This is a genomic window from Idiomarina sp. MD25a, assembly GCF_001870515.1.
Classification (GTDB): domain Bacteria; phylum Pseudomonadota; class Gammaproteobacteria; order Enterobacterales; family Alteromonadaceae; genus Idiomarina.
The window spans coordinates 1,210,024-1,267,184 of sequence record NZ_MDGT01000003.1 but is presented as its reverse complement, the minus strand read 5'-3'; the positions used below and the strand labels follow the sequence as shown (position 1 = coordinate 1,267,184).

The window sequence follows — 57,161 nt, the reverse complement described above, 5'->3', positions numbered from 1 at the left end:
ACTGGTTGCTTTACTTCTTGAAATCAAAAATAGTTAGACAAGCAGTTGAAAGTCGAGCAAAGCCTGCAATTAATCAGGCGAGCATCTCTACGGGGTCAATTAAAGAACTTGCAATACCTTTAATATCCCTAGAAGAACAAACCAAAATAGCTAGCTATATCAATTATGAAACCATGAGAATTGATCGACTCGACATGCAAACCAATAAGTCTATTCAACTCATGAAAGAACGCCGCTCCGCCCTAATATCAGCCGCCGTTACCGGCAAAATTGATGTGCGCGACTGGCAACCGCCTAAGGGTTCAGATAGAGTGGAATCACAATTAGAAAAAGTCAGTGCACACGGAGAGGCATAATGGCTGATACCAAGGAACGGCAGTTTCAGAGCGATATTCTGAACAGTTTAGCCAATGATGGCTGGTTAATCGGTAAGGCTGCGAATTATGATCGCACCAATGCGGTGTATACCGAAGACCTCATCGCGTTTGTAAAAGAAGCATACCCCGAGAGATGGACGCGTTTTTGTAAATCTAACCCTGGTAACCCGGAGAAGCTGTTGGTTCATGCGGCAGTTAAAGGCATGGAGCGCAAAGGTGCATTGCATGTATTACGTCAGGGTTTTAAGGCGATTGGTGGCACCATCAAGGTTTGTGCTTTTAGACCTGATCATGGCATGAACCCCGATACTGAACGTCGTTACCAAATGAATCGTTTACGGGTAGTCGAGGAAGTCTCCTATTCACCCCATGCGCGCGAAGGCGATAAGGGGTATAACCCACGTATTGATTTGGTATTTTTTGTAAACGGCATCCCGACTGCGACCATGGAACTCAAAAGCGAATTTAAGCAGACCGTGGCGCACGCCAAACGCCAATATATGCTGGATCGTCCTGTGCTCGATCCCGTAACACGTAAACCCGAACCCCTACTGGCCTTTAAACGAGGTGCACTTGTCCATTTTGCAGTCAGTCAGGATGAAGTCGCCATGACAACGCGCCTAGCGGGCGAAGATACCTTCTTTTTGCCATTTAATCAGGGCACGCTCGAAGGTGGCGCGGGTAATCCACGTGCGTCATCAGAAAATAGTTATGCGACCAGTTATTTATGGGAACGCGTGTTTAATAAAGCGGCATGGCTTAAAATTATTGGCCGCTTTATGCACCTAGAAGTTGAGCAAAAGCAGGCGTTTGATGGGCGCATTACCACCAAAGAAACAATGATCTTTCCGCGTTTTCATCAATGGGACGTGGTCAATAAACTGATCGATTCAACACGTACCGAAGGCCCTGGTAAAAAGTATTTGGTTCAGCACAGCGCAGGCTCAGGAAAGTCAAACTCCATCGCCTGGACGGCGCATCAGCTCTCATCTTTATACGATAACCAAGGTAACAAGCTGTTTAACTCAGTGGTTGTCATCACTGACCGCACTGTACTCGACGCTCAGTTGCAAAACACCATTCGCCAATTTGAGCAATCGGATGGTGTCGTACGTGCCATTACGCGCGATATCGGCAATAAAAGTAAGTCGGATCAGCTTGCTGAGGCACTGCAAGCTAATGTCCGGATTATCGTCGTAACGATTCAAACCTTTCCTGCACTTTATAGCGCATTGGATAAGTATCCAAAACTCAAAGCAGGTACCTATGCGATTATTGCCGATGAAGCACACTCATCACAAACCGGCTCTTCAGCCAATAAGTTAAAAGCCTTATTAGGCACAGAGCGACCTGAGGGTGAGGACATTAGTGCGGAAGAATTACTCGATGCAGCGGTACAAGCTCGCATGCCTAACGAACGTATCAGTTATTTTGCGTTTACTGCGACACCCAAAGGTAAAACCTTAGAGCTCTTTGGTGTGCCCGATGACCCACGCGCGCCGATAAGTGACGACAATAAACCGCGTCCCTTTCATGTCTACTCCATGCGTCAGGCGATCGAAGAAGGCTTTATCCTTGATGTATTAAAAAACTACACCACCTACGCCACCGCATGGAAAATTGCGCACCCCGAAGGCGAAGATAAAGAAGTCGACAGCAAAAAGGCGCGAATAAAACTGGCCAAATGGGTGCGTTTGCACCCTTATAACATCAATCAACGCGTTGAAATTATCGTTGAACACTTTCGCGCCAATGTACGTCATCTATTAAACGGCCAAGCCAAAGCCATGGTCGTGACAAGTAGTCGTCAGGAGGCTGTAAGGTATCAGTTGGCAATGAGCGACTATATTAAAGACAAAGGCTACGGCGATGTACATGCACTGGTTGCCTTTTCTGGTGAGGTGCCAGCTGATGAGTACATTCTTGATGATGTAACTGAGTTTAGTTCATCGCTCAACCCGGGCTTAAATGGCCGCGACCACGCCAAAGCCTTCGCTACCGAAGACTTTAATGTGATGATTGTTGCCAATAAGTATCAAACAGGGTTCGATCAACCGAAACTTTGTGCAATGTATGTTGATAAAAAACTACAAGGCGTTGAGTGCGTGCAGACGCTGTCGCGTTTGAATCGCACATTTGCGGGCAAGGACCAAACCTTTATCCTCGACTTTTTTAATAATGAGGAAGATATTCTCGAGTCGTTTAAGCCTTACTACACCACCGCCGAACTCGAGTCGGTGACCGACCCGCATATCTTGTTTGATATTATGAGCAAGCTCGATGATGAGCACATCTACGAATGGAGCGAAGTTGAGCAGTTTGCCAATGCTTTCTTCAACCCCAAAGCACCGGCATCACGTTTAAGCTACTTTACCGCCCCAGCCAAGCAGCGCTTTGCCGCGCGCTATCGACATGCGCGAGATACCTTAAAAGAAGCCAAAACGATGCTCACCCGTGCCAAAGCTCAAGGCGATAAAGTCACTCTTAATAGTGCCGAGGACTCGGTAAAAGCAGCTGGCGAGATGCTTGATCAACTCGAGCTATTCAGAAAAAATCTCAACAGCTTCGTGCGCATGTATGAGTTCTTATCACAGATTACACCATACAATGATCACGATCTCGAAGCCTTATGCGTCTACGCCAAAGAGTTAATCCGTTTAATAAAAACAGAGCGACTCGAAGACGATGACGACATTGATCTTTCGGGCGTGCAACTCACCCACTTCCGCACCACCAAACAAGCCGAGAAGCAATTACGACTTGAGGAAGAAGACGGCGGCTACCTTAAACCCATTACCGCAGTCGGTAGCGGAAAACCCCACGATCCAGAAAAGAAAAAGTTGCAAGAAATCATCGATGCACTTAACGATCTTTTCGGCAGTGAGGTTCAAGACGAGGATAAACTACAATACACAGAAAACATCGCTAACCGCATGGAGCGCGACGACGATCTCATGGCGCAAGTAAAGAAACACTCGGAACAAGAAGTCATGCACGGACTTTTGCCACAGCGTTTACTTGACCGCGTTGTTGAATCCATGTCGGACCACGAGAAACTATCCGTAGAAATACTCGAAAATCCAGCCGTACAGGATGGTTTTGCGCGATTGATATTAAAGATGTTAGTCGAGCGCAGTGCGAATGTTTAGTCGTTAAGGGGCTTAGTGCCCCTGTTGCTGCTTATTAAACACCCTGCCCGAGTGAATTAAACTGGTTAGTTTGATGAACGGCTTAATGATCAACTGAGCGCTGCCTACGATAAACAACCACGTCCCACTATCCACTAACGACTCGTTTAAAAAGAAGAAGCTACCGATTAAAAACCAGACTGCAATGAGCAAGTCGTTTAGCGCGCCTAATGCTTCATACCGGCGTTGAATAACGATATGCCGCTTTCCTAAGTCGAGATCTAACTCCGTGTTTTGGGTCATAGTATTCCTGTATGTCGTTGGAATTACATTTAAGCGTTTCATTAATATCCCACGGGCGTTGCTGTTGTCGCAAGTGATTGGGGGGGATGAATTATTGATAAGTATGGTTTGGTCCGCTTTGTGCCAGGAGCGGACGTTGAATCGCCGGTAGTTGGTTACATTACATCAAGATAGCAGCGAGTTAGCTTTGTAAATCATTTCACATCGATTACGAGATCTTGTGGTAATGCATACAATAAGGAACGCTTTATTAAGCCTTTGAAACTAATTCTATTAGCAATATCCTTTTTGATTATTTCAGCTTCACTAGCATCTAGACGAGGATCTAACATCAGCTGATCAATGACTTTATGCGCATCAAATTTATACCTAAATAATCCGTCGTTACATTTGTTAATGTCATGTTCAAAGTAAATCAGCCTGACCTCTTTTTCGTGTTTGAATGCAGGCCTTTTGGCACACAAAGAAGATGCCAAAGAATATGTTCTGGTTCCAGCCTGCTCACTAAAGATGTCAGACGCAAAGGCTTTTAATTTATGGCTTGGTAGGTATTTTACCTTTCCAATAAAACACTTTTCATGCCTAAGACCAATATCTTCTTGAGAATCTTCAGCTTGCGAATCATATAGACTGTTAAATAACTTTCTTACCGTTGTTCTAATCCGCACAGAGCGTTTGTCAGACGAATAGATTCTCCACATAGCATCAGAAGCTTTATTAAGTGTCCAACATTGCCCATAAAGTCCGCTTTGATGGCTAAAGCGATACGTTCTACCATTTTTGAAACGCACTTTTTATTTTAAAATAAAGTTTTCAAAAGGATCTTCCCACATGCTTGGTTTGACTAAGACATTTTCTGTTTTCTCAAATAGCTCATACAGCCTTGATAACGGCACAATTCTATAAATATATTTATTTAAATCGGATTCTTTGAAATTTAAGAAGTTAGGGGTCATATATACCTTTCGTATATCTAAATATTAAGACTTACGTGGCGTCATACGCCTGATTTTGCATGCAGTGTTCTTCATAGCTTTAATCACTTCGAACAAATATTCCTGTGTGACATCAAGGTGAATCCTAGCAAATTTTTGGTAGGTCAAATTTGAGTTCTTAGCAACGATTTTAAGCTGCTTTTGATGTGCTTTTTCATCAATGTGACCGGCATTATGAGCAATAATATTCCTAATATCTCGTGCTTCTATTACTTTATTCCAGTCTGCGGTGTCTGTAGGCACGTCTATATCAGCCACTTTTTTTAAGTATTTTTTGGCTCGTTCTATTCCTGTACCGCAGTAGTCCTTCAGGCTACAAGGTAAAGCTCTTTCAACATAGGAGCAATTGCAGAGTTGGTTGAGATAGTCCTCAAAAATCGATACTAGCATCAAGAGGAACGATTGCTTTTGGTATTGTGGAAACCCTTCTTGAAAATCTGCGCTGAGGTCATTGCGGTACTGATATCTATCCCAATAAGTCGATTCATCGATTTCCAGATCCACTGTATTGTATCTGGCTAACTCTTCCTCCCAATGACGTTGAGACAGTTCACAAAACACTCGAAACTTATCTAAGTCATACAAAAAATATGCGGACACTTGATCTGGCTTTTGCACCTTGGCCCCTAATGCTTAGCAGCTTATTAACCCGAATTGAACAGCATATATCGTAAGGTAAGTTAATTACAAATGTCTGTTGTTCGCTTCAAGCGGACAGAACGCAGTGTTCCAGCAGCGGATATTGAACACTTCCTCTGTAGGCTCTATCTAATCTAGTATGGAGTGCGCTAAGAGTCGACTCATTCTAAGTCACGTGGCGCAGCCATACAGGTTGAAGGTGATATACTCTGCAGTGTCAATGATAGTGATATTTTGTAGTTAAAAGCTATGCCAAGTATGATTGGCTTAACTATTTTTTAAATGATGTCTTCATAGCGCCAAGCGGTTATCCCCAATTGAGTTAAGGTTATTGGTCAAAAGAAAGGGCTCTTGAGTTATTTTGAAAAAAGGTGCAGCACTTTGAGCTTTCTAATGCTATATCTACTTCATTTTTATACAATCGACCTATGTCGCGATTCACATATTGAGTATCGTTCTCAGAGAAGCCCAGTGTTGTTGCTAAGCACATAACCTTCCCCTGGTTGATAAACCGCTCCTCCCCGAAGTTGGATAGTAATTGCATATTCATCCTATGATAGGCAAAGCCTAAGAAAATGATCCGTTCTGCGTGCGCCATATTGGAGACAATTCCTTGTCGAACAGTTGACTCTAACCCTTCAGATTCTGAAAAAGTTTTAATTGAGTCCGATGAGTTAATTATATCTATATAGTCCGCGGGCGCGCCGAACGGTCGCCTAGTGTTGTTGCTATTATGATCACTTTGCCATGGAAGGCGGCCTACGGTTCCATATGGGTGAATGATCTTGAGGTAATCGTTGAGCAACGCAGCACACTCTTGCTCATTCAAACGGAAGTACTGCATCATCGAGTGATACAGGAAATGCTCTACGCACCGGTCATAATTAAATATTATTAGAGTAATGTTGCGCAAACGTTCCTTTAGGTCGTCTTTTGAACAACCCTCGAATACTCTGCGAAAGAACTGGACATACCAAGTACTCTGCAGGTTAGGCATATTATCAGCAAAACCTGCCTCGTTTGGCTCGAAATATAATGAACTACTCCTCTCCGCTTTCAAAATGGACTCAATGATTCCTATTTTTCCACACTGTGCGAGCTCTGTATTGAGTGCATCAGAGTCTAGTAAATTGTCGATTGAGATAGCTAAAGGAAGATTTTTAACAATATGTTGACACGCTGAGTAAATTTTCTTTAACTTTTCTTCGTCGTTGGAATAAGTTTGCTTAAAACAGTCCCAAAGACTCAAGTTACCCTCCCTTTCTGAAGGCATAAAGGCATAATTAATATATAGCGTACGTGCAATCTCGTCTTTTAACGTATCCCCCGTTGGAAGTCCCACCTCATGACTTGCCCCAGCGCCAATTATGTAAACTGTGTTCAAAATTTTTCTTTCCCTCAATTACTTATTTCTTTGCAAAAGGAAGAGCGCTTAATGGTAATGCCTCTGTTTCCACGGTGTTTACCATATGAAACTACCCGAATATATCATTAAATACTAATGGCTATCTAAGTTGGTCTGTAGTGGCTAAGAACAACTAGGCAGAGGTTTATAGTTAATCAGGTACTTTTTCTCTTCTTAATTCAGGTCTGCGCTTACTAAGCGTAGGATGATTTTATTTTAAAAAACCGGGAGGTCCGCTATGTGCGATTAACGGATCCGCTTTTTCATGGGCACTTACCTACTTTCTGCTAATTCTCAGTAAGCTTATAAAGCTAATGAGAGCAGCCCAAAGTAGCCAGAACATTACAATAGACACCCAAACCGCAGGTGATGCCTGACTCACACCCCATTCGTTAAAAGTAATCTGACTCTCAGTAAAGAGCGATCCCATACCAAAAGACTGAAGTGGGATACTCGCCCATAGTAACGCTGTGAAAATGATAGGGAAGATATCTAATTTAAGGTAAACCATGAGCGCTACCAGCAAAGGCGGCAGATTTAAAACGATACCTATTTTTATAGTTCTTAGAAGAAAATATTTCACGCGTCTCTATCCTTTCAACATTCGAGTCGTTCACAGCACTCGCTTCAAAAAATAACGGCTTGCTGAAATTAAGGCTCCCTTACTTCCGCCCCAGTATACGTAAAATACGCAGGAATAAATTAATAATATCCATATAAAGCGCCGCTGCGCTATCAATCGCGTTATCGACGGTTTTAGGTATCTGGCACGCCCTGCCCCAGTCATAGCCTATGTAGCCGCAGAATATCAGTGCCACGATCCAGTCAAGTACTTCGTGGTGCACGCCAAATATAAACACTTCGATAAGCTCTACGACAATCACAAGCAAGAGCGCTACGGTGAGTGCACCGGAAATCTTTTTGAAGAAGGCAGGAAACAACGCGCCTAAGCACATCATGCCTATAGTGACCATACCGGTTACTCGGATGGCTTCAGCCACGACGTCGGGATCGTATTTACTGACAACGAGGTTAACGATTAAGCCAAAGGGAACAACCACAAAGTTATAGCCAATAAAGCTCACCAGTGGTTTTCTTGATTTGTTAAACAAGTAAACGCCATAAAAGCACGACGCAAAATAACCCAGAAAAAATAGCCACGGGTTAATACTAGAAATCGATTCCGTTTCGATATGGGTCACTATCCACCAATTTATGATGAAGCCCCAGCATAGCGTTAAACCGATAATTAAATGGTATCTAGCGTCACTGATAATCGGACAGGTCGTGCTTTTTCGATCAAATACATCACTTTCCATGTAACTTCCTACTGTTATTAACTCAATTCACTTCACCACTCCGCTAACTGCTGGATATCTTTAATTCTATCCCGCTGTAGCGCCAACGCTTCAAATACATCATCAAAGCTTTGGTTGTGGTGGCTTAAATTGGGGAGTGCCAGGTTGGCTTGGGTAAAAAATTCACTTTTATTTATCTGCCAGCCCTGCTGCCACCACGTCAGAATCAATTCTCGTGCGGTGCTCAGTCTTTCGCGACTGGGTAGTCTATCTAGTTTCTCTAAGTTGACCTGGGCTTGGCTGGGCAACAGGTTCCAAAGGTCATTATTGGGCCATCGGGCAAAGGGAAACGCATGATCAACAGCATAGCGGTTAGGCTTAATCGGTTTACCGGACCAACAACAATGCACCTTACCCTCTGCCAGCAATGTGTTGATGCGTTGACGCACCCGTGTTGTGGTTCGTGTGTCGTCTTTCCAGTCGAGCGCTACTAAATAATCGCTTCGGTTAAATGCCTTTTGCTTATTCGGCGCATAACTTGCCATAAGCGCCGCCCATTCATTCACCAGCGCAGGTTCAATCCAAACGCTGAAACGCGTTAATGAATCCCAAATGTGCTTGGGCACATAAAAGGTACCCAACGCGCTTAAAAACGGTAAATCTAAGGTGAGGTTTCGCTTTGGCTTTTGCGTGCGATTCAGCTCAACTGCAAACACAGCATCACCCGAGCCCGGGATGGTGGTGTATTTGGCGGGCATGTTTTTAATCGTTGAAGCAATATCTTTTAAGGCGCGGTACAAGGGCTGTACAATAGCCTCATCGCTATACTGAGCGCCAATCGTAAAATCCCCTGCACTGCGATCGCTGAGCAATTGCCAGCCGTGGGGTTTAACAAAGCCGAGCCCTTTACCGCTATGAGTGCTTTGATGCATACCGTAATGATCGACTAAGGGCTTATACAGTTTTAGCCAATACAATGCCACCAATCCCACGGGGAGCGCGATGTGGTCGTCTGTTTGATCTAGCACAGCGCCGGGATGACCTTCGGCAATGCGGAGCAGGCTTCGAAGCAACGCGACTTTATACGTTGATGTTTTATTGTCATTCACAACAATATTGCGGAGTAGCGGAAACGCCCCCGTGCCGTCATCGGGCAGCGTCAGCATGACCGTCTGCCAACTCACATCATCGCGGCCTAACTCATCAGATTGTTGTTCAGGAGTCAGTAATTCGAAGGTTAGGCCGTAACGACTCGCCAGTTGCGCCAGCTCGTCCGCCGAAACAGGATACATCGTGCGCTCGTCGTGACAGGCACCGTGACGTAACGAAATCACCAACTTACCGTTGGGCTTTAATAAGCTACTTAATTTGCGCAGGCTGCGCTCGCGGGTCGATGATGGGATATGCATCCACACCGCACTGAGTAAGATCAGGTCAAATTTGGTGTGCAGCGCAAAAACTTTAGTTAAATCGGGCAGGCTGTCGGCTAACCATCGTACGGCACTATTGACGGTATATTGCTGCGCAACTTCGCGGAGCTCGTGCGCAGGCTCTACCGCAACGACATTTAAACCGCGTGCAGCCAAGTAGCGCGCATCACGCCCTGAGCCCGCCCCCACGTCAAGCACCATGCCCTGCTCTGGCAGCGCATGTAGCCAGTCTTTATGGACCGACTCAAACGATACGCGATTATAGTTATCAGCGAGTGACTCGGCATGTTTGGAATAGTATGCGATGTTTTCGGACATGGTTTCTGCATTTATTATTATTGTTTATTGCGAAGCCATGTCTGTTAACGCCAAGCGATTAGAACGAGCGCTTGGCGGTCAACAAATACGGCGTAAACAATAATAATGCGACAATGCTGACAAATAAACCCGAATGTGAACTTGTCGTTAAAACAGTCAGCACGCCGTAATACGCCACATCAAATATCAAATAGCTGGCAAAAAGCGATTTAAACCAGGGGCTATTGCGCCAAGCACCGATAATCAATGCCAACTGTAGTGGTACAAACAGGATGAGCTTCCAACTCCAGGTCGCGATAAATACGCTCGACAGACTATTTGCCTGTTCACGCAGAGGCCCTAACAACGCCTCTTGGTAGTTCCGCGCGTATTGTAGGTCGAACATTATCCAGTAGAAAAAGGCAACGGTGTACGCGATATTTAACAATAAATACAGCGAGACCGACTTTTTAGGGGTATTTGCTTTTACAGACTTAGATTGTGGCTCGACTGCTGCGCGTGTTGCGACAACAACCACCGCCACTAGATATAAAACCTCAGTCGCTATGTACAGGCCCCCAGCAAATACACCGGCGTTCTTTTCACGGGCAAACGAATAATAGGTACTTGAGATATCGTCCGTTAGGCCAACGGCGTGCAAAAGACTGCTAAACATGAGTTCAGCGTTATACAAAAAATCAGAAACCCAATGCATTAGGTACACAACCCAGTCGGCTGCGTAGAGCGTCGCACCAACGCCAACGGCCACAGCCATACCTAACAAAGCAAACATACCGAGCGGCGGAATAAGGCGACCTGAGAGGGTCATGTGCATAGCAATCATATTTTGAATGTCTTTTAAGTTATTGTTTTGGCGAACTATACAGGTGTTTTATACGACTTGGCAAATCCCCGCCCTAACCGCTGTGCTATCGACGAAAAGACTTTCGCCATTGATTAGGACTTACACCACACCGTGTCTTAAACTTCTCTCTAAACGCCATGACAGAACTAAATCCAGTTTGTTCTACTATCTGTTCGATTGATAAATCTGTTGTTTCTAGAATATCTTGCGCAAGATTTAAACGCTCGGCAGCTAGCCATTCTCCAAATGACATGCCCGTTGCCTTATAGAACTTTCTAGTAAACGTACGTCGAGTCATCATGACCCGCTCCGCCAGCTCATCGAGTGTATATCTATGTGTGATGTCTGATCTAATACGCTCCATTAATTGATTAAGCCGCGCATCGGAGGTAGAGGTAGGAATAGGATGCTCAATAAACTGCGCTTGTCCGCCGTCGCGATAAGGTGGCACGACCATCCGCCGTGCCACTTTATTGGCTAGCGAGCTACCGTAATATTTTCGAAAGAGGTACAGGCAACAATCAATTCCCGCCGCAGTACCCGCTGACGTAATAATATTGCCGTCTTCAACATATAACGCATTGGTATCCAACTGAGCCGCCGGAAAGCGTTGATTAAAGTCGTGCTCTAACTCCCAGTGCGTCGCAACATGCTTACCCTTGAGCAAGCCGGCATACGCTAATACATAGCCACCCAAACACAAACCTACAACCCAAGCCCCCCGGTCGGCTGCGCTTTGAATCGCAGCGAGCGCCGGCGCGGGAGGTTGTTCTGTCAGACTACGCCAATAGGGTAAGATAACAATGTCCGCAGACTGCAAGGCGCTCAAATCCGCACTCGGATGAACCTGCATACCTGCACTGGACGTAATCAAGCCCTCTTCACCCGCCACTAACTCGAGATTAAATAGCGTTTCGCCGAGCGTGTCTTTACCAAACACAATACTCGGAACCGAGACATGAAACGGGCTAAAGTCATTAAATACCACCACTGCAACGGTGGGTATTGGCGTATTAATTTCCGACACTTTTCGTACCTGACTATTAGTGAGTAATAGTGACCGCTTCACCGTCTTCCGGCACATGCACCCAGTCACTTAATTGATTGGCAGTAACATAATCGCGCATTTGTTGAGTTGTAACCAGAGCGTGATTAACAGCCCCCATGTGGGTCGTCACAATATCTGCTTTAGGTAATAGCTGATGCGTTTTCAATACATCTTCTAAGCCCATGATAATGGGTCCAAAGCCTAGCACATGTGCCCAGCCCGTATTAAGAATCACCACATCGGGCTGTGCTTGCCGCATCGTATTTTCAACCGGTTTTACCCAAATCGTATCGCCCACTAAGTAAAGTGTCTTTTCATCGGGGTGTGAGAAAATGACACCTGTCACTTCACCGAGTATTTCTGCCATTTGCTCATGCTCAAACGCAGCCTCAGGCCCATGTTGGCAAAAGGTACGCTGAAACGAAATCCCACCAAAATCAGTGTCTTCAGAAAAAATCTCCAGATTATTGAAACCTTGGGAAGCTAATATCGCTTTATCTTGCTCATGTTGAACAAAAATAAGTTGCTCCTTAGGAATGGCATTAACGGCCGTCTCATCCCAATGATCCGGGTGGGTATGCGTTAATAAAACCGCATCAATATCAATGATTTCCTCAATCGATAGTGGCAGATCGACGCGTGGGTTATCAAGATGTGCATTAACGGTACCTTCAAAACCGGGATACGTACCCTTAGGGGCTAACATCGGATCGATTAAAATGCGTTTACCTGCATATTCAATTATCTGCGTTGCATTACGAATTTGAGTGATTTTCATCAGTGACTCCTATTAATGTCATTAACTTCAGAACAGCACTCAGTTTAATGCGACGAAATAATCCCAAAAGTGGCTATATGGACATATACACATAAAAATGGGCCATTTTATTCTTACTTAACTCGTTATCTGATGTTTGCACGTTTTAAAAATACTTTAGCCACGCCTTCTGACTGCGGCTTTTATATTGATTAAACCAGCGTGTTGGCCAATATAGCGCAATTGCGAGCGCTGCCGTGATCAACCATACCCAAGTGATTGAAGGCACGCTTAAATAGGTACCCGGCGCGACTGTAATAAATGAACTCGCGATGAGAATCGATGCGCTGTTTAATCGTTGGTTGAGACATAACTTAAAACTCGTACTTCAAATTAACAGAGAGTTGACGCGGTGCTCCGGGTCGGTAGTCAGAATGTTTGTTTTGCTGGCATCAAAGAATGCGCCATTCAACGTGAAACCACTCGCTCGCCATTTAAAGCCTAGTTCAATGGAGTCACTCTCTTCTGGGTCAAAGCCCCTACTCTGATAATCAGTACCACTGATGGGCAAAAAGCCCTCTGAATAGCTGCTGTAAAGTGAGAGTTCATCAAACAGTAAATAGCTTAAGGCAATTCGCGGACTCACTCTGCTATCGCTACTTTGTGTGAACGCCACTGAGACAAGTTCATTGGTTTTTTGGCTGTAATCATCATATCGCAGGCCCAATAACAGCCGCCAATCGGTGGCGATATCAATTTGATCTTGCAGGTAGACACCAAAACCTTTTTGGTTTTCATCGTTGGCATACATGGTGGGGGGTTCGGGCGCTACTTGGCCATAAACCGGGTCATGAATATTGAGCGTGCAAGACCCATCGGTAATACGCTGACGCGCCAACAATGTAAATAAGTCATAGGTGTACGCATCAACCCCCATCAACACATGATGAGTTAATCCCCCTATCGCAAAGTTACCACTCAGTTCAAAGCGTGCTGACAAATCCTCAGAGTCGTAATCGCGACGGCGTCGTTAACTGCGGAGGTATAATAACCCTCAAGTCGATACCGGTCGTCGGTACCCACGGTCGTTTGCAGGTACCCCTCAGTCGCATATTGTGGCTTTTTAGTGACAACATTAATGATGCCTCCGGGATCCGAACGACCATAAAGCGCTGAGCCAGGACCTTTTAACACCTCAACCAGCTCAATATTTGACGAGTCGCGATACCCGCCAAAACCGCGCCCCGCAGCAAAGCCATTAACAAGGTAGCCGGTTGGAACGTTTTCATTGCCCGGAAAGCCCCGCAAAGAATAACTATCCCACAGGTTGCCCCCGTCGTTTTGCAGCGCAATGGAGGGATCAAAAGTCAAAATGTTCCGAAACCGGGATAACTGCACGTCTTCAATTAACGTGCGATCTAGAACCGTGATCGCCTGCGGTATTTCAGCCATTGGCGTGTCGCCTCGATACGCTTGGCGATACTTGATTTCGATAACTTCTAAATCGTTTTCATCCGCCTGGCTCCATACAAGGGGTGAGTACAGAGATGAAACTGCTAGGGCCAGCATACTGAAACGAACTGCATTAGACATCATACACCTATCATTGATTATTTTTGTAATGTTATATTATTGCATTTGTTCTTTGGGTGTCTATGCAAACTGAGTAAGTTTGATCTTTTTCATGGTTTATCTCGTGTAAAAATAATAGACACTTGTAAAAAGATTGAGGTAAACCATGAGCCATACATTAAAAGTAAACGATGTTACCGAAGTCACTCACAACGTGAGACGGATTCGATTAGAAAAGCCGGACGATTATAATTTCACCCCAGGACAAGCCACCGAGGTCGCGATTGATAAAGAAGGTTGGCGCGATGAGAAACGCCCGTTTACTTTCACATCGCTCAATAGCGATCCGTGGCTTGAGTTTGTAATTAAGGTTTATCCCGATCATGACGGTGTGACCGAACAAATTGGCCAACTCCAGCAAGGCGATTCGCTGATTATTGAAGACCCATGGGGCGCCATTGAATACAAAGGCGAAGGCACATTTATCGCAGGCGGCGCAGGTGTTACGCCATTTATAGCGATTTTCCGCGATTTGGCACGCAAAGGTGATGTTGGCAATAACCGACTTATTTTCTCGAACAACAGCGAAAAGGACATTATTTTGAAAGAGGAGTTCGAGCAAATACTCGGTGATCAATTCATCAATGTCATCACCCATGAAAAGCCAAATGGCAATCACCTGTTTATCGATGGCCACATCGATAAAGCCTTTCTAAACGAGCATATCAACAATTTTAACCAGCACTTTTACGTGTGCGGCCCCGATGCCTTCAACGACGGCATAATGGACGCATTGAAAGAGCTAGGCGCCGATCCCGATGGCTTGGTGTTTGAGAAGTAGCTTGCGCCTTAGGCCGTAACTTGCGCCTCTGGCCTGTATATTTCGCCTTTGCTCCGTAACTTGCGCCTTTGGCGCAAGTCCCTAATCAATATAACTCCTCAAATAAATCCACGAAATCTTGTCATTTTTTACCCCCATCCGCATGGGGGTTGAACCGACATCACCATGTTGCAGCGTGTAAATGAGCTCGTCGACTAAAATGACAGTCGGGTGACCCAACTCACTTATGACCGCTGGTACCGGTTTACACAGATAATTCTGGAATGGTGAATTAATCTCGCAGCTCTTTATAAAGAGGCGTTTGATAAAGGTTTTTTGCTTAACCTCTACAAGTTCAATGATAAGACCGTCGTAAACCAGCGTAATAACAGTGTTCTTTACATCACTTTCATGACGATTCTCTTCTTGCCATTCAAACCGCTCTTCAGGCTCCCCCAATCCATTCACAATTTCAGCCTCGGTGCTACCAAAGGTATCGATATACTCGAAAACACCGTAAGGTAACGAGTCAGATTTATATCCAGCTGAAACGTTAACTATCCGATCAGATACCGTCTTTGGGTAGAGATTCTTTGTCTTAAGGTACTGCTGAGCAGTTACGCCCGATGCAGCGATAACCGATACGCTTATTAAGGCGCTCATGAGCAATGGTTTTAGGTTGCTATGCATATTATCGTCGTCCTTGATGGGCCTTGTAGCTTGCGCCCTTTTAAAATTCAGCAACTTGCGCCCTTTTAAAATTCAGTAGCTTGCGCCTTTGGCGCAAGTTGCAAACAGATGTGTCTGAACTGTATTTTTAGAAGGTGTAGCGGAAGCTGAATGAGACAACATCTGTGCTATCAAATTGCTCGTACATGGCTTCTATTGATGCGTTCTTGCCTAACTTGTAAGAGGCGCCGGTGCCAATGCCTGTTTCCCAGTCACCGCCGCTGAACGATGCACCACTACCACTGGCTGAAAACTCTAGACGACCATATGAAGGCTGTACGAATATGCCAAATGAATCATTTACATTGTACTGTCCGCGCACACTTGCGATTACAAGGTTATCAACTTCAACGTCCAAACCATAAGCGGAATCATCACCAACACCAAAACCAACGCGCAGCTCTGGCATGAAGGTAAAGTTACCGCGGTCGAACGTATAACCTAGTCCACCGTGCAGCGCGCCTAAGCTCAAGCTTTCTGACGAGTCAATATCATCTTGGAAACTCGTAAAACCACCTGAAACAGACCAGTCCGCGTTGGCACTCATTGAGGCCGTTAATAGCAAAGAACAACCCAATGTTTTAATTAAAGCTTTCATTTTTATTTTCCTACTCCGTTTTGTCTAAACGCCTAGAGTTGACCATTTATTTAAATAAAGTTCATTTTTGTTAGATTATTTTATAACATGCTTATATATTTTTTGTCAGTAAGGTAGCTCACGCCTTTGGCCCGTAGCTTGCGCTTTCGGCGCAAGAAAAACGATTTAAAACCTACATCTTCCAGCCCTGAGCCCATTTTTCTTCGTTTTTTAGTTCACGCCAATCAATTGAGTATTCGTTCTTTGAAAGCACTGACTCGATTACGCACGAAATGACATTACCTTCTTCATCGTACTCAACTTCTGATACCAAAAAATGCTTCTCGCGATTTATCGGCTTTACGGCGGTCCATTTGCTATTGTGAAGCTTGGCAGGATTAATTTGATTCATGTTGGCTCCGTGATAATTCAGTTGCCCTGCGCCAAAGGCGCAAGCGACGCGTGTTTGCGTGCTATCACGAAATATAAAAGTATGGGGACTATTACTTGAGGTGTGTTCTTGCGCTGAAAGCGCAAGCTACACGATTTGGAATTGGTGCCCGGGGCCGGACTTGAACCGGCACGCTGTTACCAGCGAGGGATTTTAAATCCCTTGTGTCTACCAATTCCACCACCCGGGCACTAAAAGTAAACCAAGTCATGGAGGCGGGTCCCGGAGTCGAACCGAGATCCACGGATTTGCAATCCGCTGCATAGCCATTCTGCCAACCCGCCGATGGTTTGGAGCGGGAAACGAGACTCGAACTCGCGACCCCAACCTTGGCAAGGTTGTGCTCTACCAACTGAGCTATTCCCGCATCGCCATCTGCCGTCGCATTCTACTGTTTAAATGAAATACGTCAACGACTTTTTGTGATTTTTGTGACTGTTTGGCTATTTTTAGCGCAAACCTATCAATTTCTAGTCAATTGTGACCCAGCAGCGCGTAAATATTCCCACATCGACCATAATGTAAGAACAAATGCGGTATAGAATAAAACGATTGAAATCCAGAATGTCCAGATGTTCGCGTCCCATAAAAGGCCAATTAACGCGACCATTTGCGCAATAGTTTTTAATTTACCCAAATTAGACACGGCCACTTTCTCACGATCGCCTCGCTGTGCCATCCATTCGCGCAGTGCACTGACAATCAGCTCGCGACAAATCATAGTGAGCGCTGGCACTGTGATGTACCACGTGTTGTAGTCTTCAACCAATACCACCAGAGCGGCTACAACCATGGCTTTATCAGCCACTGGGTCTAAAAATGCACCAAACTCAGTAAACTGGTTAAATTGACGAGCGATCCAGCCATCGAGCGCATCGGTAATTGCGGCGAGCCAAAAAATAAACGCCGACCAAAAACGAGCATCTTCAAACGGTAAATAAAACACAATCAAAAATACCGGGATTAATAAAATCCTAAAACTCGTCAAAATATTTGGGATATTCCACTTCATTATCCGCAATCCTTTTTTTAGCTCAGTGGCACGGTCGCCCTGCTCTCGCTATCGAAATGAGTAATATATTTTTTCAGCCAGTGCACGACTAATACCTGGGACATTGGCTAATTGGTCAATACTAGCGTTTTTTACCTCTTGTAATCCACCAAGATTTTTTAAAATCTTTTGCCGACGCTTAGCGCCAATGCCCTCGACCTCTTCTAAGCTCGATGTGCGTTTAACTTTATTACGCTTCTGACGATGCCCAGTTATGGCGAATCGGTGCGACTCATCGCGTATATGCTGGATTAAATGCAATGCGCTGGCATCCTTATTCAAAGGAATCGTTTCGTGGCTTCCTGCCATGATCAATGTCTCTAATCCAGGCTTACGCGACTCTCCTTTTGCGACACCTATCAGCATAGGCGCGTCTTTACCCCAGTCAGCGAAGTAGTTCTCGGCTTGCGCCAGTTGTCCTTTACCACCGTCGATAAACAAAATATCAGGAATATTGCCGTTTTCTTTGGCGTTGTCATAACGCTTAGCCAGTGCCTTCGCCATGGCGGCGTAATCATCGCCGGGCGTGATACCGGTAATATTATAGCGCCGATAATCCGATTTCTTGGGTCCGTTTTGGTCAAACACCACGCAGGATGCAACCGTTTGCTGCCCCATAGTGTGACTGATATCAAAGCATTCCATGCGCTGAATCGGAATCCCTAGTTCAAGCACTTGCTGAAGCGCCGATGTTCGACGATTCATGGTGCTTTGTTGATTCAGTTTACCTTCCAACGCATTAACGGCGTTTTTCTTAGCGAGCTGCTGGTATTGCTTGCGCTCTCCACGCACGTTGTGAAGTAAACGCACTTTACGGCCGACGGCCTCGCCGAGTACCTCACCTAGCACAGGATCGTGTTTGATCTCATCGGGTAGCACAATTTCGGCAGGGGTTTTACGCCCAGAGCTTTGATTTAGGTAGAACTGCAATAAGAAGGCTTGAAGGACTTCTTCATCCGATGTATCCGCCGGTACTTTAGGAAAATAACTGCGGCTACCTTGTAGGTGATTATCACGGATAAACAGCATTTGTACGGTGGTTACACCATTACCGCGCGCAAAACCTATGACGTCGAGCTCCTGTTGCGCGCCCGTCACTGAGTTACGTTCTTGGGTACGTCTTAGCATGGCAATTTGATCGCGGTAGCGTGCCGCGCGCTCAAAGTCGAGCGACTCACTGGCATTTTCCATGCGCGTTACAAGCTGATCAATGACCTGTTGGTTCTTGCCGTTGAGAAACTGCCGTGCCAGTTGCACTTGCTCATCGTATTCCTCATCAGTGCAGACGTTCACGCATGGCGCTAAGCACCTTTTCAGCTGATACTGTAAGCACGGACGGCTACGGGCTCGGTAATAGGCATCCTCACACTGACGAATAGGAAACAACTTTTGCATGAGTCGCAGACTCTCGCGCACCGCGGCTCCGTTAGGAAACGGACCAAAATACTCACCCTTTTGGCGCCGCGCACCGCGATGAAAACCTAATCGCGGATGCGTATGATCGGTCATAATAATGTAGGGATAGGACTTATCGTCGCGTAGTAAGACGTTATAACGCGGGCGATATTTTTTGATATAGGTATTCTCGAGAATAAGCGCTTCGGCTTCGGTATTGGTGACCGTGACATCCATGTCGGCAATTTGCTTAACTAAGACTTGTGTCTTCACGCGATCGACTTTCTCGCGGAAGTAGCTCGATACGCGTTTTCTTAAGTCTTTGGCTTTGCCGACATAGATGACATCGCCTGACTCATCATACATGCGATAAACGCCAGGCTGATGAGTCAGGTGTCTCAGAAAGTTTTCTGCATCAAATTGGTTGCTCATACACCTTCAAATTCTAATAGTTCAACGAGTCCCGCTCGTAATGCTAGATGGGACAATTGTACATCACTATTAATATTAAGCTTTGCAAAAATTCGATACCTAAATGTATTGATCGTTTTACTGCTGATGCACAAATGCTCCGCGATTTCACTTACACGCACGCCACGACCGATCATTTGCATGACTTGAAGTTCTCGGTCGCTGAGTTGCTCAACAATATTACGTCGTTTATCGCCATACGGGTTTTTGGCTAAGTATTCGGCAATCGGTGCCGCCACAAATACGGAGCCCTGACGTAGAGACGATATGGCAGTTACGAGCTCTTGGCTACTGCCAGACTCGAGCAAGTAGCCGTCGACTTCTTGCACGCCACACTGAAAATCCAACACGTCTTGATAGCGTTTCCCCCAGACAATGAGTTTGATGTCTTCGTGGCGGCGTTTTAGTCGACGCCAATTTTCTACTGTCGCATCGCCTGCTAAGGAGCAGCCCAACACCACGATTGAATTGGGGTGTTCATTTACCGCCAAGCGCAACTGCGGCATAGATTCAACCGTTTCGACTTCATCAGAAAAGTTTTGTTCGACTACAGTGCGCATCCCTGCGCTAACAATAGGGTTGTTGATTGCTAAAATAATTTTGGCCATTTTTGCATAATTCCTCTCAACAATTGATTGAACGTGGGTTTTGCTGATTAAAGCGAGAATAAATTTGAGCAAAAATGACTATTTAGCAAGTTGAAAATCGAATATTTTGTTAACTAAACTCACTCGATTTTCTGTGAAGTCTCAATTTGAAACTAAATTCGTTTCTGATCGAGTAACTGCCACAAATAACAGGCGAGATAAGACCTGTAGGGTGTCGCACGTTCGGGAATAATGACAACGTCGCGCTCTTTCAGCAACGCAATGGCTTTGCGCAGCGAACTATCCTGCATAGGAAAAAGATCCTCATGGGCAAAGTGAAACATCGCCAAAATCGATGCCGACCAAGGTCCTACGCCTTTTATCTGCTGAACTTCGCGTAAGAGATCGTCACAATCCAGTAGCGGCCACTGCTGCATTTTTTCGCGCGATTGTTGCCAATAGGCTTCAATAGCCCCCACTGCGACCGCCTTATTACGACTTAACCCACATTCTAATAAGTCATCGTAACCTAATTGTGCAATTCGCACGCCCTGCTCAGCCGCACGTGCTTCGACGCGTGAAATAATGGTTTTTGATGCCTGTAAGCTCAACATTTGCCGCATCACAATACGAGGCAATGCCTCGATCGGTGCCATGTCTGAAGGGGTTAACGGTTCAACATGGTCCTGCTCAAGCAGGACCAGTTCAAAACCTGGCTGGGTTGATAACAGGTGTTGCTTGACGTCGCTTGCTTTTTCACTCATGCAAACACCGTAAAGGTTTGGCGGCTAATCGCAAACAATTCGCCCTGCTCATCCCATAACCCGGCACGGCTATGCCCGTAGCCATCGGCGGCATATTCAATCGTCGCCAAGTAACGCCACCATGCGGTGGTTTGCTTTTCTGACAACCGCTTATCGGGAAACTCAATGGTCCAAGTGAGCGATGAAGCCGGTGCGGGCTTTTTCAAACGCGGCAATACGGCCGGTGGCCACGCATCCACTAAACCTAGAACAGCCGCAATGGTCATTTCGTGTTGTTCGTTTTTAAACCGTACCCAGCCGCCGAATTCTCGTTCGACTTGACCGCTAAACGGCATACCGCCGCGCAAAATACGATAGTCGAAATGTTTAGCAAACTCAGGCGTTACGGGCGAATCGGGAATACCCATACCGTGTTCGGGGGCAGCAAACTCAGGCGCAGGCTCTTGGTCTTCAAACACCTGCGACTCGCGTGCTTTACCTAAGCTTGCCAGTGCAAACAAGGTCACTTCGCCATTTTGAATAATTTGCGCACTGACCTGCACAACCGAGGACCCCTGACGCAATATGTTCAGCGATAAATCCGCACTCCCGGGCGCGGTTGGCGCTACAAAAGACACATTAAATGCGCGCATATGATAAGCCGCATCAAACTGCTTAAGAATAAAATCAGCGGCAATACCGGCGCTAAACCCACCAAAAAATGCGCGCCCTTGCGCCCACCCTTCAGGTAACTCAATACTTTGTTGATGTTTATCTTTTACAATCTGCGCTAGCGTTTCAAAAAACATATAAACCTCGTTAGGTTAACTACTCAACAAGCCCAGCACGACCAGTGCTAAGAAAGCGGCTGCTATTAAAAAGATATAAATAAAAGAGCAAATGACGAACTTAAAGAGCGTCATGGGCCATGACTGCTGATAAAACAGTTTCTGGGTAAACAGCAGGTACGCAACCATCCACATCAGCAGTATGTTCTCGGCGTAACTGGCAAGCTCATCAATCCATGGATAGTCGAATTGTGTACTCAACCAAGCCGCACTGGAATCCGTAATTGTCAGCATCATAAACGACAACAACAAAAAGGCATGGGTGTGCAACGCAACAGCCAAGTGCTCAATGTAATAATGCTTACTAAAGGGGTAACACAGTTTAAGCAATAGTGCCCAGAACGGGAGCATGAGCAACATCGCTTGAGGCGCGTTCCCCACTAGCCGCTCGATAAAAGCATCAGGATTCTGTTGCATTAACTTAAGTTTTTGCTCAAGCAGGTCTTCATCTTCGGCATCTAATAACGGAAACTCTTTTAAATCGAGATTGAGCGTTGCCGGCTCTTCATCCGATGGTGTTATATCCGCAGAGGGTTCCTTCTGTGTCGCCAAAACTGCGTCGGCTTTATCAATCTGCTGTTGAATTTCGGCTTGTTGCTCAGGCGATAGGTCTTGATTGACTTGTGGCGTAAAATCGACCAACGCACGCATTACCATGAACGAAATCAACGACATGAAGAAATACATACGTAACGGGGGCACGTATGAGGCATGCCGTCCTCGGACAAATTCAAGTGACAAGAAGCCTGGACGCATAAATAAGCCGCTGAGCGTTCGGTAAAACCGCGAGTCCCAATGACCCAATTCGCCCATTAAGTCGCCGACAACGGCAAATATACTGCGTAAGTAACGTTTATCCTGCTGACCACAACGATGACAATACTCACCTTGAAGGGGGGTATCACAGTTTTTGCATAAAATGTGGGTCGCGGGTGGTTGGCTCGCTTCCATGAGGCGCACTCCATCTCTTATTATTGCCTCAGTATATTCAGCAACGCAGGTGAAGTACAATAGTAGGCTAAAACGAAAAAAGCCCGCTCGATGAGCGGGCTTTTCGAAATTTGGCGGAGAGGGAGGGATTCGAACCCCCGGTGGGTGTGAACCCACGCCTGATTTCAAGTCAGGTGCATTCAACCGAGCTCTGCCACCTCTCCGTTGTCCTTGGGGCTTTCCCCTGAAGACGAGGCGAATATTAAAGACCTTCGCGGCGCTTGTAAAGTAAAAATTTAAATAAAGTCGTCAAATGTGGTTCGTTTGGCGATGATTTAATCAAAGCGATCACTTTTCGAGCTAACTCACGGTAATAAACCGAATTTCCTACCTAAGAAACTACTTTAAAGGTAGTATCAGTACCCATATACTAAGGGTATACAAGCATCATTTATAAAGAAACTTTTTAAAAAATTTTGAGTCTTAAAAACTAGCGTTAATCAACGGAGAAAACTATGAACGATCGTAGTCAGATGTATGTCGGTCAGCAGCAAATTGCCGGCTCAGTGAATAAGGTGTTACGTAACACCTATGCACTGCTTGCCATGACACTTGCTTTTAGTGCTGTGACGGCAACAATCAGCACCATGATGAATTTGCCTTATCCAGGCTTTTTCATCACCTTGATTCTTTATATTGGTTTGTTGTTTGGTATTCATAAAACCAAAGACAGTGCCATGGGTATCGTTTTGACCTTCGCCCTTACCGGGTTCTTGGGTTATACCTTAGGTCCACTCCTTAATATGGCGCTGCAAATGCCAGGTGGTGGCGAGATGGTTGCAACCGCTTTAGGTGGCACCGCATTGACGTTCTTTGCGACATCAGGTTATGTACTGAGTACTAAGAAGGACATGTCTAAGCTCGGCGGTTTAATCACTGCGGGTATCATCATGGTGGTTGTAGCGATGCTCGCTAACTTCTTCTTCCAGATGCCTGCGTTACAATTAGCACTGTCGGCTATCATGATCCCATTGATGGCGATGTTGATTATGTACCAAACCAGTGAAATTATTCACGGTGGCGAGCGTAACTACATATTAGCCACGGTGACTTTGTATGTTTCGCTTTATAACTTGTTCGTTAACTTGCTAACATTATTGATGGCATTTAACGGCGACGATTAAACATACACGATAGCGTGTTTAATTGAGCCCCGCCTTTTGCGGGGCTTTTTTTTACCAATAGACTCATTAAGCATCATGAACCTGACACTCATTATCAAAGCAGGTATGCACGCCGATGCACGACATCGCGCGGCGCTACGCTTTGCAGAACAAGCAATTAACGATGGCTATACGCTGACGGGCGTTTTCTTCTACGCCGATGCGGTGAGCCTTGCCAGCGCCGCTGCAGCCAACAACCCGTGCAGCCAAAGCTGGTGTGAGCTGGCAGGACAGCATCACTTCGACTTGGTGGTCTGTCATACGGCTGCAGAGCGTCAGGGTATTGAGCAATTTAACCCCGCCTTTGAACCTGCGGGACTCACTCAGTTGGTAAGTTGGATGAATACGGCGGATAAAGTGGTGACCTTATCATGAGTAAGAACTATGCCATTGTTCAATTAAGCCCTGAACTTGAATGCGCCCGTTCAGCGCTCGATTTAGTCTTATCGCTCGCCAGCTTAGATCAGTCAGTACAACTCATCATGCTGGATAATGCGTGGATGTCGTTACAGTCTGAGCTTCATAAACGCTACGGTATGTTAGAACTACTCGATGCCGAACCTGTCTTGATAGCTAGCGATTTTGAGCCCCAACTGGACAACGATGATATTGAATTCGAGTGGACAGCCAAACGCGATTTAAACGCCTTACTGCTTAATTTTGCGGAGGTGATCACATGCAACTGAATTGCACTCATTGGCTTCAAACGCGCCCCCTCATCAGTTGGCTTGAGCAACAGCACGCATTGCTCACTGAGCATACCGCGATCCTCCTGACCGCTGATTCTGCAAAGGACTTACCCGCGACGTGTCCCCAGGCTTTGCAATTGTGTAAAATAGTCATCCCAGCGCATGAGATGACTGTAGCACCGGTCGATTGGGTCGAGGTGATTAGCGATGCTCAATGGGTGGAGCTTATAACGCATACGCAACATTGGATTTGGTAGTATGATTGAATTTAACGGTAAGCAGTACGAAACCGACAAACACAACTATTTAGCTCACCTTGACGATTGGAGCGAGCCGCTCGCTCTGCATTTTGCTGAGCTTGAGAATATCGAGATGACGCCTGCTCATTGGGAAGTGGTGCATTTTGTGCAGGATTTTTATCGCGAATATGACACCAGCCCGGCCATGCGTGTGCTGGTAAAAGCGATGAAGAAGAAACTCGGCGAAGAAAAAGCAAACAGCCGATACCTCTACCGGCTGTTTCCTAAAGGGCCTGCTAAGCAGGCAACACGTATTGCGGGCTTACCCAAACCCGCGAAGTGTATTTAACCGATTACGCCTCAATGCGCTCGATACCACCCATGTACGGGCGTAATACTTCTGGAATCACAATTGAACCATCGGCTTGCTGATAGTTCTCGAGTAATGCTACTAATGTACGCCCTACTGCCAGACCTGAGCCATTTAACGTGTGCAATAACTCGGGCTTTTTCGCGCCTTTACGACGGAAACGTGCTTGCATACGACGCGCCTGGAAATCACCCATGTTTGAGCATGAGCTAATCTCACGATAGGTATTTTGCGCCGGTAACCAGACTTCGAGATCGTAGGTTTTAGTTGCACCAAAGCCCATGTCTCCAGTGCACAACAACACTTTACGGTACGCTAAACCAAGCTTTTGTAAGATGGTTTCAGCGTGCTGGGTGAGCTGCTCAAGCGCATCCATTGACTGCTCTGGGTGCGCGAGCCAAACCAACTCTACTTTATCAAACTGATGCTGACGAATCAGACCGCGCGTATCACGGCCGTGCGAACCGGCTTCACTACGGAAGCATGGTGTATGCGCGGTTAATTTAACGGGCAATTCAGCTTCATCGAAAATCTCATCACGCGCTAAGTTGGTCAACGGCACTTCAGCGGTCGGAATCAATGACAGTGGGATCTGCTCTTCTGTCTCACCCTGAATATGGAACAGGTCTTTACCAAATTTAGGTAACTGCCCCGTGCCATAAAGGCTGTCATGGTTTACTAAGTAAGGTACGTAGGTTTCAGCGTAACCATGGGCTTCTGTATGCGTATCCAACATGAACTGGGTCAATGCACGATGCAGACGCGCAATCTTGCCACGCATCACGACAAAGCGCGCGCCGGTTAATTTAGCTGCGGCTTCAAAATCCATACCTTTTGCCAAGGCTTCAGCCAATTCAACATGATCTTTGGGTTCAAAATCCAGTTGCGGAGGCTCACCCCACACGCTGATTTCTTGATTTTCCGATTCATCTTTACCCTCAGGCACGCCTTCAGCTGGCAAGTTGGGCACACCCATAATCAACGCGCCGAGTTTGTCTTGTACTTCACGTAGCTCTTCTTTTGCTGCATCAAGCTGTGAACCTAAATCACTCACCGCGTCTAACAACGGCTGGATATCCTCACCCGCCTGCTTTGCCTTACCAATCGCTTTCGAGCGACTGTTACGCTCAGCCTGCAACTGCTCAGTTTTTACTTGGATCGATTTGCGCTGTTCTTCGAGTGCTTGAATCTCATCGATGTTCAGCTCAAAGCCGCGTGTTTTTAAACGCTCAGCGGTTTGTTGCAGTTCCTCGCGGAAATATTTTGCATCTAGCATGGATATCCTACTTCACTTAATTCGGTTTAATGATAAAGAAATTATACAACGCCATGGCTGCTGCGACACCTAACACGCAGAGCCCCACGTTGAGTACGATATTTACTGAGGCTCGCCCCCACTCGCCTTGAGTCGCCAACTGCACCACTTCGACCGAGAACGTGGAAAACGTTGTGAAGGCTCCGAGCAAGCCAACGCCGACAAATAACCGCACGGACTCTGAGAGCCCTTGGTGTTGCACATGTGCGTATACAGCGCCTAATAAAAAAGAACCTATTATGTTAACGATCAACGTCGCAAAAGGGAACCGCCAACCCGTGCTTAACATCAATAAAGCCACGCCGTGCCGTGCACTTGCGCCAATCGCGCCACCCGCGGCGACCATTAACCATTGACTAAGGCTTGTCATCAGACTTTCCTCGTTGCCATTCGCTACGTTCGTCTTGTTGACGAAGCCAGAGCAGTTTGTCTTTAATTTTTATTTCTAAACCACGCGGTTCAGGCTGATAGAAGTATGCGTCTGCGAGCGCATCCGGTAAGTAGCGCTCTCCTGCCACATAGGCATTAGGATAATTATGAGCATAACGGTAATCTTCACCGTAGCCTTGCTCTTTATGAATCTTGGTCGGTGCATTACGCAAATGGTTCGGCACCTCAGCCGTTGGGTGAGCTTTTGCGGCCGCGACCGCAGCTTTAAACGCATTGTAAACGGCGTTACTTTTCGCAGCACTCGCACAATACACTACCGCTTGTGCAATCGCCCGTTCGCCCTCTGCGGGACCGACACGGTGAAACGTATCCCATGCATTTAAGGCAATCTGTAATGCACGCGGGTCGGCATTACCAATGTCTTCCGATGCAATGGCGAGTAGTCTTCTTGCGACAATCAAAGGGTCACCGCCCCCGACAAGAATACGTGCATACCAATACAGTGCGCCGTCGGGTGATGACCCACGCACTGACTTATGAAATGCCGATAAGATATCGTAGAAATGATCACCTTTATTATCAAAGGCCGCTTGCTGCTCGCCGACTGCGTGCAAGAGTAATTCAGTGTTAAGCTCAGCCTCGCCTTCGGATAAATAATCCGCTGCGACTTCAAGGTAGTTGAGCATGCGGCGTGCATCACCGCCCGCTAAGTCCAGCAGCCTGTCTTCCGCTTCTGGGGTGAGCCTGATGTGACGCGCGCCTAGACCACGTTCAGGATCTTGCAAGGTGCGCTTTAAAAGCGCCCGCAAATCTTCAGCCTTGATAGATTCAAGACGATACACGCGGGCACGTGACAATAGTGCATTGTTGAGCTCAAAACCGGGATTTTCAGTCGTTGCACCAACAAAGATTACCGTGCCATCTTCGATAAAAGGTAGGAAAGCATCTTGTTGGCTTTTATTAAACCGATGTACCTCATCGACAAACAGTAAGGTGCGGCGACCTTGTTGCTGAGCGCGCTGTTTTGCTTCATCAATGGCTTGACGAATCTCTTTTACACCTGAGGTAATGGCACTCAGGCGTGATACGGTCGCATCGGCGGAGGTCGCCATGAGTTCTGCCAGGGTGGTTTTGCCTGTTCCGGGCGGCCCCCACAAAATCATTGAGTGCAAACGTCCTTGCGCGACCGCTTGCCACAGGGGTTTACCTTCGGCAAGTAGATGTGTTTGACCTACATACTCGTCCAGCGACTGCGCACGCATTCGCGCAGCCAGTGGCCTAAAGTCATGTTCTTCTTCAAACGCCAGTTCACCGTTGGTCATCGACCTCGACACCTTCAGGGATATCAAATTGGAATAGGTCGGTCGGCAAGCTTTCGTTCATTACCACATCAGTGAGTGCGATAGTGGTGGTATCCCCTTGCTTTTGTTTAAGCACGATACGAGTCAACTTATCTCCGCTGAAGCTCAAGTTTAGCTCGCTACCGGTATTCTCGTTCACCACTTCAAACGCGCCCTCTGCACCGTCGTAAGTCACGTCAAACTGCTGCCAACGCTCTTTTGAGCCTTCCATCAACAATAACAATGGACTGTTTTCAACTGCATTACTCTGGGCATAAACAGTGACTTGCTCAACAAACGGGTTGTAGTACCAAACCGATTCACCATCTGCGATAAGTAAGGTGTCATCGGATGGATTACTACGCCAACGCAACATCGCAGGTCGTTGCAACGCCAGTTCACCGGTGAGGCTTTGTAATACCTCACCACTACTGCCGGTAACCGTTTGTTCAAAGCTGGCTTGCACACTCTCGAGTTGCTGCATTTTATCTTGCAACTGCTGTTTGGCTTGTTCTGTTGCCCAACTTAAGGGGCTCATTACCACACTCGCGATAAGCGCCAGTGCGATTCCATACTGCTTCATATTAATCCCTCGGTGGTCTCGGTGCGAGTACATCACGCTGGCCATTATTGCCAGCACTACTTACGACACCCGACATTTCCATTTGTTCGACGATACGCGCCGCGCGGTTATAACCAATTCTGAATTTACGTTGTACACTCGACACAGAAACACGCTGGGTCTCGGTCACGAAGGCAACCGCCTCATCATATAAAGGATCCGATTCAGCCTCGTCCATTTCTTGTTGCTCACCCGGTAATAACGCGTCTTCGCCTTGATCACCCGAAAGGATTTCCTCGAGGTAATTCGGTTTACCGCGTTTCTTCCAATCGGCAACCACCGCGTGTACTTCGTGGTCATCAACAAAGGCGCCGTGCACACGAACGGGTGAACCGCTGCCCGGAGGCAAATACAACATATCACCCTGCCCTAATAGCTGCTCCGCGCCCGGTTGATCGAGAATAGTGCGTGAGTCGACTTTTGACGATACTTGGAACGCAATACGCGTAGGAATATTGGCTTTAATCAACCCGGTAATAACATCCACCGATGGCCGCTGCGTTGCCAAAATTAAATGAATACCTGCAGCACGCGCTTTCTGCGCAATGCGCGCGATAAGCTCTTCGACTTTTTTACCGACAATCATCATCATATCGGCAAATTCATCGATGACTACGACGATATTCGGCAGTTTTTCGAGCTCAGGCGGCATTTCATCCATCGAATCACCCGGCTTCCAAATAGGATCTTTGAGCGGCTCACCCGCTTCTTTGGCGGCCATGACTTTGGCGTTATAGCCTTTAAGGTTTCGCACACCTAATGCTGACATAAGTTTATAACGGCGTTCCATTTCGCCGACACACCAACGCAACGCATTGGCAGCATCCTTCATATCTGTGACCACTTCCGTCAGTAGGTGTGGAATCCCCTCATACACTGAAAGCTCAAGCATTTTCGGGTCAATCATAATCAGACGAACATCTTCCGGCGTGCTCTTGTAGAGCAAGCTTAAGATCATCACATTCACACCGACTGATTTACCCGAACCTGTTGTACCTGCCACCAATAAGTGAGGCATCTTCGCCAAGTCAACAACCACAGGCGAACCCGCAATATTTTTACCAAGAATCATGGTCAGCGGCGACTGGCTGTTTTGAAACGCGTCGCGATGAATAACTTCACTGAGCTGAACCACTTCACGGTGTTTATTAGGTAACTCCAAACCGACGTAGGATTTACCCGGAATGACTTCAACCACGCGCACGGCGACGGCTGATAGAGTACGAGCAATATCCTTCGCTAAGTTAGAAATCTTCGATACTTTAACACCGGGGGCAAGGTCGAGTTCAAAGCGGGTGATCACGGGCCCTGGCTGCACGTTGGCAACGGTAACATCAACGCCAAAGTCTTTGAGAACGGTTTCAACCGTGCGTGACACTTGGTCAAGCTCTTCTTGAGTAATGGGGTTCTCTTGCTTATTCGGTCTATCGAGCAACTCAATCGAAGGTAATGGTGGTAACGCTTCCGCCTCGTTACTTTGGGTATCGCCCTGCCCTGCTTGCTCGACTGGCGATTCAGCTTGTGCTTTGGCTTCCGTTGCGGGTGCAGGTTCACTGCGCTTACGTGCTTCCGCCGCTTGTTTCGAAAACCGTGGCGCATCGCTGTCATCTACGACGGAATCCGGTTCGAACGGCGGTTCGTCTTCATTATCAATTTCGTGTTCATCTAATGCCGACAATGAAGGTAAGTTCAGTACAGGTTCTTGCTTAGCCTCTGCTTTTTGCTCTACTAATGTGGATTCATCCCAATCCGAGGTATCGAGCGTATCATCGTCGTCTTCGTTGTCATCAGTTGCTTTTTTAGCATCGCGATCATGGCCTTTTGTGCCATCCGACTGCCATACGGTGCGGATGCGTTCATAACACCACAGCGCGCCAGTAATGCATAACTCACCGAGCTTATCGGCGACCTGCAGCCAGCTAATTCCAGTCACCAAGGTGAGGCCCGTGGCTAAGAACGTCAGTAATAAGATGGTTGAGCCGACAAAATTTAAGTACGGCATCACCGAGGCTGCAATCACATCACCAAATACGCCACCGGCTGAAAAGTAATAAATGTCATCAAAGTTAATGGAAGAGAGTGCGGCTGCGCCAATGAGCGTGAGCATGGCACCGACGAGGCGCAAACTAACAGCTAGGTAGTCGAGCTCGAGTAATTGATGAGTTTTGCGAAACAGCATGTAACCCAAACCAGCAAAGGCAAAAGGAATTAAATATGCAACAAAACCAAACGAAAATAACAGTACATCAGCAAGCCACGCACCGACCGCTCCGCCGGCATTATTGATGGTGCCTTCGAAACCCGTCTGCGACCAACTCGGATCGGCTGGATTGAAACTTACGAGTGCGAGAAATAGAAAAATCGCGAGCGCACCGCTGATCAGTAGGCCAGCTTCTAATAATCGTTGTACACCTGTCATTGCTCGTCTTATGCTTCCTGTCATTGGGATCTTATTATAGTGGAGGCTCTCTGCCCCCGATTGTAGCGAATCTCGCTGCTAATGTTAGCCCTTTACTAGAACTTTATTCTCTTGTTTTACTTCTTCCATTACAACATAGGTGCGCGATTCGTCGACACCCGGCATCATCAGCAAGGTTTCACCGAGTAATTTGCGGTACGCGCGCATGTCAGGTACCCGCGCCTTGATGAGAAAATCAAAGTCCCCTGCAACTAAGTGACACTCCAGAATCTCTTCGGTTTTACGCGCCGCCTCACTGAATTCAGCGAAAGCGTCCGCCGATGTACGCGACAAGGTAATTTCGACAAACACCATCAAGTTAGCGCCGAGCTTGGCTGGGTTAATACGGGCATGGTAACTCTCTATAACACCCTCTCGTTCAAGCTTTTTTACCCTTTCTAAACAAGCCGTTGCGCTCAACCCCACTCGCTTCGCAAGTGCCACGTTGGCAATACGTCCATCGTCTTGCAGTATGCGTAAGATCTTACGGTCAATTCTGTCAATAGTGATTTCATCGGTGTTTTCTGGAAATCTCATGATTTTATCGCGTCATTTAATTAGTTAGCCCTAATATATCACTATAAACTAGGTTAAAAAAAGTGCGTAATCCAGTTTGTTTTCAGTCTATAATTGCGCCACGAAATTTACCAATCACATCAGCAGATAAAACGCACTCAATGCGTGTCAATTATAGAGGGTGAGTATGTTAATAGGTGTTCCTAAGGAAATTAAAAACCACGAGTATCGTATCGGTTTAACGCCTGCAGCTGTTCGCGAATATGTTGCGAATGGTCACGACGTTATCGTTGAAAACAACGGCGGTGCTGCGATTGGTTTTACTAACGAAGACTATCAAGCCGCCGGCGCTTCAATTGTTGAAACGCCAGAAGAGATCTTCGAGCGTGCTGATATGATTGTCAAAGTTAAGGAACCTCAGCCAAACGAATGTAAGATGTTACGTGAAGGCCAAATCCTTTACACCTTCTTGCACTTGGCACCTGATCCAACACAAACTAAATTATTGGCTGAATCAGGTTGTACTGCTATCGCATACGAGACAGTCACTGATAACCGCAATGGTCTTCCGCTTTTAGCACCTATGAGCGAAGTTGCGGGTCGCATGTCAATTCAAGCAGGCGCGCATTACCTTGAAAAAGCACACGGCGGCAGCGGCACATTGCTAGGTGGCGTTCCTGGCGTTGCGCCGGGCAAAGTACTCATCATCGGTGGTGGTGTTGTCGGAACTAACGCTGCGAAAATGGCGTTGGGCTTAGGCGCTGACGTCACCATTCTTGACCGCTCATTGCCGCGTCTACGCGAGATCGATGATATCTTCAATGGTCAAGTCACCACGATCTACTCAACTGTAGATGCTATCGACAAGTATTCACGTGAAGCTGATTTAGTTGTTGGCGCAGTGCTGATTCCAGGCGCAGCGGCACCTAAACTCTTGACGCGCGAGCACATCAAAAACATGAAGCCAGGTTCAGTGTTGGTAGATGTTGCGATTGACCAAGGTGGTTGTTTCGAAACTTCATACGCAACAACGCACCAAGATCCGGTATACGTGATTGATGATGTTGTTCACTACTGTGTTGCGAACATGCCAGGTGGTGTTGCACGCACTTCAACTATCGCGCTTAACAATGCAACCTTGCCTTACGGTATCGCGTTGGCTAACAAAGGCAACCAAGCCATGTTAGAAAACGAGCATCTGTTGCGTGGTTTGAACATGCACGGTGGTAAAATCACTTATAAAGCGGTCCACGATGACTTAGGCGAAGAATTAAGCCTCGACTACATCGATCCGCGTGAAGCGCTCTCTAAATAATTAGACAAGTAAGCGCAACTGAACAGAAAAGCTCACCTAAAATGGTGAGCTTTTTTTATGTTGTTCTTGTGCCTTTTCCTTGCAATCCATACAATCGACCCCATAGCTAAACATATAACTGAAACACATTCTGTAGTAGGAGCAACACCATGGCTGAAGCCAAGCATTGTAAACTTTTGATTTTGGGCTCTGGGCCTGCGGGCTATACCGCCGCAGTCTATGCTGCGCGCGCAAACCTTGACCCGGTATTGGTCACCGGTATGCAACAAGGTGGTCAGCTAACGACCACTACCGACGTTGAAAACTGGCCGGGCGATGCTGAAGGGTTAACCGGACCTGATTTAATGGTGCGCATGCAGCAGCACGCCGAGCGCTTTGACACAGAAATCGTGTTTGACCACATCAACAAAGTCGACTTCTCAGAGCGCCCTTTCCGCTTAAAAGGCGATGTAGGCGAATATACGGCTGACTCAGTGATTATCTCAACCGGCGCATCCGCCAAATATCTCGGTTTGGACTCAGAAGAGGCGTTTATGGGCAAAGGCGTTTCTGCTTGCGCGACCTGTGACGGCTTTTTCTATAAGAATCAAAAAGTATGTGTCGTCGGTGGCGGTAATACTGCGGTAGAAGAAGCACTCTACCTGTCAAATATTGCCAGTGAAGTGCATGTCATTCACCGCCGTGATACGTTCCGTTCTGAGAAGATCTTGTCGGATCGTCTGATGGAAAAAGCCGAGAACGGTAACGTGACCCTCCACTTGAACAAGACCTTAGACGAAGTCTTAGGTGATGACTCAGGCGTGACGGGTGTTCGTATCAAAGACACAAAAGACGGTAGCACGTCGGAGCTAGATGTCGCTGGTTGTTTTATTGCCATTGGTCATCAACCCAACACAGGCTTATTCGATGGCCAACTCGAAATGAACAACGGCTATATCGTCGTTCAAAGCGGCCTTGAAGGTAACGCAACTGCAACCAGCATTCCGGGCGTATTTGCCGCTGGCGATGTCATGGACCACGTGTATCGCCAAGCCATTACCTCGGCAGGCACGGGCTGCATGGCTGCACTGGATGCTGAACGTTATCTGGACGCATTAACTAAGTAATCCTATTGTGAGTCGCCGCCTATGATAGTCGAGCTGAGTTCTAGCTCAGTCAGCTTTCCGCCAGTGTCGATGGCACTGGCAGAGCCTAACGGCTTACTTGCGGTGGGCGGCGACCTCTCAGAGGCACGCTTGGTGAGTGCCTATCGCTCAGGTATTTTCCCGTGGTTTGCGGCCGACGATCCGATTTTATGGTGGTCCCCCAATCCGCGCGCTGTTTTTGTACCTGGCGATATCCATTGCTCGCGTTCGTTGAAGAAAGCCATGCGACGCCAACCTTGGCGAGTCACACTGAATCATGCCTTTGAGGAAGTGATTGATGAATGTGCAACAATACGCGCCGAGCACGAAGGCACTTGGATTACTGAACCTATGCGTGAGGCGTATATTGAGCTGCATAGAAAAGGACATGCCCATTCGGTCGAAGTGTGGCTCGACGAAGCCCTAGTGGGCGGCTTATATGGTGTCAGTGTCGGTCGTCTGTTTTGTGGCGAAAGTATGTTTCACCGTGCGACTAACGCGTCTAAAGTGGCTTTGCACTGTTTTGCGAATGCCTTTGTTGAGCACGGGGGTCAATTAATTGATTGCCAAATGGAAAATCCCCATTTAACGTCACTCGGCGCGGTGCCAATGGCCCGCGAGCATTTTCTAGAGCAATTATTTGCGTTACGCGATCGCCCACTAACTGACGACTTTTGGTCGTTAGGAGATATTAGTCGTTATTTATGAGTGTTAAACTCGGTATTACAGGCACCCGCCCTTGTGGTTATCTCAAGGATCAGGAAGAGCGTTTAATCGTTACCGTTGCCGACGAAGAGACACCTATGAATTCTCATTTGTATGAGCACTTAATGTCACATGGATTTCGTCGCAGCCATAACGATGTGTATCGTCCCCACTGTGAATTTTGCCAAGCCTGCGAATCGCTTCGTATACCGGTCAGCGATTTTAGTTTCAGCAAAAATCAAAAGCGGGTGTTAAATAAAAACCGCGATTTAGTGCTTTCAATTGTCGATAAGCCTCAACCTGACTACACCTCGCTCTTCTGTCGTTTTATTGAGCAACGTCACGCTGATGGCGCCATGTATCCGCCCGACCCAGAATCATTTTGGCTTTGGTGTGATGCCGATTGGATGAAGCCACAGTTTTTTGAGTGGCGAGACAGCGAGGGCAAGCTGACGATGGTGAGTATCGTTGATGTGCTCACGCGGTCAAGCTCAGCTATGTATACTTTTTTTGACCCTGAGCAACACAAACGCTCGTTGGGTACATACTCTATCTTGAGTTTAGTCGAGTGGACAGAGGCGCAAGGGCTGGATTATCTCTATCTTGGATACCAAATTGATAGCTGCGACAAGATGAACTATAAGGCCCGTTTTACACCAAATGAACGGCTTATTGGCAATCAATGGAAAAAAGCGGTAAAATCTAACACACAAAAATGAACCCTATGCGTACAATGTACGCTCATTAGTTAAATTCTAGAGGATTTTAATGGCGAAAGAAGACAGCATTGAAATGCAAGGTACGGTATTAGACACCTTGCCAAATACTATGTTTCGAGTTGAACTAGAGAACGGTCACGTGGTGACTGCACACATCTCTGGCAAAATGCGTAAGCACTACATCCGTATCTTAACGGGTGATACTGTAACCGTTCAGCTTACCCCTTACGACTTGAGTAAAGGACGCATCGTCTTCCGCGCCCGTTAATCACGATTCAATAAAAAAGGGGCTCAACGCCCCTTTTTTATTTCTGACTGCGTTTCACAGTTAGCTCTCAATCGCTTCGTTGGTGCTGTCGTAATCAAATTTCAGTTCATCGTTGTTATCCAGCGACACTTTCACTCGACCACCACGCGTCAAATGACCAAACAAGATTTCGTTTGCCAACGGTTTTTTCAGGTGTTCCTGAATAATGCGACCCATTGGACGTGCACCCATTTGCTTGTCGTAGCCTTTCTTCGCAAGCCAATCGATTGCTTTGGATTCAACCTCAAGAGACACCCCTTTACGGTCTAACTGTGCTTGCAACTCGGTGATAAACTTATCGACCACCTGCAAGATAACCTCTTCACTTAGATGGTTAAACCACACGATACCATCAAGACGGTTACGGAACTCCGGCGTAAAGGTGCGGTTGATTTCTGCCATCGCATCGTGACTGTGATCCTGTTGCTTAAAGCCAATTGACTTACGAACTGTTTCACGCACACCCGCGTTAGTCGTCATCACAATAATGACATTACGGAAATCCGCCTTACGACCGTTGTTATCCGTCAATGTGCCGTTGTCCATTACCTGCAACAAGATGTTGTAAACATCCGGATGGGCTTTCTCGATCTCATCAAGCAGCAGTACCGAATGAGGCTGTTTAATCACTGCGTCAGTTAACAACCCGCCTTGATCAAAACCGACATAGCCTGGAGGCGCACCAATCAAACGACTGACTGCGTGCCTTTCCATGTACTCCGACATATCGAAGCGAATCAGTTCAATGCCCATTGCTTTGGCAAGTTGCTGAGTCACCTCAGTTTTACCCACGCCTGTCGGACCTGCGAACAAGAACGACCCGATAGGGGTATGTTCATTGCCAAGCCCTGACCGCGACAAACGAATCGCAGAGCTCAGTTTGTCAATCGCTTCATCCTGACCAAACACCACCATCTTCAAGTTGCGATCGAGCTGCTTGAGAATGTCTTGGTCTGTGCGTGAAACCGACTGTTCTGGGATACGCGCGATCTTAGCAATAATCGCCTCGATATCTTGCACACCGACGGTTTTCTTACGCTTAGACGGAGGTAGCAAACGTTGTTGCGCGCCCGCCTCGTCCATCACATCAATCGCCTTATCAGGCAAATGACGCTCATTAATGTATTTTGCCGCTAGCTCAGCCGCTGCTTTGATCGCGGGCTGGGTGTAACGAATACCATGATGGTCTTCGTAGCGTTCTTTTAAACCCATCAAAATTTTCGTGGTATCTTCCACGCTCGGTTCACTAACATCCACTTTTTGGAATCGACGCACTAGCGCGCGATCTTTTTCAAAGATGTTTTTGAACTCGGTATAAGTTGTTGAACCAATACACTTGAGCTGGCCACTTGAAAGTAATGGTTTTAGCAAGTTAGAGGCATCTAGCACACCGCCACTGGCCGCGCCCGCGCCAATAATCGTGTGGATCTCGTCAATAAATAAGATGGCGTGTTCTTTTTCACCTAACTCTTTCAACAACTGTTTGAAGCGTTTTTCAAAGTCACCGCGGTACTTTGTGCCGGCCAATAAGCCGCCCATATCCAACGAGTAGATAACGGCTTCTTGCAGAATATCAGGGACTTGGTTGTTGACGATACGGTAAGCTAAGCCTTCGGCAATTGCCGTTTTACCTACACCGGCTTCGCCCACCAAAAGTGGGTTATTTTTGCGACGACGGCACAGAATTTGTGCGCAGCGCTCAAGCTCATCATCGCGTCCAATTAAGGGATCAATCTTCCCCTCTTTCGCCTGCACATTGAGGTTAGTACAGAAACGTTTAAGGTGGGTTTGCTGCTCTTCGCTTGCTGCAGCCATTTCCTCTTCATCGGCAATATGTTCATCCATCGGCTCGTCTTGCGAGCGGGCGATGCCATGCGAAATATAATTAACAATATCTAATCGAGTAATATCATGCTTGTTTAACAAGTAAACAGCTTGTGACTCTTGTTCACTGAAGATAGCCACCAACACGTTTGCGCCACTCACTTCGGCATTACCCGAGGACTGCACATGGAACACAGCACGTTGTAACACGCGCTGGAAACCTAACGTCGGTTGCGTATCGGCGCCATCATCTTGGTCATCAAAGGTCGGTGTGCTGCGATCAATGTAGCTAATGAGCTCTTCTTTCAGCTGCTCAAAATTGAGTCCGCAGGCACGCAGCACTTCAGCTGCGTCTGGATTATCGAGCAAAGCCACGAGCAAATGCTCAACCGTCATCAGTTCATGACGACGCTCACGCGCCAGTCTGAACGCATCGTTCAAGGTAAGTTCTAACGCCTTGTTTAACATACCACTCTCCTTACCGTACTACGGCTGTGCTCGAATCTTACTCATGCTCCATGGTACAGAGCAAAGGGTGCTGGTTTTCACGAGCGTACTGATTTACCTGCACCACTTTAGTTTCAGCAATCTCTGCTGAATACACACCACACACGGCTTTGCCTTTATAGTGCACTTGTAACATGGTGTCGGTCGCTTTTTCATTGTTCATACGAAAAAACTTTATCAACACCTCGATTACGAAGTCCATCGGTGTATAGTCATCATTATTCAATATGACCTTATACATCGAGGGTGGTTTCAGTTCGTGTTTACTGTCTTCCTCAACATCATATACGTGTTGATGATCAAACTGGCTCATGAATTAACAACCTATTATCACTATAGCTGATTTGCCTAATCGCGCTGGACAATTTTTGTTTAATTTTTTAACAAAAATGTCGATTTTTTCATCACATCTACTTGACTATTATACTCTGTGTCCTAGAGTAAAACATGGTGTTGGTTGATGGAATTTTCAACCACACCTGAGACAACCCAATCTAATAATAACAAAATTCTTTTCGATAGAAGAAGGAAGTAGATGTATGGCAACCGGAAAAGTCAAATGGTTCAACAACTCCAAAGGTTTTGGCTTTATTGAGAGTGAGGACCGCGAGGGTGACATTTTCGCTCATTACTCAACGATCGATATGGAAGGCTATCGCACGTTAAAAGCGGGTCAAACCGTAGAGTTTGAACTCGAGGAAGGTCCAAAAGGACTGCATGCCTCAAACATTGTTCCTCACGCGGACAAACAGTAAGAAAGCCTATTTGCAAAACGCCGCCCTGCGGCGTTTTGCAATTCTAGCCTCTTAAGGATTAATACCCCTTAAGAATCTATACCAAAGTAACGACGCAATTGATCACGCAAATTAGGCGGCGTGCCATGAATCGTTAGTTTATCTGTCTCCGGATCATATTCTACACGCTCGCCCAACTGCGTATGGTCAAATGCCACGCTCACACCGCCACCTTGGCCTTGAAATTTAACCAATTTTCGCAACGTGGACCGATCCGTAGGAAAGGACTCATCCAGTGCAGGTTTATCCTCGTGCGACAGCGCTTGCGTAAACTCTTCAAAGCTACGTTCGGTCGGCTGTGCTTGAGAGAAATGCTCCGACAAGTCTTTGACCTTGACGTCTTCACCCTGCTTCCATTGTTGGTCGCAATATTCATAAGCCACTGCATTAAGCGATTGACGTTGCTCCGGTGGCAGTTCTGCTTGCTTACCAAACTCTGTTACTGCATCCACCAAGCGTTTAGTTTGCGACTTAGCATCCAACCGCTCAGTACAGCCCAAGAAATCCAAGAAGAAGTCAGATACTTTGCGTCCAGCACGACCTTTGATGAAGGAAATATAGCGTTGGCTCTCGGGATCGGTTTGCCACTCAGTCAGGTCAATCCGCGCTGCGAGTTGCACTTTGCTAATGTCTAATTGCGATGATCGGTCAACAGCCAAGTTAGGGTTAATCGTCACGCCTACTTTTACTGGTAAAAATGCGACCAATAAATAATCAGTACTCAAATGTTGATATCGCGTCACCAATAAAAAGCCCGCTTCGAGCATTTGATAGTTTTGCAGCTGTTCTAACAATAATTTCGCTGCCCGTTGGCTCAACTCAACAAATTCTAACTCTTGTGCTTGCCACTGTTTAAGTAGTACCGGGAAATCACTGACTTCTTCCGCCTCGTCGGCCTCTGTTAAGAAGCTAGCGTAGCCTTTAGCTGGTTTACTGGTATAAACCGTGGTCAGTTCCTCGAGTAACTCGTGCAGTTGCTCATCATCAGATAAAGGTTCTGGCGCGAGACGCAAACCAATTTGGTCATCATGGCTGTAAAACTGGTGAATAATGCTATTTTCAATGGCCAGTTGCATAACTAGGACTATCCTTGCAAAATCGCTGTGTTAGACTATTTGGCAGATTGTAGCACGGGATAGACACAGAATGGGAAAGAACCAACGTCGCGATAAAATTGCACGACTGATAAGTTGGGGTCATTGGTTTACCTTCGCCAACATTATTTTGTGTCTCCTTATCGGCATTATCTATATTGATTCAACGCCGTCGCCGACCACGTTCATCAGTACCGTTTATCTCATTGTGAACTGGATCGGGCACTTCGCATTTCTGCCGTTCGTGTTCTTTATCATACTGATATTTCCGTTCTGCTTGCTTATTCCCTACTCCAAGGTGTTACGCAGCATTGCGGCGCTCATTAGCTCCCTTGGCATCGTCGCACTTATCTTTGATGCATTGTTTTTCCGCCACTACGGCTATCATCTAAACGCCTATTCACTTGCACAAATGGCGAAAGATGCCGAGGCCGCATTTACCGGCGCAAGTTTTGTCATCATTTTAATGATCATGTTGGGCTTTCTTATTCTGTTAGGCTTTGAACTGCTGCTCGCTAACTACACGTGGAAGCACCTTTCTGAACTCCAACATCGTCGCCTCGGCGCACCGGCCACCACGGTATTTGTATTGTGCTTTTTTGCTAGCCACAGTATTCACGTTTGGGCGGATGCTGAGCTCTATGACCCGATAACACAGCAAGATGATACATTCCCGCTCTCGTACCCGACGACAGCGAAAACGCTGATGTCGAAGCATGGCTTTATCGAAGTGGAAAATTATCAGGCGCAGCAACAAAAGCTGATGTCGGCAGAAAATATTCGCTTACGCTACCCGCATAATACGTTGCTGTGCTCAAAAACATCGCAAACCAAAGGCATTACACTGGTTGTATTTGATCGTTTGAATGCCGAACAGTCACAACGTGTCGGTGAAGCAGCCAACGACAACGGCCTGACTCAAGTGGATATTCAATTACTGGCACACCCCAGTCGTGAAGGCGGGTTGTTCCAACTGCTTTATGGTCTGCCCGACTTTTATCAAGAGACCATCGAGAATCAAAACATATCACCGGCTTACCTAAAACCATTAGCGGACTTTGGCATCGATGTGAGCTGGCATACATCGCCTAATTGGTCACAAGAACTCGGACTTACTCAGTTTAAAGCCGACTGGCATGCTGAGCCACTGAGTAGTTTTTATCCACGCAACGAGAACCAGGTCAACGTTGTGCTGCTGAGCCATGAAGATATCGATCGCCTACCCGCGATACTCGGAAGCTTAGGCCAACAACGTGTGCTGCTCTCGAGCCTCGCCCCCAGTAACACTGAGGGTCTTCTCGGACAGCAGCAGTTTAAACCTGAAAATATGCGTGTCACCTTGTGGGAAAAAGATTTCGCATTGCCACAACAAAGTATTGGCGGGTTAATGGATCTCATGCCAACCGCCCTATCTCGTGTCATGTCATGTGCTGGTGGTACTCAGAGCTTTAGCAATGGTGAAGACCTGATGAATGGCGGTGAGCGCTGGCCTCTAGTAGAAACCTACAGTCCGTATATCGTTATTTATGACCAAGCGTTGATTACCGTGCTCGATAACAACGGCCAGTATAATATCTATCGTCGCGATGACTTCAGCCGCCTCGACGGCGCCGAACCGACGGTTCCTGTGTTAATTGATGCACTCAAAGATCTCAAACGCTTCAGCGGCCGCGCTAGAGACTGATTAAAATAACAGCGAACAGACGCGCTAAGTGCATTTGTGCCTTGCACTTAGCTCATAAATCAGTAACATAGCTCTCCTCGGTCGGCGTGTAGCGCAGCCTGGTAGCGCACTGTCATGGGGTGTCAGGGGTCGGAGGTTCAAATCCTCTCACGCCGACCAATTCTTCTCTTTTCCCTGCTTAATTACTCTATCAATTCCACATCAGGTAATTCAGAGCGAAACCACGCTCGTACGTCATTCAGTTGTTGTATCGGAAAGCTGTAGTCAATTTGATACATTGGATTATAAGGAAACTGTAAAATGGCAAAGTCCTTATCTAAAGGCCCTACTGCAACCCGTTTCAATTTATCGATTGGGATTTGCTCCATACCCACACGTAAGTAATCACCGCGCACCTCGAGTAAATACAGCATGTTTTTGATCGTTTCTGGACGCTGAGCTTTAAGAAAAATGCTGTAAAGCGGCAACATGCTTAAACCGATAATTCCTCCTAAATAAGTCCAGTCGTTATGTAAATACATGATGCTAGCACCGAGCAATAAAGTACTAGCAGAGATAAAAAAGCGAATGACTCGCTCCTTTTTACTAAATGGAAATTTATATTGTTTCATGACTTATTGTTTTTATTCGCTTAATTAAGTTCGGCGTTAATGTACCTTTTTTACCGCAATAAGGCATCCGTCCCACCCCACTTTTTGATACAATGGCGGCAAAATTTTTGCTAATGGATGTTCAAATGTCTTCATGCTGCGGTGGCGGAGTGTCTAATACACAAGCGCAAATGGATAGCGCACAGAAACGCTTACTATGGACTGTATTGGTGCTCAATGGTGTGATGTTTTTCGTTGAGTTCATTGCCGGTTGGATAGCCGAGTCCAGCGGCTTAATTGCTGACTCATTGGACATGCTTGCCGATACGCTGGTTTATGCAGTGAGTTTGTATGCGGTGGGTAAGGCAATTAAATACAAAGCGAATGCGGCTATTTTTAATGGCATATTACAAACAGCTCTCGCGTTGTTGGTGCTCGGTGATGTTGCACAGCGGTTGATTTGGGGCAGCGAACCCAATTCCAACATGATGCTATGGATAGCCGGCTTAGCATTACTGGTGAATGTTATTTGTTTTGCCTTGCTGTACAGCTCACGTAATGGCGATATCAACATTCGCGCCAGTTGGATTTGCTCGCGTAACGATATGCTCATGAATGCCGGTGTCATTCTTTCTGCATGGATGGTAAGCGCCATTAATAAAGCGTGGCCAGACTTGTTGATAGCAACAATCATCGCGATCATTGTGCTACGTTCGGCGCTACGCATTATCAAAGACGCTCATGCCGTCAAAGCGGGCGAAAAAACCGATATTTCGACGTGTTGTGGTTAATAGCCTAAGTTGTTAGTACTTGGAGGCATCCTGCACTGCCTGTGGCAATAATGGCAGTGCATAGGTGCGATAAGCTCGGATGTTAAGCCATTTCGCCAAACCAAGATAACTAATAATAATCACCGCGCTTATCACTGAGTGGTGCCAGCTCGGTAGAATTAGAAGTGCCGCCACAACGGACAACAGGGCGCACTGACGCAGCAGAAAGCTGCCCCTGCGATACAGTTTGGCGCGAAACTTAGCCACGGTAATGGCGCGGTGTGCGGTGCGGGGATTTACACCGTCTAATTCGGGTTGCTTATACCAGCCTACGAAATCAATCATAACTCACTTAATATTGATTAATTTGTACACAGTATACCACAACTCACGCGCACAGCTCTATTCGTATGATTTATGACCGCTATTTCACAAGACCTTTAGGCTCGATTGCCGCGTTCGATTATCTAGTAATCAATACGATCAGGCACCAAGATCTGCAGTGCATGCTTTTCAACCTTGATATCTAACTCATCCGCTGAGTAAGGTTCTCCATCGACGACGTAGTCTAAGCGCTCACCATCACGGCGTGCTAGGTGAATACGCTTTATGCGTGTGTGATGGGTATTCATCCCCACTTGGTCTTCGGTAATGCTGGCGTACAAGAGCTCGATTAAGCTTTTTACCGGTGAACTCTCACCCTGCTCTGAATCGAGCCACGTTACATCCAGTTTGCCATCGTCGATCACGGGCTCACCATCGCCCTGTGCCAACAAGGTTGTCATCGGTGCCGCATTGGCAACAATCAAACTAGCTGTTTCCCACGTTTCGGTTTCACCCTCATCAATGGTTACTTGCAACTGCAGTTGTTTATCTTCACTCAGTGCGCGCCATAAACCTTGAATATACGCTAACTGACCTAGCTTATCTTTGGCGCTGCGATCTGCCTGCTCAATCATTTGCTGTTCGAAGCCCACGCCAGCGCACAAAAGCATCAATTGCTCATTGACCCAGCCACAGTCGATTTGCCTACAGCGACCCTCAATAATCGTTTCGCAGGCGACATCCACTGGGCTCAGTTTACTACTGAGTCCCCATAGCACCTGGCTCAAGGAATTTGCTGTGCCCATGGGTACGATCGCCATCTTACAATCATGGCCGATGAGCGCTTGTGCCACTTCAGTCAGTGTACCATCGCCGCCACAAGCAATGACCAACTCAGCGCCCTGCTCAAGCGCCTCACGTGCACATTCGGTACCGTTTTTATCTTCTTTCGTTTCAATCACTGTTAACTCGAAATACGGTGTGAGCGTATCCTTAAGCGGCTGTGCATATTCACTCCATTTACCGCCACCGGATACCGGATTAGCGACAATGTACGCACGCTTAATCATCAACTCTTGGTGTTCATCGATAAACTGTTGCAGTGCCTTCTTTTGTTGATGATTTAATCGCGCAACTTTACGCGCACCTTGGATTTTCTTCATCACGTCATCGATGTTTTTCGTATTACTGTGCGCCAGTAAATAGGCGGCCGCCATAAACACTGAACGTCCACGCCCCAAGGCGCAATGAATTAATACATTGTGGCCTTGCCGTTGTTGCTCGTGGATCCACTGCAAAGCTTGATGAATTTGTTCGTGAGACGGCGCCAAATGGTCAAGCACCGGAACGTTTAAGTAATTCACCTCGGCGCGTTCAGCCGACCAGTCAAGCGCATCAAATTCAGCCGTGACATCGAGTACCGCATTAATCGGCACGTCTTTGATCGCCTTCAGGTCGCCGCTGAATAAGCGTCTTCCTACATAGATTCCATCCGCGACCTTTTGAAACACTGGTAAATCATCTTGCCGACGTGCGATGGCGTTATAAACGCGTACACCAATCAGGAACGGGATCAATGACCAACGTATGTACCAAGGAATACGTCCGTTCGCTTTCTTACGAAACAATCGAGCGGTGTTCAACCAATAAGCAGAGGCGATTAGCGCTAAGGCGATACAGGTCCAACCGAAGGCAATTTTTAATGGCCAGGTGGGAAGTATATAGGTCAGCACTAGCGCGACGAGCGCGCCACATAAATAATAATAAGGTATCGCCTTTGAGCCCATAAGTATCCTATCTTGGTTGCCATTGTAGTTGCGCTATCATGCAGCGCGCGGAGCCTCCGCCCTGCTCTATCGTTGGCAGGTTGCATATTAGCATACGCGCTTTTTGCTCAATTTGATCCCTTTGTTGCCGGGTTAATGCCTTTGCCGCCGTTTGTGATAAAACCAATATCGGCCCTTCTCGTCCCACGAGCTCCAAGGCATTACCAGCAAAGGATTCTATTTGTGAGCCCGTGAGTTCAATCACACATCGATCACCATACGCTAAGCGCTGTGCCAAGTCATCACGATAAGCCGGTGCGACCAGTTCCGGCGCATACATGGCGATATGCTCACCCACATTCATGAGCACATTGGTGTGGTAAATGGGTATGCCCTCGCGGTCATGCGCGTCAATCACCACAGGATTACAATCGATGTGCTTACTTAGCTCTGCTAACACGACATCGCTCATTCGCTGCGAACGCACCGCGTAAACATCGTGACTCAGTGGATCAAACACCAGCGCGCCGGTTCCCTCAAGACTTAACCCTTGCGACTCAAAGCCGGTCAGATCAACGGTACGGGTGATCACGTAGTCCTGTCCTAAGCTTTGAATAATGTCGACACGTCGCTCTAACCGGCGGTTAGCGCAGTGCATGGGGTACAATACGAGTGTGCCATCCGCATGACTGGTAAACCAATTGTTGGGAAATACCGAGTCCGGTGTGTCGGTCGTGGTATCGTCAAAAACCTCAACACGAACCCCTTGCTGATTAAGCTGCGCTACCATGGCATCGAACTCTTCACGTGCATAGCGACTCACAGCGGCTTCGACACGCGCATCATCGAGCTGCTGAAAACGATTATCTGCCGCGGTCTGCTCATTACTGCGAAAATGATGTGGGCGCACCATGGCCACTCGACTGCATAATTGACTCACTACGTTAACTTCCTTTTCATCAAAAACAGCAAGCCGCTATTCTACTGGTGTTGGTTAAGCTTGCGCAATGCGAGTGACTCAGGCTTACACACGATGTCGGCTATATCTCCGTGTCAGTAAATTAAACTAAGCTACACTATGCAAAAAAGTAAATAAGGCTAAACACTGTGAATGAACTATCCATCGAGTGGCCAATCCATTTAACACATTTAGGTGGTACTTGGCAGGTGACAGGCTCGTGCCACTTATGGCATTTAAACGCTCAACAAACGGTGATGATCGACTGCGGCGCATTTCAGGGTAGCGCGCAAGAGGATGACTTAACGCCGTATGTCGATGTCGATAGTTTGGCGGCTGTGTTTATTACTCATGCACACCTCGATCATGTCGGCCGGTTACCGCAGTTGCTCGCGCTGGGTTATCGTGGCCCGATTTACTGTACGGCAGCCACACTTGCATTAATGCAATTGGTACTGGGCGACTCTCTGCAACTCGCAGGTATCCGCGACGAAAGCGCACTCGCGGCATTTAACACATTGCTCGCGCGGCATGTGGTTGTTTGTGAATATGGTCAAACGGTGGATGTTCTACCCTCACTTAGCATCACGTTCGAAGAGGCAGGACACATACTGGGTTCGTCTTATCTCTGTTTTGATATTAAGCCGTTGCATAAACGTGTTGTCTTTTCCGGCGACTTAGGCTGCCGTAACTCACCGCTAATCAACGATCCAACACCGCTTAAACGCGCTGATTTACTTGTTTTAGAGAGCACTTATGGGGATCGGTCGCATGGTGACCGCAGTCATCGAGCACAACAACTCGAGTCGATTATAAAACGTGCTGTTGTCGATGGCGGCGCCATTTTAATTCCTGCATTTAGCATTGGCCGCACGCAAGAGCTGCTCTATGAGTTTGAACAAATTTGGCACCAACACGCGTCTTCAAAGGACACCGATTTTCCCGAGATTGTCATCGATTCGCCAATGGCGAACAAAGTAACTGACATCTACCAGCACCATGAAGCCCTATGGGATGCAACCAGCCGGTCTCGCCAAGCTCATGGACGACATCCGTTAGACTTTAGCCACGCACACCCAGTGGATGAGCATAGCTTGCACCTCGCTTTGGTTAACCGTCTCAAATCGACGGCTGAGCCGGTCATTGTGATTGCAGGCTCAGGGATGTGTACCGGAGGACGCATTATTAACTATCTTGATGCGTTGATAGAAGATCCTCGCACGGATATATTGTTTGTTGGTTACCAAGCGAAAGGGACGCTGGGTGAGCAGATTCAACGAGCGGCTACGGGTGATGTAGTGACGATTAACCAGCAAAAAAGAAAAGTAAATGCTCAGGTATATTCGCTAACCGGTTACTCCGCCCATGCTGATCAGGACGAATTACTCGCTTTTATTGGCAATGCTGAATTTCCCGTCCAAGCCGTTCGCTTGGTACACGGTTCTGCGCCAGCACAACATACCTTGGCTGAAAAAATACGTCAGCAGTTTAGCATTCCGGTAACGATAACTGTTGCGACGGAGAAACCATAACGCGCCAATAACCGCCTCGTGGACTACCCACGCGTTCGAGCTTACCTTGTTGTTTGAGTCGGGCAAATTGCTTCTCTACAGCTCTCGAACTCAAACCCAACAGTTCGGCAATACGTTGCGCGCTAATCCCCCGTTCTTTATTGACTAAAAACAGTACTTTGCGGGCTGTCGGCCATTTTTCCGAACCTTTTACCGAACATACATCCGAAAACTTATCCGAACTTTTTTGCACTTCATCCACTGTTTGCTCACTGCAGATAGCCAGCTTTTGCGTGAGTTCATTCAAGCTCGTTCGGAGAACTCCAGTCAGCCACAGGATATACGCTTCGGCTCGCTCATTACGTTCGGTTTGTCGCGCTTCTGCCAGTTCGTCGATTGATGCTAGCCAACTTTGCTCAATATTGAGCCATTGAAAAAGTGGGTGCCAAGAACGCATCAATAGGGTGAGCCAAAATCGTGTGATACAACCATTCGCTTCGGCAAACGGTTGCCAACTTTCAAAGACATTAAAAAACAGTGCAGCGCGATACAGGGGATGACAATGATCGGCGTTGAGTTCGGTAAATAATTCGCTGAGTGTTCGTGCGATACCCGTGGCGGGTGGTGAAGCATAAATATTACGGCCGTGATGATAAATAGCGACTGAAGTACCGCGGTACTGACCTGCACGCATGCTCAAGTTCAACATCAACTGCCGATGTGCTTTTTTTAATGCTTGTTCGTTTAGCGGGTCCCAGTGCTCGATATGGTCATAAAGTGCCGAGAGATTAATACGATGAGCATTTAGGTTTTCACATTCAATACTGGCTGTCTGCTTTTCGTTAAGCCACGTTTGAGCCGTTACACTGTCGACCTCAACCGATTCAAATTGAGCGATAATCCCCCCTGCCTGTTCGGCAAGGTTTAAAAGCTCAGAACGGGTTGACCACTCAAGTTGAGGCCACATGTTTTATTCCTTTTATTATTTGCCTGGCGAGACCTCCACACTGTTCCGTCCAGACTCTTTGACTTGGTATAACGCGTTGTCAGCGCGTTTAACCAAACTGTTACGACTTTCAGCACGCGACAGTTGGGCTACGCCAAAGCTTGCCGTGACTTGACCAACTTTGTCAAATTGTAGATTCGCTAATCGCCGTCGTAATCGCTCAGCCAGTTGACCCGCACTTTCAAGATCAGTTTCTGGGGCTATGATTAAAAACTCTTCGCCGCCCCAACGGCCAAACACATCGCTACTGCGTAACCACTTGTCCAGCGCCTCACTGATAAGTTTAAGTACATGATCACCCACATCATGACCGTAGTCGTCATTAACACGTTTAAAGTGATCGATGTCTAATAGAATAACGGAAAGGTCTCTACCATGACGCTCACACCGTTTTACTTCTTCTTCTAAAGTTTGTTCCATATGATAACGGTTCCAAACTTGCGTGAGCGCATCGGTGTGCACCAGATGCTCCAGACGCTCATTCGCTTCCGTTAGTTCTTGATTCAACTTTTCAATTTGGAAAGCAGACGCTCCGATGGCGAGATCTTCTGCGAGCGTTTTAGCCGCTTCCACCTGAATCTCTGTCCATACAGGTGCATAGCCATCCACGTCTTGCTGCCATTGCTTGAACGAGTTTCGCGGCGAAAGTACTTGCCGCCCTTGGTACTCACGTACATCCCCTTTTTCTAGACTACCCGCCCAACGAAATACTTCGGTTTCTTGTTGGCGGAAAAATACCAACCAACCTTGGTTACGTTTATCAACGGGCATTGAAACCGCAAGCACACCGCAATAAGGAAGCTCAGGAATCGCTTGCCTCAGTTCAGATAAGCGACAGTCGCGTTCGGTAAACAGCCCAGTAACACCATGGTTCTCGTTCAGCCAGACCCTAACTTTTTGTAGCGTTGATACATCAATTTCGTCGCCGACCACGCGATGAGTTTGAGTCGTTATCAACGCCACCGCAGTGGCTTCAAACAGTTTCAACCAATAGTCACCCTCGTCTTCTAAAAGATGCTGCGGCGATTTGATTTCGCGTTTACGATCAAGAAGCGCTTTGCGACTTTCTTCAACGCGATCAAAGAAACGGTCGGCTTCAAATTGTTTATGGAGCATCAAACGCTGCTCGGCCAGTTTTACTAACGAATGAATGTTGAGTCGAGTCGAATACGACAATTGCTGCGCTGACACGCCATGACAGGAAACCAACCCCCAAAGCTGGCTCTGATCAAACACAGCGACCGACATTGAGCGCTGTAATCCCATATTTTTCATATACTCTGTATGAATGGGCGATTTGCCACGGAGTGTTCCTAGCGACAAGTCGAGCCGCGTTGGTGAGAGTGACTCAGCGTAACGGATCATCGCATCCTCGGTGTCTACATCAGCGATATAACGAATCGGATTAACCCGATACAGTTCACGCACTTGGCTTGGAATATCGCTCGCCGGAAAACTCAGCCCAATGTACTTTTCAATATCCTCACACGTGGTGTGCTCGCAGACCACTCGACCGTTCCAGTCACCATCAAATTTGTATACCAGAACGCGTTCATAGCCGCTTAGTTCGGCAATGGCATGACACAGCTTTTGCATCGTTTGCTCGACGCTTTTAGCGTTTGAAATATCGAGTAGTGCTCTATCAAAGTAACATGAACGCTTCAAATCCGACGTTGCACTATCAGGCTCAGTCTCAATCACCAACCAAGATTGACTAAAGTAAACTCGGGAAAAAAAGTCATGTTGACCGTCTGACCATGCCACAATCTCGTGCTCTGAACCATTCTTTAATCGTTGTCTTGCGTCGTTGAACTGACTGACGAAATCATCCGACATGCACTCATCCAAGCGCTTTGCCATTAAATCATCAACAGAACGACGCAATATTGCTTCACTGTTCTCGCTTACCGCAACAATGTGATCGCCTTTTATATCGATAGCGAGCAAGCAACCAATAGCCTGCACGCACTGTGGTGCATGCACGGGCTCTTTGGCACAGTTTTCCATGGCCTGTTGATATGAAACCGAGTTACTGTCGGGCACGAACACCACCTAGATAATTAATGAGCTACTCTTGAGCTGACACGTTGCGCGACTTGCTCCGCAACTTCTGTGAACGAGCGAAATGCGCTGAGAGCAGCGTTTGTCATTTCCTGCAGTTGTGCATCAGTAAGTGACAGACGCTCGAACGCACGAATGAATCGTTGCCAATTACCCTGCTGATAAAAACCAAAGTAATTTGTCGCTTTGTCATCAAGCTGCAAGACATGTTCCAGTCTCTGCTTAAGTATACGTCCACCCTGTGTGCTACCTTCGATGACATAGGCATATCCGAGCGCTTGGTAAACCGATAAAGCTTGCTCATGGTGTATCTGCGGCGGCGGTGTAAATCCCCCTAACGCATGAATATCACTGACAATATGGCTCGTGCGGGGCTGATAGTGATAATCCCCCGACCGCTCAACCTGCTTTGGTAACCAGGTTTGCAAACACACCTCATATTGATCTAACCAGTGATAGAGGCCATTGAGCGCATGCAAATAATCATCCACGCTCACATCAACGCGCATTAAAGGCTGCATTAGCCCCGTCCGCTCCGCCGCTCGGTGAGCGTTTTCGGTTGCTTGCTTCATATGTAACAGTGCAGAGTGTTTTTTCATGACTTATCTAACGGTTTTGCCGATATTATCGATCACCTTAAACCAAAATAAATTTAGAACAGTCGCTCAAGCCTGAACGTATCGCCTCAACCTGCTCTTCCGAGTGAAAACGACTCATTTTTTGACCCCATATGGGTGCAGGCCAAAACGGATCCGTAGGAAAACGAACAACATGATGGACGTGCAGCTGGCTAACGACATTCCCTATCGCAGCGATATTTAATTTACATTCCGGGTACTGTCGTAACAACCACTCGCTCAACGCTTGGCTTTCTTTCCACAGGTTAAACTGCTCACTCTCTGATAACTGGGTAATTTCGCTCACATCGTTTTGCTCGGGCACCAGTAAAAACCAAACACAGTCGGCTGCTTTCATTAGGCGCAGTTGTGATAATGGCCCTCGCGCCAGCAAAATCGAATCGTTAGCTAAACGAGTATCGAGTACAAAATCGGTCATGCCATGCGCTCCAAAAACAGCTCAAAGTCGCGCACGACGACATCAAGGCGGTTGATGAGTCGATGATCATCGTCAATTAGATGCAACTCCGCGGCAATGCGCTGACAAAACTTAACACTGTTTTGCCACTTAACAATATCGTCTTGCCAACCATGAACCACAGTGACAGGTCCGGTTGGGCGCACCGTATCAAAGTCGACTTTACCACCCATATAGAGCGCTGGAGCCATCAAAAAGCACCCTCTGACTTTGCGATGCTGACTATTCGCCAATGCAACGTATCCGCCCATACTCGAGCCAACTAAAATAACCTGCTCCCCCTCATCCTCATTTAGATATTGAGTCAAGCGGTCCGCACGTTCATCTGGGTCCAGTTGATCTTGGTAGTCAATGCTGTCTACCGCAAAGTTTCGACTTTTTGCAACCTTCGCGAGCGCCTCGATTTTATGCCCCCAAGGGCCACTTTCTTTGCCGTGATTGAAAACGATCTTTGTCATTTTCGCCCCTATAACTTACATTTAAAAATATATTGATTTTTTGTTAGAAAAAATCAACGATAGATATGACTCTAACATGTAGAGAACCAATTTATGATGGGTACTAAGCTAAAAGTGTCTTCAATTCTGTTTATGTTGTGTGCCTCGTCATGGGCGTTTGCCGACCAGCATGATGATATTATTTGGGGCGTTAATGTATCTCCCCCCTTCCATATTTGGCAAGGCGAATACGAGCACGAGGGCTTTTGCGATACATTAGTTGACACCTTTGAACGCGAATTACCGGCGCTTTCTCAAAGCACGCGCAAATTGCCCTCACGCCGCATCACCATGTTAATGCGAAAAAACCAACACTTGTGCTTTCCATGCTTAATTAAAGGCAGTGATTACAACAAAGACTTTATTTTCTCGGATGTAACACATGCGTACCCGCCGCACGGCGTGATCACGACCGCGTCAAATGCTCAACAGTTAATTAAAGCATTCGGTGAGCCGTTGTCATTTACTGCCTTGGCGCAAAGCAATTACCGTTTCGCACAACCCATTGAACGTCGTTATGGTGAATTACAGCCTATCGTTGAAGATTACTTAATACCGTCCGACCACTTCCAAGAGGTATCGGGTGAAGGTGCGCACATGAACTTAATGGCGATGATTGCCACGGGTCGAATTGATTACACGCTCGATTATAAGATGCTGATGACCTACTTCCAACGCACGGAAGGTCAAACAAACCCAGATTTTGAACCGCTCGTATTTATTCCGATCAAAGAAAACAGCGACTCAGTAATACTTGGTGCTGTCGGTTGCAGTAATAACCAGTGGGGACAGCATGCAATTAACAATATGAACCGCGTTATTGAACAAGTGAAAAGCGACTCAGATTTTCGCCAGTCTTTAGATCTTTGGCTCGGCGCTGATCGCCCACGACCCGAGTTCAATAATAGGCATTAACCTTTAGATATCCATACTATGCCACTGAATCAACCACCTCATCTTGTCGATTATAATGTGTATCAAAGTGATTGCTTTTTGCAGCGATGCGCTTACCACTTTGCAGCGGCTACTGAACAAGACGAACGGGTTAAATTAGGGGCACTACTCGGCAGTGCTCAACACATTGAACGTTGTTATGCAGCCAATCATTATCCACCCGAATTATTTACCCATGACCGTTATGGCGAGCGAATCAATCACATAGCTTACCACGGCAGTTATCATGAACTGATGCAGATTGCGGCGGAACAAAAGCTTCATAACGGTGTTTGGCGATTATCGGCTCCTTATTCTCACGTTGAACGAACGATTCGTTATTATTTGAATAGCCAACTTGAGGCGGGTCATGGATGTCCTATTACCATGACGTTTGCCGCCATTCCTGTACTTCAACAAAGTCCTTTATATCCGCAATTGCGTGAACAACTTTTGCAACCACTTTACGATCGACGCGACATTCCGTTTTATGAGAAGTCGGCTTTGACTGTGGGTATGGGGATGACGGAGAAACAAGGTGGCTCGGACGTGCGTAGTAATACCACTCAAGCGACACCACAGGGTGCAGCAGGTGAAGGTGAAGTCTACTTATTGAACGGCCACAAGTGGTTCTTATCGGCGCCCATGAGCGACTTGTTTTTGATGCTCGCACAAACTAAGCACGGGCTCGGCTGCTTTTCGGTGCCTCGTTGGCGTGAAGACGGGACCCGCAATGGAATACATATTCAGCAGCTCAAGCAAAAGATGGGCAATCAATCGAACGCTTCATGCGAAGTCGAATTAGTTGATGTTGAAGGGCGTTTGCTTGGAGCCGAAGGTAAAGGTGTACGCACCATTATTGATATGGTCGCAATGACACGGTTTGACTGCATGATAGGCTCGTCTGCCCTGCTACGGCAATCGCTTGTGCAAGCGCTGCATCATTGTCATTACCGAAGCGCATTTGGAGCACGACTCATTGAGCAACCATTAATGGTTAATCTCCTATGCGATATGGCTATCGAAAGTGATTGTGCGCTACTTTGGACGCTTACGGTTGCTCAGTGGCTCGATAGCAGCGACACCAACGCCAAGCGCTTAGCACGCTTGCTCGTTCCTGTCGGAAAATATTGGATATGTAAACGCGCGCCTCAGGTAACCTACGAGGCAATGGAAGTAATAGGCGGCATGGGGGTAATGGAAAATACACCTATGCCACGACTCTACCGAGAAGCGCCGATTAATGCGATTTGGGAGGGTTCTGGTAACATCCAATGTTTAGACGTGCTGCGTGCCTGCGAAAAAGATTCCGAACTGCTGACAACGTGGTTTGATTTTATTGCGCGTAGCCGTGGTCAATACAATCGCTATGACGCAGCTGTTGAACGTTTACAGCAAGAACTTGATAAGTACCCGCCATCGCCGTTTAATGCGCGTCGTCTAGTTGATGAAATTGCGCTGTTAACGCAGGCTGCACTCGCTATCCAGCATATGCAGCCGGAGCGCAGCCGCCTGGTCTGTGATAACCTGTTACATCGGTCAGGGCGTAATTTAGGTACCTTGGTCGGTAATTTTGATACGGCACACCAGTGGGTTAAGGATAGTTTCACCGTTGGTTAACACAGGTTCTCTCGATGCTGCCTATGAAGCAGCCCTGTATCGGCTTGATATCATGGGACGCCGATTTACGCTCTCGACATTGCACGCGCAAGCATATGCTGAGCGTGTATTAAACGCCGCGCATTGTCATTCATTGACAATCATTACGGTTGATAATCCAGGTAGTCAACGCTGTGATCGCGTTACATTCAATCAGCAACACTATCAACTGACGCAGCAATTGCGTCATCTTGGCATCCACTTTTTTCCGACTTCAGCACTCGCCCCTCAATGCGACTGGCCGGTAGAACATGGTGTTGCTATTAAAGACTTGCCACTCGCTTCGGCTTATCCGCTTAATCAACGCTATCAACAAAACGCTTTTGTACGTATTAATCGAGAGCAAGGCATCGCGCTGCATTGGACAAGTTCATAAAAAATATTCAATCCTAAATACGATCTTGTTCGTAGAAATTGTTAATAGAAATTTTACTCAAAACACGACACCAAATATTCCAATTTGGTATAGCGTATCTAACGAATGTCACAAGTGACTTCGAGTGAGTCGAACTATAATTTTGATATTCGCAATAGAAAGTGGCGTTCTGCTGGAGGCCTTATGAAATCATCAGACTGGAATACAATGAGTGTGGCACATCACACACGTATGCGAGGCCGTAAAATTTGGGCAGCAAGTATCTACAGTGGAGTAAGTATCGCACTCATCAGTGCCATTATTGTTGTCGCTGACTGGCTTAACACCCTATTCAGCGAATCACAAACATTCCTGAGTCAACATCCGAAACTGTACACTGTCAGTATTATCGTGATGTTGACCGCAGGAACAATGCTTGTTGTCGAACGAAGTCTAGCTAAAAAGCAACGTTACAGCGAATGGCGAGACGATTAAGCGTGTTCAAAACGCGCTCGCAAATAGTGGATAATATCGTCGGATTCGTACATCCACTGCGCTTTACCGCCCTCTTGAGTAATGCGTAAGCACGGCACTTTCACTCGACCACCCTGCTCACTGAGTTCGGCGCGGTGGTTTTCGTTATGCTGGGCATCGCGTAGCTCAATAGGTAAGTTTAACCGTGCCATTTCTTTTCGAACCTTGATACAGAATGGACAAGTTTTGAATTGATACAAACTTAACTGGTTACATTCTTGTTCAACACGCGCTTGCGCACCCCGGTCACGTTCAATACCTTTCGGCGTTGTTAATTTTTCCATTATCAACATAAAGGGTGTGAGGATTAAACGCACCAACCTGAAAAAATAACGAATTAAAATACGCACCGTACTGCCTCGCTTTTGGTAGCATCTCAATGGGTTGCACAGGGTAGCATAATTAGCTTATCGTCGATAGCGGCGCGAAACTAGCGCGACTGTTCAAGTGCCCGTCCCAGTGCCTGAAAGTAATCTAGCCAACACTCGGCGACTGCATTGGCTTCATCTTGCTTTGGGTAAAGCCCGAGCTCAGCGGTTTTACTTTTCAGGGTGCCAGCCACGAGAAAATGATTCTTCAACGACTGCTGCTGAACAATGCGTTCAAAACACCGTGCAGCGACCTCTTCAGGCATCGAAAAGTAATAGCTTCCTTGAGCTTTATCAAACGCAATGCAGCGCTTCATCAGTGAACTAGCTGCCTGACCATCCGCTGATAAAAATAATCGCTGAAATCCTAATACGAGTCGCTCATTTAAGGTGTGGGCGCGCACAGATTCATTGAGCAACCATGCTTTACTAGCAAACCGACCCGGTCGAGTGGATGAGCTGAATAGGTGTGATGCAATATAGTGGTCGAAGGCATGAAACCACTCGTGCGCTAAACTACCTCCCCCAGCATTTTTGGCCAAAGCCAAAAGGCGTCGTGAGGGAATATAATGTGCACTTGCACCGAGACGACCACCGATTCCATAGTTGATCGACAAACTTCCCCGTAGCGATATCACCGATTCATTAACGCCCAGTATCATCTGTAAGTCACACAGGGCATCGAAAAATAAATTGGCCGCGGCTTGCTGTTCTTGCGCAGTTACCCAACGTCCAATTCGCACGGAATTGAACCCAAACAATTTTACGATATCGGCAAAGCTG

At 46.9% G+C, this 57,161-nt stretch carries 61 protein-coding genes and 5 tRNA genes (2 of these 66 only partly in view); 22 read left to right on the top strand and 44 right to left on the bottom strand.

Features of this window, described 5'->3' with window-relative positions; genetic code table 11:
• Nucleotides 1-356, top strand: the final stretch of a protein-coding gene (locus tag BFR57_RS10105; RefSeq protein WP_071463811.1) for a restriction endonuclease subunit S. Its footprint begins 1,060 nt before the window's first position; the window shows 356 of its 1,416 coding nt (coding positions 1,061-1,416); its start codon lies off the left edge, out of view; its stop codon occupies nt 354-356.
• Nucleotides 356-3,526 (top strand): DEAD/DEAH box helicase family protein, encoded by a 3,171-nt coding sequence (locus tag BFR57_RS10100; protein ID WP_071463810.1) that lies wholly within the window; start codon nt 356-358, stop codon nt 3,524-3,526. Before BFR57_RS10105 ends, BFR57_RS10100 begins: the two co-directional genes overlap by 1 nt.
• 12 nt (nt 3,527-3,538) lie before the next feature.
• On the opposite strand, the gene BFR57_RS10095 is transcribed toward BFR57_RS10100, so the two are convergent.
• From BFR57_RS10095 to BFR57_RS12925, 11 genes are all read right to left on the bottom strand, one after another.
• Nucleotides 3,539-3,808: a YrhK family protein gene (locus BFR57_RS10095; RefSeq protein WP_071463809.1), complete on the bottom strand. Its 270-nt coding sequence runs from the start codon at nt 3,806-3,808 to the stop codon at nt 3,539-3,541.
• A gap of 194 nt (nt 3,809-4,002) precedes the next feature.
• A complete protein-coding gene (locus tag BFR57_RS10090; RefSeq protein ID WP_143441074.1) occupies nt 4,003-4,599 on the bottom strand; it encodes a DUF2971 domain-containing protein in 597 nt (198 codons plus the stop codon).
• A 189-nt stretch (nt 4,600-4,788) separates the two neighbouring features.
• Nucleotides 4,789-5,421: a hypothetical protein gene (locus tag BFR57_RS10085; protein WP_071463807.1), complete on the bottom strand. Its 633-nt coding sequence runs from the start codon at nt 5,419-5,421 to the stop codon at nt 4,789-4,791.
• Nucleotides 5,422-5,770: 349 nt separating this feature from the next.
• Nucleotides 5,771-6,826, bottom strand: a complete 1,056-nt coding sequence (locus BFR57_RS10080) for a hypothetical protein (RefSeq protein ID WP_143441073.1) — start codon at nt 6,824-6,826, stop codon at nt 5,771-5,773.
• A gap of 683 nt (nt 6,827-7,509) precedes the next feature.
• On the bottom strand, nt 7,510-8,166 hold the full coding sequence (locus tag BFR57_RS10070) for a Bax inhibitor-1 family protein (protein ID WP_071463804.1): 657 nt from the start codon (nt 8,164-8,166) through the stop codon (nt 7,510-7,512).
• Between the two features lie 32 nt (nt 8,167-8,198).
• Complete coding sequence (locus BFR57_RS10065; protein ID WP_071463803.1) at nt 8,199-9,893, bottom strand: methyltransferase domain-containing protein; 1,695 nt, start codon at nt 9,891-9,893, stop codon at nt 8,199-8,201.
• Nucleotides 9,894-9,951: 58 nt separating this feature from the next.
• Entirely contained in the window at nt 9,952-10,716 is a 765-nt protein-coding gene (locus tag BFR57_RS10060) for a hypothetical protein (protein ID WP_071463802.1), read from the bottom strand.
• 85 nt (nt 10,717-10,801) lie between these two features.
• Nucleotides 10,802-11,764 (bottom strand): GlxA family transcriptional regulator, encoded by a 963-nt coding sequence (locus tag BFR57_RS10055; protein ID WP_253183627.1) that lies wholly within the window; start codon nt 11,762-11,764, stop codon nt 10,802-10,804.
• A gap of 16 nt (nt 11,765-11,780) precedes the next feature.
• Complete coding sequence (locus BFR57_RS10050) at nt 11,781-12,563, bottom strand: MBL fold metallo-hydrolase (protein WP_071463801.1); 783 nt, start codon at nt 12,561-12,563, stop codon at nt 11,781-11,783.
• A gap of 367 nt (nt 12,564-12,930) precedes the next feature.
• Nucleotides 12,931-13,542, bottom strand: coding sequence for a TonB-dependent receptor (locus BFR57_RS12930; protein WP_253183626.1), 612 nt, complete (start codon nt 13,540-13,542; stop codon nt 12,931-12,933).
• A complete protein-coding gene (locus BFR57_RS12925) occupies nt 13,521-14,138 on the bottom strand; it encodes a TonB-dependent receptor plug domain-containing protein (RefSeq protein ID WP_253183625.1) in 618 nt (205 codons plus the stop codon). The genes BFR57_RS12930 and BFR57_RS12925 overlap by 22 nt, the downstream gene beginning before the upstream one ends.
• 142 nt (nt 14,139-14,280) lie before the next feature.
• On the opposite strand from BFR57_RS12925, the gene BFR57_RS10035 reads away from it, so the two are divergent.
• The gene (locus BFR57_RS10035) at nt 14,281-14,955 is read left to right on the top strand and encodes an FAD-binding oxidoreductase (RefSeq protein ID WP_071463798.1); all 675 of its coding nucleotides are present in this window, start codon (nt 14,281-14,283) and stop codon (nt 14,953-14,955) included.
• Between the two features lie 81 nt (nt 14,956-15,036).
• Here the strand turns inward: BFR57_RS10035 and BFR57_RS10030 are convergent, their stop codons facing one another.
• From BFR57_RS10030 to BFR57_RS09970, 13 genes are all read right to left on the bottom strand, one after another.
• The gene (locus BFR57_RS10030) at nt 15,037-15,624 is read right to left on the bottom strand and encodes a hypothetical protein (protein ID WP_143441072.1); all 588 of its coding nucleotides are present in this window, start codon (nt 15,622-15,624) and stop codon (nt 15,037-15,039) included.
• 127 nt (nt 15,625-15,751) lie between these two features.
• Entirely contained in the window at nt 15,752-16,261 is a 510-nt protein-coding gene (locus tag BFR57_RS10025) for an outer membrane beta-barrel protein (RefSeq protein WP_071463796.1), read from the bottom strand.
• 172 nt (nt 16,262-16,433) lie between these two features.
• Nucleotides 16,434-16,652: a TIGR02450 family Trp-rich protein gene (locus tag BFR57_RS10020; RefSeq protein WP_071463795.1), complete on the bottom strand. Its 219-nt coding sequence runs from the start codon at nt 16,650-16,652 to the stop codon at nt 16,434-16,436.
• A 142-nt stretch (nt 16,653-16,794) separates the two neighbouring features.
• A tRNA-Leu gene (locus BFR57_RS10015) sits at nt 16,795-16,881 on the bottom strand.
• 20 nt (nt 16,882-16,901) lie between these two features.
• Nucleotides 16,902-16,975 (bottom strand) — tRNA-Cys (locus tag BFR57_RS10010).
• Nucleotides 16,976-16,982: 7 nt separating this feature from the next.
• Nucleotides 16,983-17,058 (bottom strand) — tRNA-Gly (locus BFR57_RS10005).
• Nucleotides 17,059-17,154: 96 nt separating this feature from the next.
• A complete protein-coding gene (gene pgsA, locus BFR57_RS10000) occupies nt 17,155-17,703 on the bottom strand; it encodes a CDP-diacylglycerol--glycerol-3-phosphate 3-phosphatidyltransferase (protein ID WP_071463794.1) in 549 nt (182 codons plus the stop codon).
• 48 nt (nt 17,704-17,751) lie between these two features.
• Nucleotides 17,752-19,569, bottom strand: coding sequence for an excinuclease ABC subunit UvrC (gene uvrC, locus BFR57_RS09995; protein ID WP_071463793.1), 1,818 nt, complete (start codon nt 19,567-19,569; stop codon nt 17,752-17,754).
• On the bottom strand, nt 19,566-20,216 hold the full coding sequence (locus BFR57_RS09990; RefSeq protein ID WP_071463792.1) for a LuxR C-terminal-related transcriptional regulator: 651 nt from the start codon (nt 20,214-20,216) through the stop codon (nt 19,566-19,568). Before BFR57_RS09990 ends, uvrC begins: the two co-directional genes overlap by 4 nt.
• A 152-nt stretch (nt 20,217-20,368) precedes the next feature.
• Nucleotides 20,369-20,959, bottom strand: coding sequence for a 3-methyladenine DNA glycosylase (locus BFR57_RS09985; protein WP_071463791.1), 591 nt, complete (start codon nt 20,957-20,959; stop codon nt 20,369-20,371).
• Nucleotides 20,956-21,747, bottom strand: coding sequence for a thioesterase family protein (locus BFR57_RS09980; RefSeq protein WP_071463790.1), 792 nt, complete (start codon nt 21,745-21,747; stop codon nt 20,956-20,958). Before BFR57_RS09980 ends, BFR57_RS09985 begins: the two co-directional genes overlap by 4 nt.
• 15 nt (nt 21,748-21,762) lie before the next feature.
• Complete coding sequence (locus BFR57_RS09975) at nt 21,763-22,737, bottom strand: DUF3667 domain-containing protein (RefSeq protein ID WP_071463789.1); 975 nt, start codon at nt 22,735-22,737, stop codon at nt 21,763-21,765.
• 111 nt (nt 22,738-22,848) lie between these two features.
• Nucleotides 22,849-22,940: transfer RNA gene (locus BFR57_RS09970), tRNA-Ser, on the bottom strand.
• Nucleotides 22,941-23,231: 291 nt separating this feature from the next.
• Here BFR57_RS09970 and BFR57_RS09965 point away from each other — a divergent pair.
• The 5 genes from BFR57_RS09965 to BFR57_RS09945 all read left to right on the top strand — a co-directional run bounded on the left by BFR57_RS09965 (nt 23,232) and on the right by BFR57_RS09945 (nt 25,216).
• Nucleotides 23,232-23,900 (top strand): Bax inhibitor-1/YccA family protein, encoded by a 669-nt coding sequence (locus BFR57_RS09965; protein ID WP_071463788.1) that lies wholly within the window; start codon nt 23,232-23,234, stop codon nt 23,898-23,900.
• Nucleotides 23,901-23,975: 75 nt separating this feature from the next.
• The gene (locus BFR57_RS09960) at nt 23,976-24,314 is read left to right on the top strand and encodes a DsrE/DsrF/TusD sulfur relay family protein (protein ID WP_071463787.1); all 339 of its coding nucleotides are present in this window, start codon (nt 23,976-23,978) and stop codon (nt 24,312-24,314) included.
• Nucleotides 24,311-24,625: a hypothetical protein gene (locus BFR57_RS09955; protein WP_071463786.1), complete on the top strand. Its 315-nt coding sequence runs from the start codon at nt 24,311-24,313 to the stop codon at nt 24,623-24,625. Before BFR57_RS09960 ends, BFR57_RS09955 begins: the two co-directional genes overlap by 4 nt.
• A complete protein-coding gene (locus BFR57_RS09950; RefSeq protein WP_071463785.1) occupies nt 24,616-24,885 on the top strand; it encodes a hypothetical protein in 270 nt (89 codons plus the stop codon). The genes BFR57_RS09955 and BFR57_RS09950 overlap by 10 nt, the downstream gene beginning before the upstream one ends.
• Nucleotide 24,886: 1 nt before the next feature.
• The gene (locus tag BFR57_RS09945; protein WP_006955944.1) at nt 24,887-25,216 is read left to right on the top strand and encodes a TusE/DsrC/DsvC family sulfur relay protein; all 330 of its coding nucleotides are present in this window, start codon (nt 24,887-24,889) and stop codon (nt 25,214-25,216) included.
• A gap of 4 nt (nt 25,217-25,220) precedes the next feature.
• On the opposite strand, the gene serS is transcribed toward BFR57_RS09945, so the two are convergent.
• From serS to lrp, 6 genes are all read right to left on the bottom strand, one after another.
• Nucleotides 25,221-26,513, bottom strand: coding sequence for a serine--tRNA ligase (gene serS, locus BFR57_RS09940; protein ID WP_006955945.1), 1,293 nt, complete (start codon nt 26,511-26,513; stop codon nt 25,221-25,223).
• Nucleotides 26,514-26,529: 16 nt separating this feature from the next.
• On the bottom strand, nt 26,530-26,922 hold the full coding sequence (gene crcB, locus BFR57_RS09935) for a fluoride efflux transporter CrcB (protein WP_006955946.1): 393 nt from the start codon (nt 26,920-26,922) through the stop codon (nt 26,530-26,532).
• Nucleotides 26,909-28,264: a replication-associated recombination protein A gene (locus BFR57_RS09930; protein ID WP_071463784.1), complete on the bottom strand. Its 1,356-nt coding sequence runs from the start codon at nt 28,262-28,264 to the stop codon at nt 26,909-26,911. Before BFR57_RS09930 ends, crcB begins: the two co-directional genes overlap by 14 nt.
• A complete protein-coding gene (gene lolA / locus BFR57_RS09925; RefSeq protein WP_071463783.1) occupies nt 28,251-28,865 on the bottom strand; it encodes an outer membrane lipoprotein chaperone LolA in 615 nt (204 codons plus the stop codon). The genes BFR57_RS09930 and lolA overlap by 14 nt, the downstream gene beginning before the upstream one ends.
• Nucleotide 28,866: 1 nt before the next feature.
• Complete coding sequence (locus BFR57_RS09920; protein WP_071463782.1) at nt 28,867-31,323, bottom strand: DNA translocase FtsK; 2,457 nt, start codon at nt 31,321-31,323, stop codon at nt 28,867-28,869.
• Between the two features lie 84 nt (nt 31,324-31,407).
• Nucleotides 31,408-31,899, bottom strand: coding sequence for a leucine-responsive transcriptional regulator Lrp (gene lrp / locus BFR57_RS09915; RefSeq protein WP_071463781.1), 492 nt, complete (start codon nt 31,897-31,899; stop codon nt 31,408-31,410).
• Nucleotides 31,900-32,065: 166 nt separating this feature from the next.
• On the opposite strand from lrp, the gene ald reads away from it, so the two are divergent.
• The 5 genes from ald (at nt 32,066) to infA (ending at nt 36,009) form a co-directional block, all read left to right on the top strand.
• The gene (ald, locus tag BFR57_RS09910) at nt 32,066-33,193 is read left to right on the top strand and encodes an alanine dehydrogenase (protein ID WP_006955952.1); all 1,128 of its coding nucleotides are present in this window, start codon (nt 32,066-32,068) and stop codon (nt 33,191-33,193) included.
• A gap of 149 nt (nt 33,194-33,342) precedes the next feature.
• Complete coding sequence (gene trxB, locus BFR57_RS09905) at nt 33,343-34,299, top strand: thioredoxin-disulfide reductase (protein ID WP_006955954.1); 957 nt, start codon at nt 33,343-33,345, stop codon at nt 34,297-34,299.
• Nucleotides 34,300-34,320: 21 nt separating this feature from the next.
• Nucleotides 34,321-35,025, top strand: coding sequence for a leucyl/phenylalanyl-tRNA--protein transferase (aat, locus tag BFR57_RS09900; RefSeq protein ID WP_071463780.1), 705 nt, complete (start codon nt 34,321-34,323; stop codon nt 35,023-35,025).
• A complete protein-coding gene (locus BFR57_RS09895; protein WP_071463779.1) occupies nt 35,022-35,741 on the top strand; it encodes an arginyltransferase in 720 nt (239 codons plus the stop codon). The genes aat and BFR57_RS09895 overlap by 4 nt, the downstream gene beginning before the upstream one ends.
• 49 nt (nt 35,742-35,790) lie before the next feature.
• Complete coding sequence (gene infA / locus BFR57_RS09890) at nt 35,791-36,009, top strand: translation initiation factor IF-1 (protein WP_071463778.1); 219 nt, start codon at nt 35,791-35,793, stop codon at nt 36,007-36,009.
• Between the two features lie 60 nt (nt 36,010-36,069).
• Here the strand turns inward: infA and clpA are convergent, their stop codons facing one another.
• A complete protein-coding gene (clpA, locus tag BFR57_RS09885) occupies nt 36,070-38,340 on the bottom strand; it encodes an ATP-dependent Clp protease ATP-binding subunit ClpA (RefSeq protein ID WP_071463777.1) in 2,271 nt (756 codons plus the stop codon).
• 37 nt (nt 38,341-38,377) lie between these two features.
• Nucleotides 38,378-38,692 carry an ATP-dependent Clp protease adapter ClpS gene (gene clpS / locus BFR57_RS09880; protein WP_071463776.1) on the bottom strand — a complete coding sequence of 105 codons (315 nt, stop codon included), beginning with the start codon at nt 38,690-38,692 and terminating at the stop codon, nt 38,378-38,380.
• A 226-nt stretch (nt 38,693-38,918) separates the two neighbouring features.
• On the opposite strand from clpS, the gene cspD reads away from it, so the two are divergent.
• A complete protein-coding gene (cspD, locus tag BFR57_RS09875) occupies nt 38,919-39,134 on the top strand; it encodes a cold shock domain-containing protein CspD (protein ID WP_071463775.1) in 216 nt (71 codons plus the stop codon).
• A 68-nt stretch (nt 39,135-39,202) separates the two neighbouring features.
• Here cspD and yejK read toward each other — a convergent pair whose 3' ends face one another.
• On the bottom strand, nt 39,203-40,249 hold the full coding sequence (yejK, locus tag BFR57_RS09870) for a nucleoid-associated protein YejK (RefSeq protein ID WP_071463774.1): 1,047 nt from the start codon (nt 40,247-40,249) through the stop codon (nt 39,203-39,205).
• Nucleotides 40,250-40,319: 70 nt separating this feature from the next.
• On the opposite strand from yejK, the gene BFR57_RS09865 reads away from it, so the two are divergent.
• Both BFR57_RS09865 and BFR57_RS09860 read left to right on the top strand, forming a co-directional pair.
• Nucleotides 40,320-41,951, top strand: a complete 1,632-nt coding sequence (locus BFR57_RS09865; RefSeq protein ID WP_071463773.1) for a DUF3413 domain-containing protein — start codon at nt 40,320-40,322, stop codon at nt 41,949-41,951.
• A gap of 82 nt (nt 41,952-42,033) precedes the next feature.
• Nucleotides 42,034-42,110: transfer RNA gene (locus BFR57_RS09860), tRNA-Pro, on the top strand.
• A gap of 23 nt (nt 42,111-42,133) precedes the next feature.
• On the opposite strand, the gene BFR57_RS09855 is transcribed toward BFR57_RS09860, so the two are convergent.
• Nucleotides 42,134-42,562, bottom strand: a complete 429-nt coding sequence (locus BFR57_RS09855) for a DUF2892 domain-containing protein (protein ID WP_071463772.1) — start codon at nt 42,560-42,562, stop codon at nt 42,134-42,136.
• A gap of 125 nt (nt 42,563-42,687) precedes the next feature.
• On the opposite strand from BFR57_RS09855, the gene BFR57_RS09850 reads away from it, so the two are divergent.
• Entirely contained in the window at nt 42,688-43,332 is a 645-nt protein-coding gene (locus BFR57_RS09850) for a cation transporter (RefSeq protein WP_071463917.1), read from the top strand.
• 12 nt (nt 43,333-43,344) lie between these two features.
• Here BFR57_RS09850 and BFR57_RS09845 read toward each other — a convergent pair whose 3' ends face one another.
• From BFR57_RS09845 to ctlX, 3 genes are all read right to left on the bottom strand, one after another.
• On the bottom strand, nt 43,345-43,656 hold the full coding sequence (locus BFR57_RS09845) for a hypothetical protein (protein WP_071463771.1): 312 nt from the start codon (nt 43,654-43,656) through the stop codon (nt 43,345-43,347).
• A 122-nt stretch (nt 43,657-43,778) separates the two neighbouring features.
• Nucleotides 43,779-45,422, bottom strand: a complete 1,644-nt coding sequence (locus tag BFR57_RS09840; RefSeq protein ID WP_071463770.1) for a diacylglycerol kinase family protein — start codon at nt 45,420-45,422, stop codon at nt 43,779-43,781.
• Nucleotides 45,423-45,429: 7 nt separating this feature from the next.
• A complete protein-coding gene (gene ctlX / locus BFR57_RS09835) occupies nt 45,430-46,341 on the bottom strand; it encodes a citrulline utilization hydrolase CtlX (RefSeq protein ID WP_071463769.1) in 912 nt (303 codons plus the stop codon).
• Between the two features lie 167 nt (nt 46,342-46,508).
• Between ctlX and BFR57_RS09830 the strand changes: the two genes are divergently transcribed.
• Nucleotides 46,509-47,891 carry an MBL fold metallo-hydrolase gene (locus tag BFR57_RS09830; RefSeq protein ID WP_253183624.1) on the top strand — a complete coding sequence of 461 codons (1,383 nt, stop codon included), beginning with the start codon at nt 46,509-46,511 and terminating at the stop codon, nt 47,889-47,891.
• Here the strand turns inward: BFR57_RS09830 and BFR57_RS09825 are convergent.
• Genes BFR57_RS09825 through BFR57_RS09805 form a run of 5 tightly spaced genes read right to left on the bottom strand, consistent with a single transcriptional unit; the run spans nt 47,848 to nt 52,490 of the window.
• Nucleotides 47,848-48,837: a Fic family protein gene (locus tag BFR57_RS09825; protein ID WP_071463768.1), complete on the bottom strand. Its 990-nt coding sequence runs from the start codon at nt 48,835-48,837 to the stop codon at nt 47,848-47,850. The genes BFR57_RS09830 and BFR57_RS09825 overlap by 44 nt on opposite strands.
• Nucleotides 48,838-48,852: 15 nt before the next feature.
• Nucleotides 48,853-50,919 (bottom strand): sensor domain-containing diguanylate cyclase, encoded by a 2,067-nt coding sequence (locus BFR57_RS09820; protein ID WP_071463767.1) that lies wholly within the window; start codon nt 50,917-50,919, stop codon nt 48,853-48,855.
• Between the two features lie 17 nt (nt 50,920-50,936).
• On the bottom strand, nt 50,937-51,536 hold the full coding sequence (locus tag BFR57_RS09815; protein WP_071463766.1) for a biliverdin-producing heme oxygenase: 600 nt from the start codon (nt 51,534-51,536) through the stop codon (nt 50,937-50,939).
• 37 nt (nt 51,537-51,573) lie between these two features.
• Nucleotides 51,574-51,993, bottom strand: coding sequence for an HIT domain-containing protein (locus BFR57_RS09810; RefSeq protein WP_071463765.1), 420 nt, complete (start codon nt 51,991-51,993; stop codon nt 51,574-51,576).
• Nucleotides 51,990-52,490, bottom strand: coding sequence for an alpha/beta hydrolase (locus tag BFR57_RS09805; protein WP_071463764.1), 501 nt, complete (start codon nt 52,488-52,490; stop codon nt 51,990-51,992). Before BFR57_RS09805 ends, BFR57_RS09810 begins: the two co-directional genes overlap by 4 nt.
• A 93-nt stretch (nt 52,491-52,583) precedes the next feature.
• Here BFR57_RS09805 and BFR57_RS09800 point away from each other — a divergent pair, with 93 nt between their 5' ends.
• From BFR57_RS09800 to BFR57_RS09785, 4 genes are all read left to right on the top strand, one after another.
• The gene (locus BFR57_RS09800) at nt 52,584-53,444 is read left to right on the top strand and encodes a hypothetical protein (protein WP_071463763.1); all 861 of its coding nucleotides are present in this window, start codon (nt 52,584-52,586) and stop codon (nt 53,442-53,444) included.
• An 18-nt stretch (nt 53,445-53,462) separates the two neighbouring features.
• Nucleotides 53,463-55,082 (top strand): acyl-CoA dehydrogenase family protein, encoded by a 1,620-nt coding sequence (locus BFR57_RS09795; RefSeq protein WP_071463762.1) that lies wholly within the window; start codon nt 53,463-53,465, stop codon nt 55,080-55,082.
• A complete protein-coding gene (locus BFR57_RS09790; protein WP_071463761.1) occupies nt 55,075-55,497 on the top strand; it encodes a DUF3293 domain-containing protein in 423 nt (140 codons plus the stop codon). Before BFR57_RS09795 ends, BFR57_RS09790 begins: the two co-directional genes overlap by 8 nt.
• A gap of 183 nt (nt 55,498-55,680) precedes the next feature.
• Nucleotides 55,681-55,971 (top strand): hypothetical protein, encoded by a 291-nt coding sequence (locus tag BFR57_RS09785; protein ID WP_071463760.1) that lies wholly within the window; start codon nt 55,681-55,683, stop codon nt 55,969-55,971.
• On the opposite strand, the gene BFR57_RS09780 is transcribed toward BFR57_RS09785, so the two are convergent.
• Nucleotides 55,968-56,303, bottom strand: coding sequence for a glutathione S-transferase N-terminal domain-containing protein (locus BFR57_RS09780; RefSeq protein ID WP_253183639.1), 336 nt, complete (start codon nt 56,301-56,303; stop codon nt 55,968-55,970). The two genes, BFR57_RS09785 and BFR57_RS09780, sit on opposite strands and share 4 nt — an antisense overlap.
• A 137-nt stretch (nt 56,304-56,440) precedes the next feature.
• Nucleotides 56,441-57,161, bottom strand: partial view of a CLCA_X family protein gene (locus tag BFR57_RS09775; RefSeq protein WP_071463758.1) — the 3' portion only. The gene runs 50 nt beyond the window's last position; only the last 721 of its 771 coding nucleotides appear in the window; the start codon falls outside the window, past its right edge; its stop codon occupies nt 56,441-56,443.

Excerpts from the sequence above, each read along its gene's own strand:
- BFR57_RS09845 (WP_071463771.1), bottom strand. The coding sequence starts at position 43,656 with ATGATTGATTTCGTAGGCTGGTATAAGCAACCCGAATTAGACGGTGTA.
- lolA (WP_071463783.1), bottom strand. The coding sequence starts at position 28,865 with ATGAAGCAGTATGGAATCGCACTGGCGCTTATCGCGAGTGTGGTAATG.
- BFR57_RS10035 (WP_071463798.1), top strand. The coding sequence starts at position 14,281 with ATGAGCCATACATTAAAAGTAAACGATGTTACCGAAGTCACTCACAAC.
- BFR57_RS09785 (WP_071463760.1), top strand. The coding sequence starts at position 55,681 with ATGAAATCATCAGACTGGAATACAATGAGTGTGGCACATCACACACGT.
- BFR57_RS09930 (WP_071463784.1), bottom strand. The coding sequence starts at position 28,264 with ATGACCAACGGTGAACTGGCGTTTGAAGAAGAACATGACTTTAGGCCA.
- BFR57_RS09840 (WP_071463770.1), bottom strand. The coding sequence starts at position 45,422 with ATGGGCTCAAAGGCGATACCTTATTATTATTTATGTGGCGCGCTCGTC.
- pgsA (WP_071463794.1), bottom strand. The coding sequence starts at position 17,703 with ATGAAGTGGAATATCCCAAATATTTTGACGAGTTTTAGGATTTTATTA.
- BFR57_RS09865 (WP_071463773.1), top strand. The coding sequence starts at position 40,320 with ATGGGAAAGAACCAACGTCGCGATAAAATTGCACGACTGATAAGTTGG.
- BFR57_RS09805 (WP_071463764.1), bottom strand. The coding sequence starts at position 52,490 with ATGACAAAGATCGTTTTCAATCACGGCAAAGAAAGTGGCCCTTGGGGG.
- serS (WP_006955945.1), bottom strand. The coding sequence starts at position 26,513 with ATGCTAGATGCAAAATATTTCCGCGAGGAACTGCAACAAACCGCTGAG.
- BFR57_RS09895 (WP_071463779.1), top strand. The coding sequence starts at position 35,022 with ATGAGTGTTAAACTCGGTATTACAGGCACCCGCCCTTGTGGTTATCTC.
- BFR57_RS10030 (WP_143441072.1), bottom strand. The coding sequence starts at position 15,624 with ATGCATAGCAACCTAAAACCATTGCTCATGAGCGCCTTAATAAGCGTA.
- BFR57_RS09950 (WP_071463785.1), top strand. The coding sequence starts at position 24,616 with ATGCAACTGAATTGCACTCATTGGCTTCAAACGCGCCCCCTCATCAGT.
- BFR57_RS09855 (WP_071463772.1), bottom strand. The coding sequence starts at position 42,562 with ATGAAACAATATAAATTTCCATTTAGTAAAAAGGAGCGAGTCATTCGC.
- cspD (WP_071463775.1), top strand. The coding sequence starts at position 38,919 with ATGGCAACCGGAAAAGTCAAATGGTTCAACAACTCCAAAGGTTTTGGC.
- BFR57_RS10050 (WP_071463801.1), bottom strand. The coding sequence starts at position 12,563 with ATGAAAATCACTCAAATTCGTAATGCAACGCAGATAATTGAATATGCA.
- lrp (WP_071463781.1), bottom strand. The coding sequence starts at position 31,899 with ATGAGATTTCCAGAAAACACCGATGAAATCACTATTGACAGAATTGAC.
- aat (WP_071463780.1), top strand. The coding sequence starts at position 34,321 with ATGATAGTCGAGCTGAGTTCTAGCTCAGTCAGCTTTCCGCCAGTGTCG.
- ald (WP_006955952.1), top strand. The coding sequence starts at position 32,066 with ATGTTAATAGGTGTTCCTAAGGAAATTAAAAACCACGAGTATCGTATC.
- BFR57_RS10025 (WP_071463796.1), bottom strand. The coding sequence starts at position 16,261 with ATGAAAGCTTTAATTAAAACATTGGGTTGTTCTTTGCTATTAACGGCC.
- BFR57_RS09815 (WP_071463766.1), bottom strand. The coding sequence starts at position 51,536 with ATGAAAAAACACTCTGCACTGTTACATATGAAGCAAGCAACCGAAAAC.
- BFR57_RS10100 (WP_071463810.1), top strand. The coding sequence starts at position 356 with ATGGCTGATACCAAGGAACGGCAGTTTCAGAGCGATATTCTGAACAGT.
- BFR57_RS10095 (WP_071463809.1), bottom strand. The coding sequence starts at position 3,808 with ATGACCCAAAACACGGAGTTAGATCTCGACTTAGGAAAGCGGCATATC.
- BFR57_RS09945 (WP_006955944.1), top strand. The coding sequence starts at position 24,887 with ATGATTGAATTTAACGGTAAGCAGTACGAAACCGACAAACACAACTAT.
- BFR57_RS09990 (WP_071463792.1), bottom strand. The coding sequence starts at position 20,216 with ATGGCCAAAATTATTTTAGCAATCAACAACCCTATTGTTAGCGCAGGG.
- BFR57_RS12925 (WP_253183625.1), bottom strand. The coding sequence starts at position 14,138 with ATGATGTCTAATGCAGTTCGTTTCAGTATGCTGGCCCTAGCAGTTTCA.
- BFR57_RS10070 (WP_071463804.1), bottom strand. The coding sequence starts at position 8,166 with ATGGAAAGTGATGTATTTGATCGAAAAAGCACGACCTGTCCGATTATC.
- BFR57_RS10020 (WP_071463795.1), bottom strand. The coding sequence starts at position 16,652 with ATGAATCAAATTAATCCTGCCAAGCTTCACAATAGCAAATGGACCGCC.
- BFR57_RS09960 (WP_071463787.1), top strand. The coding sequence starts at position 23,976 with ATGAACCTGACACTCATTATCAAAGCAGGTATGCACGCCGATGCACGA.
- clpS (WP_071463776.1), bottom strand. The coding sequence starts at position 38,692 with ATGAGCCAGTTTGATCATCAACACGTATATGATGTTGAGGAAGACAGT.
- BFR57_RS09985 (WP_071463791.1), bottom strand. The coding sequence starts at position 20,959 with ATGAGTGAAAAAGCAAGCGACGTCAAGCAACACCTGTTATCAACCCAG.
- BFR57_RS10060 (WP_071463802.1), bottom strand. The coding sequence starts at position 10,716 with ATGATTGCTATGCACATGACCCTCTCAGGTCGCCTTATTCCGCCGCTC.
- BFR57_RS09850 (WP_071463917.1), top strand. The coding sequence starts at position 42,688 with ATGTCTTCATGCTGCGGTGGCGGAGTGTCTAATACACAAGCGCAAATG.
- infA (WP_071463778.1), top strand. The coding sequence starts at position 35,791 with ATGGCGAAAGAAGACAGCATTGAAATGCAAGGTACGGTATTAGACACC.
- BFR57_RS09800 (WP_071463763.1), top strand. The coding sequence starts at position 52,584 with ATGATGGGTACTAAGCTAAAAGTGTCTTCAATTCTGTTTATGTTGTGT.
- BFR57_RS09810 (WP_071463765.1), bottom strand. The coding sequence starts at position 51,993 with ATGACCGATTTTGTACTCGATACTCGTTTAGCTAACGATTCGATTTTG.
- yejK (WP_071463774.1), bottom strand. The coding sequence starts at position 40,249 with ATGCAACTGGCCATTGAAAATAGCATTATTCACCAGTTTTACAGCCAT.
- BFR57_RS09920 (WP_071463782.1), bottom strand. The coding sequence starts at position 31,323 with ATGACAGGTGTACAACGATTATTAGAAGCTGGCCTACTGATCAGCGGT.
- BFR57_RS09795 (WP_071463762.1), top strand. The coding sequence starts at position 53,463 with ATGCCACTGAATCAACCACCTCATCTTGTCGATTATAATGTGTATCAA.
- uvrC (WP_071463793.1), bottom strand. The coding sequence starts at position 19,569 with ATGAGCAACCAATTTGATGCAGAAAACTTTCTGAGACACCTGACTCAT.
- BFR57_RS09975 (WP_071463789.1), bottom strand. The coding sequence starts at position 22,737 with ATGGAAGCGAGCCAACCACCCGCGACCCACATTTTATGCAAAAACTGT.
- BFR57_RS09955 (WP_071463786.1), top strand. The coding sequence starts at position 24,311 with ATGAGTAAGAACTATGCCATTGTTCAATTAAGCCCTGAACTTGAATGC.
- BFR57_RS09780 (WP_253183639.1), bottom strand. The coding sequence starts at position 56,303 with ATGTTGATAATGGAAAAATTAACAACGCCGAAAGGTATTGAACGTGAC.
- BFR57_RS09965 (WP_071463788.1), top strand. The coding sequence starts at position 23,232 with ATGAACGATCGTAGTCAGATGTATGTCGGTCAGCAGCAAATTGCCGGC.
- BFR57_RS09825 (WP_071463768.1), bottom strand. The coding sequence starts at position 48,837 with ATGTGGCCTCAACTTGAGTGGTCAACCCGTTCTGAGCTTTTAAACCTT.
- BFR57_RS10065 (WP_071463803.1), bottom strand. The coding sequence starts at position 9,893 with ATGTCCGAAAACATCGCATACTATTCCAAACATGCCGAGTCACTCGCT.
- clpA (WP_071463777.1), bottom strand. The coding sequence starts at position 38,340 with ATGTTAAACAAGGCGTTAGAACTTACCTTGAACGATGCGTTCAGACTG.
- trxB (WP_006955954.1), top strand. The coding sequence starts at position 33,343 with ATGGCTGAAGCCAAGCATTGTAAACTTTTGATTTTGGGCTCTGGGCCT.
- BFR57_RS09980 (WP_071463790.1), bottom strand. The coding sequence starts at position 21,747 with ATGTTTTTTGAAACGCTAGCGCAGATTGTAAAAGATAAACATCAACAA.
- crcB (WP_006955946.1), bottom strand. The coding sequence starts at position 26,922 with ATGACAAGCCTTAGTCAATGGTTAATGGTCGCCGCGGGTGGCGCGATT.